The sequence below is a fragment of the Actinomyces gerencseriae DSM 6844 genome, assembly GCF_000429265.1.
GTDB classification, from domain to species: Bacteria; Actinomycetota; Actinomycetes; order Actinomycetales; family Actinomycetaceae; genus Actinomyces; species Actinomyces gerencseriae.
The window spans coordinates 1-57181 of the sequence record NZ_KE386873.1; the positions used below are offsets into that span (position 1 = coordinate 1).

At 72.6% G+C, this 57181-nt stretch carries 50 protein-coding genes, 3 tRNA genes and 1 pseudogene (1 of these 54 cut by a window edge); 17 read left to right on the forward strand and 37 right to left on the reverse strand.

Annotation, left to right across the window (positions count from 1 at the left end):
- Positions 1–240 precede the first annotated feature (240 nt).
- Positions 241–1465, forward strand: a pseudogene (locus tag G448_RS17850) (IS110 family RNA-guided transposase).
- A gap of 83 nt (positions 1466–1548) precedes the next feature.
- On the opposite strand, the gene G448_RS0113060 reads toward G448_RS17850, so the two are convergent.
- The 3 genes from G448_RS0113060 to G448_RS0113070 are packed head-to-tail and all read right to left on the reverse strand — an operon-like array spanning position 1549 to position 2952.
- Positions 1549–1758 carry a helix-turn-helix transcriptional regulator gene (locus G448_RS0113060; RefSeq protein WP_425393666.1) on the reverse strand — a complete coding sequence of 70 codons (210 nt, stop codon included), beginning with the start codon at positions 1756–1758 and terminating at the stop codon, positions 1549–1551.
- 31 nt (positions 1759–1789) lie between these two features.
- Positions 1790–2167, reverse strand: coding sequence for a hypothetical protein (locus G448_RS0113065; RefSeq protein WP_156911054.1), 378 nt, complete (start codon positions 2165–2167; stop codon positions 1790–1792).
- 35 nt (positions 2168–2202) lie between these two features.
- On the reverse strand, positions 2203–2952 hold the full coding sequence (locus G448_RS0113070; RefSeq protein ID WP_051269082.1) for a CPBP family intramembrane glutamic endopeptidase: 750 nt from the start codon (positions 2950–2952) through the stop codon (positions 2203–2205).
- 123 nt (positions 2953–3075) lie between these two features.
- On the opposite strand from G448_RS0113070, the gene G448_RS0113075 reads away from it, so the two are divergent.
- Positions 3076–3711: an NAD(P)H-dependent oxidoreductase gene (locus tag G448_RS0113075; RefSeq protein WP_026408342.1), complete on the forward strand. Its 636-nt coding sequence runs from the start codon at positions 3076–3078 to the stop codon at positions 3709–3711.
- Between the two features lie 127 nt (positions 3712–3838).
- Positions 3839–4339: a DUF488 domain-containing protein gene (locus G448_RS16695; protein WP_084436785.1), complete on the forward strand. Its 501-nt coding sequence runs from the start codon at positions 3839–3841 to the stop codon at positions 4337–4339.
- Here G448_RS16695 and G448_RS17190 read toward each other — a convergent pair.
- From G448_RS17190 to G448_RS0113150, 13 genes are all read right to left on the reverse strand, one after another.
- Positions 4303–4542 carry a hypothetical protein gene (locus G448_RS17190; RefSeq protein ID WP_026408343.1) on the reverse strand — a complete coding sequence of 80 codons (240 nt, stop codon included), beginning with the start codon at positions 4540–4542 and terminating at the stop codon, positions 4303–4305. The genes G448_RS16695 and G448_RS17190 overlap by 37 nt on opposite strands.
- A gap of 750 nt (positions 4543–5292) precedes the next feature.
- Positions 5293–6969 carry a DEAD/DEAH box helicase gene (locus tag G448_RS16705; protein ID WP_245572342.1) on the reverse strand — a complete coding sequence of 559 codons (1677 nt, stop codon included), beginning with the start codon at positions 6967–6969 and terminating at the stop codon, positions 5293–5295.
- Positions 6970–7294: 325 nt separating this feature from the next.
- A complete protein-coding gene (locus G448_RS0113095) occupies positions 7295–8698 on the reverse strand; it encodes a GntP family permease (protein WP_026408344.1) in 1404 nt (467 codons plus the stop codon).
- A 54-nt stretch (positions 8699–8752) separates the two neighbouring features.
- Positions 8753–9265, reverse strand: a complete 513-nt coding sequence (locus G448_RS0113100) for a gluconokinase (protein ID WP_026408345.1) — start codon at positions 9263–9265, stop codon at positions 8753–8755.
- A gap of 154 nt (positions 9266–9419) precedes the next feature.
- On the reverse strand, positions 9420–10397 hold the full coding sequence (locus G448_RS0113105) for an AEC family transporter (protein WP_026408346.1): 978 nt from the start codon (positions 10395–10397) through the stop codon (positions 9420–9422).
- 9 nt (positions 10398–10406) lie between these two features.
- The gene (locus tag G448_RS0113110) at positions 10407–11393 is read right to left on the reverse strand and encodes an endonuclease/exonuclease/phosphatase family protein (protein WP_026408347.1); all 987 of its coding nucleotides are present in this window, start codon (positions 11391–11393) and stop codon (positions 10407–10409) included.
- Position 11394: 1 nt separating this feature from the next.
- Positions 11395–11844: a peptide-methionine (R)-S-oxide reductase MsrB gene (gene msrB, locus G448_RS0113115; protein WP_156911069.1), complete on the reverse strand. Its 450-nt coding sequence runs from the start codon at positions 11842–11844 to the stop codon at positions 11395–11397.
- Positions 11845–12228: 384 nt separating this feature from the next.
- Positions 12229–13749, reverse strand: coding sequence for a mechanosensitive ion channel family protein (locus tag G448_RS0113125; RefSeq protein WP_026408349.1), 1521 nt, complete (start codon positions 13747–13749; stop codon positions 12229–12231).
- Positions 13750–13758: 9 nt separating this feature from the next.
- On the reverse strand, positions 13759–14736 hold the full coding sequence (locus G448_RS19060) for a sensor histidine kinase (protein WP_026408350.1): 978 nt from the start codon (positions 14734–14736) through the stop codon (positions 13759–13761).
- Positions 14737–14824: 88 nt separating this feature from the next.
- Complete coding sequence (locus G448_RS0113135) at positions 14825–15613, reverse strand: ABC transporter (RefSeq protein WP_026408351.1); 789 nt, start codon at positions 15611–15613, stop codon at positions 14825–14827.
- Positions 15591–16631 (reverse strand): ABC transporter ATP-binding protein, encoded by a 1041-nt coding sequence (locus tag G448_RS0113140; RefSeq protein ID WP_026408352.1) that lies wholly within the window; start codon positions 16629–16631, stop codon positions 15591–15593. The genes G448_RS0113135 and G448_RS0113140 overlap by 23 nt, the downstream gene beginning before the upstream one ends.
- Positions 16628–16894, reverse strand: a complete 267-nt coding sequence (locus tag G448_RS0113145) for a hypothetical protein (RefSeq protein WP_026408353.1) — start codon at positions 16892–16894, stop codon at positions 16628–16630. The genes G448_RS0113140 and G448_RS0113145 overlap by 4 nt, the downstream gene beginning before the upstream one ends.
- Before the next feature lie 277 nt (positions 16895–17171).
- The gene (locus G448_RS0113150) at positions 17172–17918 is read right to left on the reverse strand and encodes a response regulator transcription factor (RefSeq protein ID WP_026408354.1); all 747 of its coding nucleotides are present in this window, start codon (positions 17916–17918) and stop codon (positions 17172–17174) included.
- A 360-nt stretch (positions 17919–18278) separates the two neighbouring features.
- Between G448_RS0113150 and G448_RS0113155 the strand changes: the two genes are divergently transcribed.
- Both G448_RS0113155 and G448_RS0113160 read left to right on the forward strand, forming a co-directional pair.
- Positions 18279–18608: a PadR family transcriptional regulator gene (locus tag G448_RS0113155; protein WP_026408355.1), complete on the forward strand. Its 330-nt coding sequence runs from the start codon at positions 18279–18281 to the stop codon at positions 18606–18608.
- Positions 18608–19747, forward strand: a complete 1140-nt coding sequence (locus G448_RS0113160) for a permease prefix domain 1-containing protein (RefSeq protein ID WP_026408356.1) — start codon at positions 18608–18610, stop codon at positions 19745–19747. The genes G448_RS0113155 and G448_RS0113160 overlap by 1 nt, the downstream gene beginning before the upstream one ends.
- A gap of 169 nt (positions 19748–19916) precedes the next feature.
- Here the strand turns inward: G448_RS0113160 and G448_RS0113165 are convergent.
- The 3 genes from G448_RS0113165 to G448_RS0113175 form a co-directional block, all read right to left on the reverse strand.
- Positions 19917–19989 (reverse strand) — tRNA-Phe (locus G448_RS0113165).
- Between the two features lie 46 nt (positions 19990–20035).
- Positions 20036–20109: transfer RNA gene (locus tag G448_RS0113170), tRNA-Asp, on the reverse strand.
- Positions 20110–20164: 55 nt separating this feature from the next.
- A tRNA-Glu gene (locus G448_RS0113175) sits at positions 20165–20237 on the reverse strand.
- A 126-nt stretch (positions 20238–20363) separates the two neighbouring features.
- Here G448_RS0113175 and G448_RS0113180 point away from each other — a divergent pair.
- Both G448_RS0113180 and G448_RS0113185 read left to right on the forward strand, forming a co-directional pair.
- Positions 20364–20753, forward strand: a complete 390-nt coding sequence (locus G448_RS0113180; RefSeq protein WP_026408357.1) for a metallopeptidase family protein — start codon at positions 20364–20366, stop codon at positions 20751–20753.
- A gap of 117 nt (positions 20754–20870) precedes the next feature.
- Positions 20871–22133 (forward strand): glycoside hydrolase family 3 N-terminal domain-containing protein, encoded by a 1263-nt coding sequence (locus G448_RS0113185; RefSeq protein ID WP_026408358.1) that lies wholly within the window; start codon positions 20871–20873, stop codon positions 22131–22133.
- Between the two features lie 149 nt (positions 22134–22282).
- On the opposite strand, the gene G448_RS0113190 is transcribed toward G448_RS0113185, so the two are convergent.
- Positions 22283–24385: a variant leucine-rich repeat-containing protein gene (locus G448_RS0113190; RefSeq protein ID WP_026408359.1), complete on the reverse strand. Its 2103-nt coding sequence runs from the start codon at positions 24383–24385 to the stop codon at positions 22283–22285.
- A gap of 631 nt (positions 24386–25016) precedes the next feature.
- Here G448_RS0113190 and G448_RS16710 point away from each other — a divergent pair.
- The 7 genes from G448_RS16710 (at position 25017) to G448_RS16720 (ending at position 32239) form a co-directional block, all read left to right on the forward strand.
- Entirely contained in the window at positions 25017–27008 is a 1992-nt protein-coding gene (locus G448_RS16710; protein WP_051269087.1) for an ABC transporter ATP-binding protein, read from the forward strand.
- Positions 27008–28744, forward strand: a complete 1737-nt coding sequence (locus tag G448_RS0113200; RefSeq protein ID WP_026408360.1) for an ABC transporter ATP-binding protein — start codon at positions 27008–27010, stop codon at positions 28742–28744. Before G448_RS16710 ends, G448_RS0113200 begins: the two co-directional genes overlap by 1 nt.
- Positions 28745–28912: 168 nt before the next feature.
- On the forward strand, positions 28913–29494 hold the full coding sequence (locus G448_RS0113205; RefSeq protein ID WP_026408361.1) for a class I SAM-dependent methyltransferase: 582 nt from the start codon (positions 28913–28915) through the stop codon (positions 29492–29494).
- A 284-nt stretch (positions 29495–29778) separates the two neighbouring features.
- A complete protein-coding gene (locus tag G448_RS0113210) occupies positions 29779–30240 on the forward strand; it encodes a phage holin family protein (protein ID WP_026408362.1) in 462 nt (153 codons plus the stop codon).
- Entirely contained in the window at positions 30237–30719 is a 483-nt protein-coding gene (locus tag G448_RS0113215) for a hypothetical protein (RefSeq protein ID WP_026408363.1), read from the forward strand. The genes G448_RS0113210 and G448_RS0113215 overlap by 4 nt, the downstream gene beginning before the upstream one ends.
- A 270-nt stretch (positions 30720–30989) precedes the next feature.
- Positions 30990–31238 (forward strand): DUF3073 domain-containing protein, encoded by a 249-nt coding sequence (locus G448_RS16715; RefSeq protein WP_051269123.1) that lies wholly within the window; start codon positions 30990–30992, stop codon positions 31236–31238.
- Between the two features lie 305 nt (positions 31239–31543).
- Entirely contained in the window at positions 31544–32239 is a 696-nt protein-coding gene (locus G448_RS16720) for a TetR/AcrR family transcriptional regulator (protein WP_169720858.1), read from the forward strand.
- Positions 32240–32561: 322 nt separating this feature from the next.
- On the opposite strand, the gene purM is transcribed toward G448_RS16720, so the two are convergent.
- The 3 genes from purM to G448_RS18930 all read right to left on the reverse strand — a co-directional run bounded on the left by purM (position 32562) and on the right by G448_RS18930 (position 36133).
- Positions 32562–33728, reverse strand: coding sequence for a phosphoribosylformylglycinamidine cyclo-ligase (gene purM, locus G448_RS0113230; RefSeq protein WP_034495424.1), 1167 nt, complete (start codon positions 33726–33728; stop codon positions 32562–32564).
- On the reverse strand, positions 33725–35638 hold the full coding sequence (gene purF / locus G448_RS16725) for an amidophosphoribosyltransferase (protein WP_245572367.1): 1914 nt from the start codon (positions 35636–35638) through the stop codon (positions 33725–33727). The genes purM and purF overlap by 4 nt, the downstream gene beginning before the upstream one ends.
- 237 nt (positions 35639–35875) lie before the next feature.
- Entirely contained in the window at positions 35876–36133 is a 258-nt protein-coding gene (locus G448_RS18930) for a response regulator transcription factor (protein ID WP_245572343.1), read from the reverse strand.
- A gap of 87 nt (positions 36134–36220) precedes the next feature.
- On the opposite strand from G448_RS18930, the gene G448_RS18935 reads away from it, so the two are divergent.
- Positions 36221–36358, forward strand: coding sequence for a hypothetical protein (locus G448_RS18935; RefSeq protein ID WP_245572344.1), 138 nt, complete (start codon positions 36221–36223; stop codon positions 36356–36358).
- Between the two features lie 175 nt (positions 36359–36533).
- Here the strand turns inward: G448_RS18935 and G448_RS0113245 are convergent, their stop codons facing one another.
- The 10 genes from G448_RS0113245 to gdhA all read right to left on the reverse strand — a co-directional run bounded on the left by G448_RS0113245 (position 36534) and on the right by gdhA (position 50113).
- Positions 36534–37904 (reverse strand): GntP family transporter, encoded by a 1371-nt coding sequence (locus G448_RS0113245; RefSeq protein ID WP_026408366.1) that lies wholly within the window; start codon positions 37902–37904, stop codon positions 36534–36536.
- A gap of 10 nt (positions 37905–37914) precedes the next feature.
- Positions 37915–38841: an NAD(P)-dependent oxidoreductase gene (locus G448_RS0113250; RefSeq protein ID WP_281170961.1), complete on the reverse strand. Its 927-nt coding sequence runs from the start codon at positions 38839–38841 to the stop codon at positions 37915–37917.
- A gap of 100 nt (positions 38842–38941) precedes the next feature.
- Positions 38942–40360, reverse strand: a complete 1419-nt coding sequence (locus tag G448_RS0113255; RefSeq protein WP_026408368.1) for a four-carbon acid sugar kinase family protein — start codon at positions 40358–40360, stop codon at positions 38942–38944.
- A gap of 159 nt (positions 40361–40519) precedes the next feature.
- On the reverse strand, positions 40520–41212 hold the full coding sequence (locus G448_RS0113260; RefSeq protein WP_026408369.1) for a FadR/GntR family transcriptional regulator: 693 nt from the start codon (positions 41210–41212) through the stop codon (positions 40520–40522).
- 395 nt (positions 41213–41607) lie between these two features.
- Entirely contained in the window at positions 41608–43692 is a 2085-nt protein-coding gene (locus tag G448_RS0113265; RefSeq protein WP_026408370.1) for a PTS fructose transporter subunit IIABC, read from the reverse strand.
- A gap of 107 nt (positions 43693–43799) precedes the next feature.
- Positions 43800–44825 carry a 1-phosphofructokinase family hexose kinase gene (locus G448_RS0113270; RefSeq protein ID WP_026408371.1) on the reverse strand — a complete coding sequence of 342 codons (1026 nt, stop codon included), beginning with the start codon at positions 44823–44825 and terminating at the stop codon, positions 43800–43802.
- Complete coding sequence (locus G448_RS0113275) at positions 44822–45592, reverse strand: DeoR/GlpR family DNA-binding transcription regulator (RefSeq protein WP_026408372.1); 771 nt, start codon at positions 45590–45592, stop codon at positions 44822–44824. Before G448_RS0113275 ends, G448_RS0113270 begins: the two co-directional genes overlap by 4 nt.
- A gap of 117 nt (positions 45593–45709) precedes the next feature.
- Positions 45710–46096 carry a sterol carrier family protein gene (locus tag G448_RS0113280; RefSeq protein ID WP_026408373.1) on the reverse strand — a complete coding sequence of 129 codons (387 nt, stop codon included), beginning with the start codon at positions 46094–46096 and terminating at the stop codon, positions 45710–45712.
- A gap of 4 nt (positions 46097–46100) precedes the next feature.
- Positions 46101–48491: a bifunctional metallophosphatase/5'-nucleotidase gene (locus tag G448_RS0113285; protein WP_034495428.1), complete on the reverse strand. Its 2391-nt coding sequence runs from the start codon at positions 48489–48491 to the stop codon at positions 46101–46103.
- A 284-nt stretch (positions 48492–48775) separates the two neighbouring features.
- On the reverse strand, positions 48776–50113 hold the full coding sequence (gdhA, locus tag G448_RS0113290) for an NADP-specific glutamate dehydrogenase (protein WP_026408375.1): 1338 nt from the start codon (positions 50111–50113) through the stop codon (positions 48776–48778).
- A gap of 1036 nt (positions 50114–51149) precedes the next feature.
- Here gdhA and G448_RS0113295 point away from each other — a divergent pair.
- On the forward strand, positions 51150–51974 hold the full coding sequence (locus G448_RS0113295; RefSeq protein WP_026408376.1) for a class I SAM-dependent methyltransferase: 825 nt from the start codon (positions 51150–51152) through the stop codon (positions 51972–51974).
- Between the two features lie 103 nt (positions 51975–52077).
- Here G448_RS0113295 and G448_RS0113300 read toward each other — a convergent pair whose 3' ends face one another.
- Together G448_RS0113300 and G448_RS0113305 are read right to left on the reverse strand one after the other, a co-directional pair.
- Positions 52078–52515: a cupin domain-containing protein gene (locus tag G448_RS0113300; RefSeq protein ID WP_026408377.1), complete on the reverse strand. Its 438-nt coding sequence runs from the start codon at positions 52513–52515 to the stop codon at positions 52078–52080.
- 161 nt (positions 52516–52676) lie between these two features.
- Entirely contained in the window at positions 52677–54035 is a 1359-nt protein-coding gene (locus G448_RS0113305) for an NAD(P)-binding domain-containing protein (protein WP_245572345.1), read from the reverse strand.
- 461 nt (positions 54036–54496) lie between these two features.
- Here G448_RS0113305 and G448_RS16735 point away from each other — a divergent pair, with 461 nt between their 5' ends.
- Entirely contained in the window at positions 54497–55549 is a 1053-nt protein-coding gene (locus G448_RS16735; RefSeq protein ID WP_051269089.1) for a hypothetical protein, read from the forward strand.
- On the opposite strand, the gene G448_RS16740 is transcribed toward G448_RS16735, so the two are convergent.
- Together G448_RS16740 and G448_RS0113320 are read right to left on the reverse strand one after the other, a co-directional pair.
- A complete protein-coding gene (locus G448_RS16740) occupies positions 55471–56238 on the reverse strand; it encodes a CDP-alcohol phosphatidyltransferase family protein (protein ID WP_051269090.1) in 768 nt (255 codons plus the stop codon). The genes G448_RS16735 and G448_RS16740 overlap by 79 nt on opposite strands.
- 393 nt (positions 56239–56631) lie before the next feature.
- On the reverse strand, positions 56632–57181 hold the 3' portion of the coding sequence (locus tag G448_RS0113320) for a DUF3152 domain-containing protein (RefSeq protein WP_026408379.1). It continues 464 nt past the right edge of the window; the window shows 550 of its 1014 coding nt (coding positions 465–1014); the start codon falls outside the window, past its right edge; it ends in the stop codon at positions 56632–56634.

A 57181-nucleotide genomic window follows, 5' to 3' on the forward strand; every position in this document is an offset into this window, starting at 1 on the left:
CGCCCGTTACCTTGTTGGTGGTCCCGGGTGGTCCGGGGCTGGGCCAGCTGCTGTGGGCACGGGTGTCTTGCCCCTGTCTTCTAATGATCCGGGGGGCGAGAGTCACCCGCGGCAGCCGGGCGCTGGTGACCGCTGATAAGGGGAACGGCCCGCTGCGTGTGAGGTCTTTCGCATACGTGGGTGCGGGACCGGTCGTCCACCGGCTGGCCCTGCACCCAGGAGCGAGAGGTGGCAGGAGAGATGGATATCGAGGACATCGACGTCTTCATCGGTACCGGGCGTCGGTAAGGCAGAGCACTGGGCTACGGCCCTGAGCCAGGAAGGGCGGAAAGTCCTCGACAGGACCCTACCCAACGACGAGGAGCGCCTGCGCGCTCTCTACAAGAAGCTGGCCGATCATGGGAACCTGCTGGTGGTGGTCGACCAGCCCGCCACCATCGGGGCCCTGGCCGTGGCGGTGGCTCAGGACATGGGCATCACCGTGGGCTACCTGCCCGGACTGTCCATGAGACGCATCGCTGACCTGACGCCGGGCAGCGCCAAGACCGACGCCAAGGACGCTGCCGTCATCGCCCAGGCCGCCAGGACCATGCCCCACACTCTGCATGCCATTAGCACCTCGGACGAGGAGACCGCAGCGCTGAGCATGCTGACTGGCTTCGACCTGGACCTGGCCCGCCAGGTCAACCAGACCGAGGGCCGGATCCGGGGCCAGTCGTTCACCCAGACCCCGCCCAGCCCTCGAGACCGTGGTGGGGCCCTGGCCGGGCGCACGACTCCGTCCTGGAGGCCCGTCGCCGCCCGGCACCGCCCCAGCCGACCTGAAGCGAGCGGGCAAGGCAAGGATTGACGCCAAGCTCAAGAAGCACGGGTGCAGGCGGCACGCCACCTGGGCAGCCCAGATCGGCTCGGCCCTGGAGCACCAGACCGTGGTGGTCGCCGGCACCGACGCCGCCGCAGTGGTTCTGCCCCACCTGGCCAGGCAGCTCATCGCCCTGCACGCTCAGCGGGCCGATGTCGCCGCCCAGGACAGTGGCCCTGGCGGGGGCCCACCCTCATGTGCCAGGTCCTGACCACCCGTGCCCGGGATCAGGGGTCCCGGCCGCCGCCGTCCTTGCTGGCCCAGACCCCGGGACAAGGACCTCCAGTCACCGGAGCCCACCTGGCCTCCTACGCCGGCCTGGCACCGGTAACCAGGAGATCGGGCTCATCGATCCGTGGCGAGCACGTCTCCCACGGCGGCAACAAGAGGCTCAAGCGCGCCATGTTCCCCTCTGCCTTCGCCTCACTGCGCTCCGACCCCGTCAGCCAGGCCTACTACCAGCGCAAACGCCAACAGGGGAAACGTCACAACCAGGCCGTCCTCGCCCTGGCCCACCGCCGCATCCCGACCCTGCACACCACGATCCGCAACCACACCCTCTACACCCCCCAACCAGCCACGAAACTACCCACCGCCGCTTGACACACCACATAGGGCCCCCCCCTTCCCGACCGCCGTTCCGCCCGGGCACGCCACTGGGCGCCGGAACGGTTCCTCCCGTTCCGTCAGCCCCATCGGCCGCCGGCCGCACCGCCGTCGTCGGGGCTGAAGACCTCGTCCACGCGCAGCTCGAACACGGCGGCGATCGCGAAGGCCAGGCGCAGCGACGGGTCGTACTTGCCGTTCTCAATGGCGATGATCGTCTGCCGCGAGACCCCCAGCGTCTCGCCGAGCTCCGCCTGGGTCCAGCGCCGCTTCCGGCGCAACCCTCGCACACGGTTCCACATCGCGGGCGGCCGGCGCTGCTCAGGTGTAGCGCCGACGGGCCAGGTAGCCCCCGAGCAGCCAACCGGCCATGAGAATCGCGAAGGCCCACATGAAGGACAGCTCGGCCAGACCGAAGACCTGGAAGATCCCGACGACCAGGACGACCGGCGCCCCGACGGCGAATCCGATGGCGAGGGACTCCACCATGACGCCGCGGGCGAGCTCGTCCGCCTCTCGCCACAGCAGCATGACCGCGCGCACGATCAGTACGATCGAGGGCAGCACGACGAGGGCGCTGAGCATCCGCCACGGCGGGGTGAGGGCGCGTCCGACGAGCAGGGCGACGGGGAGCAGGACGCAGTAGGACGCCATCGCCGCGAAGAAGCGGACGAGATAACGACGAGTGGAGGGCTCCATGCCCTGAATTCTATTCATCGGTCTCGTCTTCCCCCTCACGCGAGCGCCGCGAGCAGCAGCGGAAGCCCGAGCCCGAGCAGGTCGAGCAGCCAGTGCCCGACGACCAGCGGCACCACCCGCCTGCGCCACAGGAGCAGTCCGGCGAACATGAGCCCGATCAGGAAGGTGCGGGCAACAGCGGCGACCATCGCCCGGGGGTCGGACGGGGCGAAGGCGATGTGCTGGAGGGCGAAGACGGCGGAGGCGGTGAGCACGGCCCCGGTCAGTCCCACGCGCCCCTGGAGGCGGGGCTGAAGGTAGCCGCGGTAGAGCGTCTCCTCGGCCAGCCCGATGGTCGCCGGCATGATCACGACGCCGACCAGGGCGATCCACAGGGGCGCCGCACCGTACGCCGTCGTCGTCGGCGGCGGCCCCTGGTAGGCGATGAGATTGGCGATGAAGGAGGCGGGGACCCAGACGAGCGCGACGATGAGCCCGCAGAGCAGACCCCGGGCGAGGTCGCCTCCCCGCACGGGTCGCAGAAGATCGGCCAGGCCGCGCCCCTCGGCGCGCAGGAGGCGGTGGACCAGCAGGAGCGTGACGACGTCGATCGGGATGATGAGGATGTTCATCCACAGCAGAGAGCGGCCCGCCGCCACGAGTGCGGCGCCGATGGCGATGAGCAGGGCGGGGCGCAGCCCCATGGCCAGGGCGAGCCGGGGCCACGGGGTGGAGACGACGGGAGCCGCGGCGTCGACGATGCGCGCACGGGCACCCTCGGATGCGGAAGCAGGGGAATCGGTCATGTGCAAAATGTATGGTTTCCTTGACATTCATGTCAAGAAGCCTTCACATTTCGGAATGAAATCCTTCGCTCAGGGGACTTCCCGATGCCCACACCCCGCACTCTTTCCCTACGCTGGTCCGACGTGAGCACCACAACGCCGCGACCCGCTGCCCGCAAGCCCCGCCTCCTCGTCGTCGCCGGGCACCCCGACCCGCAGAGCTACTCGCACGCGTTGGCCCGCGCGTACGCCGACACCGCGCGCCAGGCCGGCGCCGCCGTCACCGTCATCGATCTCGCCACGACCGACTTCGACCCGGTTCTGCGCGGGGGCTACCGGACGCGCATGCCGGAGGACCCCTTCATCACCCTCTCGCAGAACGAGCTCATCACCTGCGACCACCTGGCCCTGGCCTTCCCCACCTGGTGGTCGGCCGAGCCCTCCCTCCTCAAGGGATGGTTCGACCGGGTCCTGACCCCCGGTATCGCCTATCGATACCGGCCCGGCAAGCTGATGCCCGAGCGGCTGCTCGACGGTCGTACGGCCTCCATCATCACGACGTCCCACGGACCGACCCTGTGGACCCGCCTGGCACCGGGAGGATCGGTGGCACGCGTCGGACGCTCCGTCCTCGGCTACTGCGGCATGCGCGTGACCCAGCGCCTCGTCCTGGGCGGGATGGAGGGCGAGGACGACACCCCGCAGCGTCGTCGGGACTTCCTGAAGCGGACCGCCGACGCGGCGATGCGCCAGGTCGAGGACATCAGACGGTCCCGGTGAGGACGTTGCGGAACTCTGCACGAGATACTCTGAGTGGAGTGCTCGAACTCACGGCGCGTCGGCGCAGAGCGAGGCAGGATGCAGTCAGTGCATCAGTACGTACTGCCGAGCGCGGTTGGAGGTCGCTATGACTGGTCGTTTAGTCGGCTGGGGTTACCAGGGCAGGAGCCTTGATGAGCTGGTGGAGGACATGCGGACGCACGGAGCGACACGATTGGTCGACGTCAGGCTGACGCCGATATCGCGGGTGAGGGGCTTTTCCAAGGGCCGCCTGCGCGACCGACTGGAGGCCGAGGGCCTGACCTACGAACACCGGCCGGAACTCGGCAACCCGAAGGACAACCGAGCCGGTTACGCCGAACCGAACACTCCTGCCGCGAATAAGGCGCACCTGCGCTACTACACGGAGGTCGTCGACTCCAAGGCGGGCAATCGGGAGATCGAGCGGTTGGCCACGCTTATCGACGAGGACGAGGTCATCTTCATCCTGTGCTTCGAGCGCGAGCAGGAGTGCTGCCACCGCGCCCAGGTCATTGACGCGGTCGATATGATGCGCGGTCCCGCCTTCTGCGAGAAGATCCTGCTCGCTGATCAGAAGAGCGTGCTCGCATCCGCGCGAGCACGCTGAACCTCTCTGACGGACGGGTAGTAGATGCTGAGCACGGAGAAGGACCGGCGTTTGCTCGCACTGGCGTTGTTGCCCAGGATGAAGCACGTATCTCTGCGGGGGTCGAGCATGCGGGCCTCGAACATGTCGCGCACCCACGTCCCGACGTCGGCACGGCGCATCTGGGCCCTGCGCTGAAGGGCGGTAAGCTCCCAGTCGAGCACTCCCTGCTCGTGTCCCGAGCAGCCCGCCCCCCGCACCTGTAACGATACCAGGCCTGCAGAGGCGGGTTCTCCAACGGAGGAGCGTCATTGTGCCCGAGGCCGCCGAGCGGAAGCGGTGCTTGTCGCTCCCATTTCTGCAAGGACCGCTGTTGCGATGCGGACCATCCCCTATGCGGCTTAAGGACCAAGGAGGCGTCCCGAGGGCGGACAATACCGAGGGACGTCGCGTTGACGTCTTCGCGTGTCCCGGCGATCAACCGGCACGTGGTCGTCCGCTCTATCCGGTCCATGAGCAGATATCTTGCGCTCCCGGGCTCGTATCTGCGCTCGATGGCGATGTTGGCGAGATCGACCCTGAGACTCTCGGGGCGTCCGTCCCTCTTCGGCTGCTTCACGTCGACAGCGACCACCGTGTACTTCTGAAACTGCGAAGCCGAATCAAGGTGGCGGAATGGAATCGGGTAGAGCCTCACCCAGCGCATGGGACCGGGCGATAGCGCGACGCCGGCGACGCAGACGGTGTCCTCGTATGTCGCCGAAGGCGTCGGGGTGGTTTTAACAAGGATCAGGACCTCGATTCGCCGTCCAGCCCTGTCAAGGGTACGCGCCCGCTCGATCGTCTCATCCATGCCCCGGCCCTCGTTGGCGATTCCTGTTCGACCCGAGCAGAAGCGTACGACAGCCGGACGGAAGTCCACGGATAGCTGCAAGACCGCGGTACGACGAACGGGCCGTTCCGGGCCCCGCGCGTCAGCGGCGCACGGCCGAACGGTCGCCGTGGGAGCGCCCCCGCGCCCCTCTCCGTCCCCGGCTGCTCCGGCCGGCACCGCTCCGCCCGGCGTTCCTCCGACGACCGACGCTCCTCCGCCCGCGCGGCGCACCGTGCCCGGCTCCATCGCCGCCTCCGCCGCGACCGCCGCGACGAGGCCGGCCATCGCCGCCTCCCGACCCGGCGGGCCCGTGCGTCGGGCGACCCGGTGCCGGGGCGGTGCTCGATCTGCGGCCGCCTGCGCGCGCCGTCGACGCCGTCGGGCGTCCCGCGCCCGGGACACCGCCCTTGATGGCGACGCCCTCGGGCATGTCCTCCGCGGCGACCGGGGGCGCGACCCGGCCGACCAGCGCGGTCACGGCGTCGTCGGCGGGGCGGATGCGCTCGATGCCGGCCCTGATCCCGGCCTTCCTGATCAGCATCCGGACGTCGTTCCCCTGCTCGGGCAGCACGAGGGTGACCACGGTTCCGGCGGCACCGGCGCGGGCGGTGCGGCCCGACCGGTGCAGGTAGGCCTTGTGCTCGGCGGGCGGATCGACGTGGACGACCAGCTCCACTCCGGAGATGTCGATGCCGCGGGCGGCGATGTCGGTGGCGACCATGACGTGGACCTGGCCGGATGAGAAGGCGCGCATGGCCCGCTCACGGGCGCTCTGGCTCATATTGCCCTGGAGCTCGACGGCGGGGATGCCATCCCGGGTGAGCCTGCGCGCCAGGCGCCTGGCCAAGTGCTTGGTGCGGGTGAACAGGATCCGCCGCCCGGTGCCGGAGGCGAGGCGTCGCACGACGTCGTCCTTGGCGCTCCTGTCCGCCATCATCCACACGCGGTGGTCCATGTCGGTCGGGGACGTCGAGGAGTCGACGGCGTGGTGGAGCGGGTCGTGGAGGAACTCCTCGACGATCCTGTCCACGCCGTTGTCCAGGGTGGCGGAGAAGAGCAGGCGCTGACCGCGGGCCGGGGTGGCGCGCATGATGCGGCGCACGCCGGGCAGGAAGCCGAGGTCGGCCATGTGATCGGCCTCGTCGAGAACGGTCATGCTCACGTCGTCGAGGCTGACGACGCCCTGCCCCATGAGGTCGAGGAGGCGCCCCGGGCAGGCGACGACGATATCGACGGCCCCGGCCAGGGCCCTCTCCTGGGGCCTCTGGGACACGCCGCCGAAGATGGTGGTCACGCTCAGCGAGACGGCGTCGGCCAGGGGCCTGATGGTCTCGGCGATCTGGCCGGCGAGCTCGCGGGTCGGAGCCAGGACCAGGCCGATGGGATGGCCGGCGCGCGCCACGTCCTCCTCGGCGAGGCGCTGGACGAGGGGCAGGGCGAAGGCGAGGGTCTTGCCGGACCCGGTGCGCCCGCGGCCGAGCACATCGCGACCGGCGAGGGTGTCGGGCAGGGTGGCGGTCTGGATGGGGAAGGGCGCGGTGAAACCGCGGGAGCCGAGGTCCGCCACGAGGTCCGGATCCACGCCCAGGGAGGCGAAGGTCGCAGCCGGAGTCGTCGGGGTCGTCGGAGTGCTCGGGGCCGCCGGTGAGGCCCCGCCGGCGCGGCGGGTCGCGGAGCGGGTCGGGGCAGGGGCCCGGCGGGAGGCGGCAGGGCGACCGCCGGCTCCGGACATCCCGGAGCGGGGAGGGGTGCGCGTGGTGGGCACGGTGGTGGGCACGGAAGTCCTGTCGTTCGGGACCGGGCGCACGTCGGACGCGGATCGGTCGGGGCGTGCGCGTCGGTGCGTGGAGGTGCCGGCGTTCGGGGCTCGACGGCGCGGCGCCGTCAGTGGACGTGCGCGCACCGGAGCCGAGGCACCAGCCGGGCCACGGCGGGCTGCCGGGCCGAGGACGTACTCTTCCACGCACCGCCGCTCCGCGCCATGACGTGCGCCTCACCCGTGGGTCCCGCGGGCCGAGCCCGTCCCGTCGTCCGACGTGGAAGCCGGGTCGGCGGGCGCCCGGGCCCCGCGGGCCGAGCCCGCCCGCCGCGCGGCAAGGCCGCTAGAGCACCCCGAGGCCGAGCGCGATGACGCCGATGACCACCATGGCGGTCACCGACAGGATGGTCTCCATGAGCGACCAGGTCTTGAAGGTCTGCCCCACCGTCAACCCGAAGTACTCCTTGACCAGCCAGAAGCCGGCGTCGTTGACGTGGGAGAGGAACACCGAGCCAGCACCGATCGCCAGCACGAGGAGGGCGATTTCGATGGAGGGCATGTCGGCGGCGAGCGGCGCCATGATCCCCGCGGCCGTGACGGTGGCGACGGTCGCCGATCCCGTGGCCAGGCGCACCGCGACGGCGACGAGCCAGCCCGCCAGCAGCTCCGGGACGGCGGCCTGCTGGATCCAGGTGGCGATGATGCCGGCGATGCCGGAGTCGACGAGGGTCTGCTTGAAGCCGCCCCCGGCGCCCACGATGAGCAGGATCCCGGCGATCGGCCCGAGGGAGGCGCCCACCCGGCCGGACACCTCGTCGGCGCGCAGGCCCAGGCGCGTGCCGAACAGGCGCATCGCGACCAGGACGGTGATCAGCAGCGCCACGACGGGCTGGCCGATGAACAGGGCGGCGTGCGCGAGAGGATTGGTCGTGTCCTCGGGCACCAGGGTCTCCACGACGGTGCGCAGGAGCATGAGCACCACGGGCAGCAGGATGACGGACAGGGAGGCGCCGAAGGACGGGCGCGGCCCCTCGTGGGCCCGGTCGGAGCCGCCGAGCGGCTCGGGCGCCTCGACGGGGACCCACCCGGCCATGACGCGCGCGGCCAGGGGGCCGGAGATGATGACGGTGGGCACGGCCACCAGCAGCCCCAGCCCGAGGGTCATCCCGAGGTTCGCGCCGACGGCGTCGATGGCGATGAGCGGGCCGGGGTGCGGGGGCACGAGGCCGTGGAGGGCGGACAGGCCGGCGAGCGCCGGCACACCGACCAGGACGAGCGGCTGGCGGGCGCGCCGCGCGACGATCATGACCACGGGGATGAGCAGGACGATGCCGACCTCGAAGAACAGCGGGATGCCCACGACGAAGGCGATGAGCGCCATGGCCCAGGGCAGCCGCGGACCGGACGTGCGCGCCAGGATCGTATCGACGATCTGGTCGGCGCCGCCGGAGTCGATGAGGAGCCTGCCGATGATCGCCCCGAAGGCGATGAGCACGCCCACGTCGCCGATGGTCGATCCCAGCCCGCGGGTGAAGGCCTTGAAGGTGTCGGTCAGCGGGACGCCGGCGGCGACGGCGAGCACCGCCGAGCCGAGGGTGAGCGCGAGGAAGGGGTGCATCCTGCTCCACACGATGAGCACGACGATGACGGCGACGCCGAGGACGGCCGCGATGATGAGCCGCGTGCTGCTGTCGGAATGGGTCACCGCGTCGGCGGCGGGAAGGGCCAGCATGGCTGTGGACGTCATTGTCGTCTCCGGATTGCGAGGTGACGGGTCGCCGGAAGCGGGGCGAGTGAGGGATCAGGCGTGCTCAAGAGCGGCGAGGATGGCGTCGAACGTCTCCTCGGGAGTGCCCCGCGAGACCACGGTGACGCCGTCCTCGTCGTCGTCCAGGGGCTGGAGGGCGGCGAACTGGGAGGGCAGCAGGGCGGGGGGCATGAAGTGGCCCTCGCGCAGGGCCATGCGCTCGCGCAGCTCCTCGGGGCGGGCGGTCAGGTGGATGAAGAAGACACGGCCGTCGGCGCCGGACAGGAGGTCCCGGTAGGAGCGCTTGAGCGCGGAGCAGGTGACGATGGTCCTGACCCCCTCGGCGGCGCGCGCGCTCATCCAGTCGCGCAGGGACTTCAGCCAGGGCCATCGGTCCTCGTCGGTCAGAGGGATGCCCTCGCTCATCTTGGCGATGTTGGCGGGCGGGTGGAAGTCGTCGGCCTCGGCGACGGGCCACCCGAGGGCGCGGTGGAGGTTGTCGGCGGCGGTCGTCTTGCCGCAGCCCGCCACACCCATGAGGATGAGGTGCTCAACGGAGGTGTTCACGCGATCTCCTCGATCGACGTCCGCGACGTCGCTCGACATCGTTGTCGATCACCGATACTACCGCCGCGACCTCCCCGGTGTCCCGGGCGCGCGTCAGCCCGGCTCACCGTAGGGCGGAGCGGGACGAGGCCGAGGACGGTGTCCCGGGCGCGCGTCAGCCCAGCACCGCGGCCGCGATCAGGACGACCGGGACGAAGCCGGCGGTCGTCACCAGAACCGCGTCACGGGCCAGCGGCTTGGCCGCCCCGTAGCGCGAGGCGTACATGAAGACGTTCTGGGCGGTCGGCAGTGCGGCGGTGGTGACGGGCACCAGGAGCTCCGCCCCGCGCAGGCCCAGACCGAGCCCGAGCGCCCCCGCCAGACCGGGCGCCACGAGCAGCTTCCACCCCACCGCCCAGCGCAGGGCCGCCCGACTGGCGGCGTCATGGACCGGCTCGGGCGGCACCGCCGGGGCGCCGTCGGGCAGCGGGGCGCGCATGCGCGAGGCGGCCAGGCTCATGCCCAGGGAGAGCATCATGAGCGGCACGGCGATGCGCCCGAGGGAATCGAGGGTCTCGCGCAGGTGCCCGCCGGCGACGCCGGCGAGGTCCACCCCGCCGGCATTGACCGCGACCCCGGCCACCACGGCCAGCAGCAGGGGATTGCGCAGCGGGACGGTCAGGGTCGCCAGACGCGAGGGACTGCCGCGATGGGTGGCGGAGTCCAGGATCGCGAAGGTCGTCGGGGTGATGACGAGGAGCTGGAGGAGCAGGACCGGGGCGATGGCGGCGGCGTCGCCCAGGACCAGGACGAGGACGGGGATGCCGAGGTTGGCGGCGTTGACGTAGCCGGAGGCGAGCGCGCCGATGGTCGCCTCCGCCGTCGAGCGGCGCAGCAGGACGCGGTGCAGCGCCCAGGCGCTCAGGATCGCCAGCACCTCGGCCGCCAGCGCGGCGAGCGCGCCGGGACTGGCCACCGCCCCCAGGTCGGCGTCCGCCAGGGTGCCGATCAGCAGCGCCGGGGTGGCGGCGAAGAAGCAGACGCGGGTGAGCACGGCGTCCGCGTCGCGGGGCACGGCGCCGGTGCGCACCAGCAGCCAGCCGACGCCGATCACGACGGCGAAGACGGCGAGACCGCCGACGACATCACCCACGGGCGCGCCTCAGCCGACCGGTTCGAGGTCCACCCACGTGCCGGCGTGGTCGGAGACGACGAAGGTGCGGGTTCCCCAGGCGGTGGCCCGCAGGAGGGGGTAGCGGCGCCCGCTCCAGACGGGTGCGGGCGCCACCGGGAAGGCGGGGGCCCCGTTGACGCCGGTGGGCCAGGGGTCGGTCAGGACGTGATCGATGCGATGGTCGGGGCGGGCGGCCGGATAGGTGGGGCCCTCCCCCACCTGACGACCGATTCCGAGGGGGACCAGCTCCTCGGTCCGCAGGTTGTAGTCCCCCGCCAGGAGGTGGGGGCCGGGCAGGGTGGCGAGCGCGCCCCAGGCCGCCGCGAGCTGCCGGGCGGCCGTATCGGTGCGGGTGGCCAGGTGGGTGGTGCCGACCGACAGCGCATCGACGCCCGCGGCCGCGGCGTCCGCCGGGGCCAGGGCCAGCGTGGCGGTCAGCAGGTTGCGCATGGTGGACGTCGCCAGGTCGTAGCCACGGGGGTCCCAGATCGGGTGGTCGCCGCGGCGCGAGACGGTGGCCGGACCGCGTCCGAGGCGCCTCACGCGCCAGGCGGTCACCGGGTGACGGGCGAGCAGGGCGTTGCCGAAGCCCGCCGGCGGGCGGCCCAGCAGGGCGCGGCCCAGGCCGAGCGCGTCGTCGGCGTGCTCGGTCAGGGCGGAGCGCCGGGGGCGTCGACGCAGCCCGGCGACGGGCCCGGCGTAGGCGGCGGCGAAGCGGTGGCTCTCCCAGCCGAGCAGCTCCGCCAGAACGGCGGTCTGGTCGAGGAAGCCGGAGCGGGCCTGCCCGGTGTCGACCTCCTGGAGGGCGACGACGTCGGGGGAGAGCTCGTGGATCTGCTCGGCCAGGGCCGCCAGCACGGAGCGGGCCGCCGTCGGGTCGCGGATGTCCGCGTCGGCGACGCCAGGGCCCGGAGCCTCGTCCGCCCCCGCCCCGGGAAGCGCATGCTGGATGTTGAGGCTCAGGAGGCGCAGCATGTCACCCCTCCTGCGCGCCGGCGCCCGACGCACCGCCGGCGGCGCCCGACGCGTCGGCATCGAAGGTCAGGCTCACGGAGTTCATGCAATAGCGCTGGCCGGTGGGGGTGCCGGGCGCGTCATCGAAGACGTGGCCGAGGTGGGAGTCGCAGGCGGCGCAACGGACCTCGGTGCGCACCATCCCGTGACTGGTATCGGTGCGCAGAGTCACGGCATCGGAGTCCGACGGGTCGTAGAAGGAGGGCCAGCCGCACCCCGAGTCGAACTTGGCGACGGAGCGGAACAGCTCCGCCCCGCAGCCGCGGCACCGGTAGACGCCCTCGCGCTCCTCGTCCAGGAGGTCTCCGGTGAAGGGGCGCTCGGTGCCGGCCTCGCGCAGGACGTGGTACTCCAGGGGGTCGAGCAGAGCGCGCCACTGGGCGTCGGTGCGGGCGATGGCGGCCGGGTCCAGTCGGGGGGTCGCGGCGGCCTCCGCGCCGTCCCCGTCGGTTGCGCTGGTTGCGTCGGCTCTGCTGGCGGCACTGGCTGCGTTGGCTCCGTTGGCGGTCACGGTCCCATGGTGGCCCGGCTCGGGCGCCGGCGCGAGCGGCGTTCACGCACCGGGAACGCGGGAAGGAGGCGTGACGGGGCGGCGAACGGAACGGCTGCGGGGCGACCAGGAGGGCGGGGCGGCGATCGAGGCGGTCCAGCGCGCGGAACCGCAGTAGGCCGGTCCGGAGTGCGGAGCGGCTCGGCGGCGCGGTGCCCCCGCCGCCGAGCCGCCCCTGAGGCCTCCGCCGCCGTCACCCGGTCGAACCGGCGGTGCTCCCCGCCGCCGGTCCGACCCGCCCCCGGATCATTCGAGGTACTTCTTCTGCTCGTTGGTGGAGATGATGCTCGTGGACTGCCCGGTGGCGGTGTCGGCCTCGTGCCGGGGCAGGGGCGCCTCCTCGCCCCGCCACTCGGCGTCGCGCGCCAGGATCCGGCGTCGGCGCACCTTCTCGCGCCGCGTGCGCCGCAGCCGGGAGTGCCCCTTGGCGGCGGCCCGCACGCGGGCGTCCTCGATGGGATCGTCCTCCTTGGGCAGCCGCACGGCCGTCGTCTCGGCGCCCACGCCGGCGCCGTCGTCGTGCTGAAGGGCGACGAGCTCCTCAGCCAGGCGCGCCACCTCCTCGGGCTGAGGGTCGTGGGTGACCGAGACCTGCTCGATCTCCACACGCGTGCGCGGCAGGGCGTAGGGCGCCTCCTGCTGGAGCCAGGCCACGATCTCCTCGCGGACGTAGCACTGGAGGGTGAAGACGTCGGAGGGGTTCCTGCCGGAGACGGCGATGCGCAGGGTGACCGTGCCCGCGGCGGTATCGGTGACGTCGAGGTTGGCGGTGCGGCCGTCCCAGACGGACGACGAGGCGACCACGCGGGCGAGCTCGGCGCGCACCGAGGCCACCGGCACCCGCCAGTCCAGGTCGAGGGTGAGGGTACCGGTGTGCTGCGTGCCGCGCCGCGACCAGTTGGCGAAGGGGTTCTGCGTGAAGTAGGTCGAGGGGTAGATGAGGCGGCGGTCGTCCCAGACCCGGACGACGACGTAGGTGAGCGTGATCTCCTCGATGTAGCCCTGCTCCTTGCCCAGGACGACGACGTCGTCCACGCGGATGGCATCGGTGACGGCCAACTGAAGGCCGGCGAAGATGTTGCCCAGCATGGACTGCGCGGCGAGACCGGCGATCACCGAGACCAGACCGGCGGAGGCGAGCAGCGAGCCCATGGCCAGGCGGGCGCTGGGGAAGGTCATGATCGCGCCGACCAGGCCGACGACGATGACGATGACCTCGGCGACCCGCCGCAGGATCTGCGCCTGGGTGGTGACGCGGTTGGCGCGGCCGGGGTCGCCGCCGGCGCGCACGCCGCTGACGATGCTGGCCTCGAGCGCCTTGACCAGGCCGACGACGACCCAGGTGACGGCCAGGATGACGCTGATGAACAGGGCCTGGGTGGCGTACTGGGCCCAGTCGGGCGTGGCGACCGCGACGACGGCCAGCTGCGCGCCGAGGTAGGCGCCGAAGAGTCCGCCCATGGCGTACAGGGCGGTGCGCGTGTACCGGCTGATCTCGGCGTACATGGTCTGGCGGCGTCCGAGCATGCGCAGCACGACGACCCCGATGAAGGCGAGGGCGACGCCGATGAGGAGCCCGCCCCCCACCCGCCAGGTGATTTCCCAGACATTGACCGCGGTCTCCTTGGCCGCCTCGACGGTCTGCGTGACATCGGTCGTCGGCGACGAGGTGGGATCGGTCGACGGGGAGGGATCGGTGGTGGCGGTCGCCCGCGCGGCGGGCGCGAGGAGCGCGCTCGCCAGGGCGACGGGAGGAAGGGCGATCATGCCGGCACCCTAGGACCCGGTCCTGGGAGCCGGCTGTGCGAGGACGGAGGGCAGCTCGAGCAGCACCTCGAAGTCCTCCCCCACCAGCCCCGCGCCGACCGTGCCGCCCAGCCTGCCCGCCAGCAGCTCGACGATGCTCAGCCCGAGCCCCGTCCCGGCCGGATCGGAGGACCAGCGGCGCTCCAGGACCCGGGAGGCATCGAGAGCCTCGGGCCGGCGCACCCCGTTGCGCATGCGCAGCCGGACCCGGTCCGCCGTACCGCATCGCGCATCCCCGGCCGCGCCGTCGTCCCCGGCCGCGACCCGGTCCAGCTCGACGCGCAGCCTCCCCCGCCCGTGCTGGACGGCATTGCGCGCGAGGTTGGCGATGATCCGGCGCAGGGCCTCGGGCTCGGTCTGAACGACGAGGGCGTCGGGCGCGCGGGCCTCCACCTCGATACCCGCCGCCTCCAGGGGCCCGGCCAGCCCCGCCAGGCACTGCCCGACCTCCTCGACCAGGTCCACCCGCGTGACCAGCACGCGGTCGGGATCCTCGTCGGGACCCGCGACGTCGTCGCTCAGCCGGGCGTACTCGAAGATCTCATCGACGAGAGCGGTCAGGCGATCGGCGTGGCGGGCCGCCGCGGCCAGGTGGGCGCGCCGGGTCGGGTCGAGCCCGGAGGCGGCGAGCAGCTGCTGGTAGCCGCGCACCGCCGTCAGGGGCGTGCGCAGGTCGTGGGACAGATCGGCGACGAGCTCGCGGTAACGACGCTCGTGGCGCTCCAGGGAGGTGCCGGCCTGTTCGATCTGCGCGATCACGGCGTTGATCTGCACCACCAGCGCCTCCAGGGCGCCGTCCACGAGCTGGAGGTGCACCGGGGCGTGGACACCGTCCTCCCGACGCCGGCGCAGCTGGTCGGTGATGGCGCGCAACTGGCGGCGCACCAGGATCCACCGCACCGTCGCGGCCAGGGCCACCGCCACGGCCGCCAGCGTGATCAGCGCCATCGGCACTCGCCTCCTCGGGGTCCACGGGCTCCGGCGCCCCAGCCTACGGCGGGCGGCCGAGGCCCACCGGTCAGGCGATGTCCGCCGGTCAGGCGATGTCCGCGCGCCGCAGCACCAGCCAGCCCACCACGGCCCACAGGACGAGGAAGGCGGCCGAGACGACCGCGCTCAGCGCCACGTCCGCCCCGGGGCTGGTCAGGTCCAGGGGCAGGTCGGGGGACCAGGGCGTGAATCTGAGCACCGCCGCCCCGGCGTCGCCGTCGGCGACCATCCCCGTCACGCCGTCGAGCAGGAAGCCTCCCGCCAGGCCCGCCGCGGTCACGGCCAGCGGGCGCCGCGAGACGAAGGCGATCGGCAGGCAGAAGCCCAGACGGGCCACCGCCACGAGCGCCGACACCGCCCCCAGCCCGAGCCCGGCCAGGACCCTCGACGCCGTGACCGGCCCCCCGCCCGCGTTGGCGGCGACCCGCAGCGGCGTCGTCGCCAGGAAGGGGGCCAGGTCCCAGCCGGCCGACAGGCACAGGAGCGAGCCGATGACGTACGGCAGCAGGACGACGGCGGTGACCGCGAGCGCCATGACAGTCTTGACGGCCACGTGCACGGACCGGGGCGCCGCCAGCAACCGGTCGTGGACGGTGCGGTTCTCCAGGTCGGAGGCCGCGGCGACGCCGATGAGGAGGCTCCCCAGCAGCGGCAGCGCCATGGCGTCGGAGAAGCCGGCCACCGACCCCGCGATCGACATGTCGTAGGTGCCGTCGGCGATGAGACGGGCGGATACGAAGTAGGCGACGGCCATGGCGCTCGACACCACCAGGGCGATCCACAGGGCGCGCGAGCGCGCCAGGACGTACAGGTCAGCGCGCAGCAGATTGGGCATGGGTCTCCTCCTCCGCACGGGGATCGGAACGGGTGATGGCGGTGCGGGTGCCGCTGCGAGCCGTCTCCTCCTCCGCACGGGGATCGGAACCGATGACGCTCAGGAAGTACTCCTCCAGGCTCTGCCCCTCCTCGGCGATGGTGGTGGGCACGAGGTCGCGGGCGACGAGGCCGCGCACGAGCGCCTCCCGGTCGGACGGCGGGTCGAGGAGGCGGACAGTGCCGTCCTCCAGGACGCTCAGGCGTCCCGCGCCCATCTCCTCCAGGGCGCGCACCAGCCCGGGCGCGTCCGAGCAGCGCAGCGTCAGGCGGCGGGAGCAGCGCTCGGCGAGCTCGGCGTGGTCGAGGGCCCGGCGCAGGCGCCCGCGATCCACGATGAGGTAGTCGGTGGCGGTCTGATAGAGCTCGGGCAGGTTGTGGCTGGAGACGAGGATGGTGGTGCCGCGCTCGCGGGACAGCTCGCTCAGGAGTCGACGCACCTCGACGACGCCGACCGGGTCGAGGCCGTTGACCGGCTCGTCGAGGACCAGCAGCTCGGGACCGGCGACGAGGGCGACGGCGATGCCCAGGCGCTGACGCATGCCCAGGGAGAACTCCCCCACCCGCTTGCCGCCCGCGTCGGCCAGGCCGACGAGCCCGAGCAGCTCGTCCTCCAGCGTCGGCGACGGGATGCCGCGGATGATGCGGTGCAGGTGGAGATTGTCACGGGCGCTCATGCGCAACTCCAGGCCGGGGGCCTCGATGAGGCAGCCCAGGCGCCGCAGGTCGTCCTGGGCCGGGCCGCTGCCGTGGCGCGCGGGGTGGCCGAAGAGCTCGATCTCGCCGTCGGTGGGCGTCACCAGGCCGCAGACCATGCGCATGAGGGTGGTCTTGCCCGCGCCGTTGCGGCCGATGAGGCCGTAGATGCGACCGCGCTCCAGGCGCACGTCGAGATTCTCGACGGCGGTCCCGCCCCTGTAGCGCTTGGTGAGCGAGCGGGTTCGCAGCACCGCGCCGGGGCGGGTGCCGGCGGGCGTCATGCCAGGTTCCAGGGGCGGAAGCCGGTGCGTCCCGTGATGAGGCGGCGCGCCTGCGGCTCGACGAGATGAAGGCGCTCCCCCGGCCCTCTCACGACCACCCCCAGTTCCAGGAGGTGCCCGAGCGCGTCGGTGTGGGAGTGCTTCCATCGTCGCAGCCCGAGCTGCTGCCGCGTGATCCCGGCCCCGGGTTCGGTGGCCCCGGCCGCTGTCAGAGCGGCGATGATGTCGTCCTGCGCCGCGAAGGCGACTGGCGGGTATCCCATTGCTCATCCTCTCCGTTTCACGTCCTGGGACGTGCTGGTGTCTGCGGGTCTCACGCTAGGGCCGCGGTGTTGAGGAGGGGTTGAGCGCGGCGGGAGGATCGTTGAGGAACGGTCGAGGCCGGCCCTGCGCAGTCCGACGGACGCGAGGACAGTGAGAGCCCCTCCAGCGCGAAGGAGGAAAGCCCTGGTGATGGCTGCCCGGAGTCGCCGGTGGCAAGAGCCCCTCCAGCGCGAAGGAGGAAAGACCGAGGTGACCGCGCGTCGCCTCCCGACGGCCTCAGAGCGGGGCCATGCGGTATCCCAGGCCCCAGACGGTCTCGATGTGCTCGACGTCCGGATCGAGCGCCCTCAGCTTGGCGCGCAGGTGGCTCACGTGCGTCTTGACGCCGGTGGTGCCGGCAGTGCCCGCGGCGCCGGCGGCCTCCTCCCCGGCGTCCCCGACCGCCCGGGCGAGCGCCCCCTTGGAGGCGACCCTGTCCGGAGTCGACATGAGCACCTCGAGAACGGTCAGCTCGGCCGGCGTCAGGGGCACGTCCCGATCGGCCAGGCGCGCACGACGGGCCGCCGGCTCCAGGACGAGATCGCCGTGGCGCAGCACCCGGGCGCCGTCGTCGGCGAGGCGGGATCGGCGCAGGAGGGCCTCGATGCGGGCGGTGAGCTCGTCGAGGTCGAAGGGCTTGGTCAGGTAGTCGTCGGCGCCCAGGCGCAGCAGGTCGACCCTGGTCCACACCGCGTCCTTGGCGGAGACGACGATGACCGGGATGACCGGGAGGTCCCGGGCCCGCTCGCGCTCGCGCAGGCGCACGAGCAGGCCGTCACCGGAGACTCGCGGCAGCATGAGATCGAGGACGACGACATCGACGCGGGTGTCGTCGATCAGGTCGAGGGCGGCAGCCGCCTCGGGGGCCCGAGCGACGTCGTACCCCTCGGAGGCCAGATGAGCGGCCATGAGCCGGGACAGGTCGGGGTCGTCCTCGACGACGAGGACGCGCGCATCGCCCGCCCGTCTCCGAGGGGCGTGCACGGGTCCCCGCGCAGCCCCTCGTGCATCCCCCTGCGCAGTGCCCCGCATACCGCCTCCTCCCGGCCGCCTGCGGGAACTCTAGCGGACCGGCGTCCCGGGGATCCTCGACCGCGAGGCGCCCGGCCCGGCCGCCCGCGGGAGCTCCGGGCCGACATGCTGTCCTGGGGACGTGCGGCGTGGAGGGCCCGGCCGCCCGCGGGACCTCCAGCGGACCGGGCACTGGCACGGCGCCCATCCCGGCATGCGCGGCACAACACGCACGACGTACCACGTCGAACAAGTCATGCTAGACACAGTACGACTGTCGTAGTACGCTCGTCGTAAGCAACCCATCAGGAACCGACCCGAAAGGAGCACCGAGTGATCAGCGCCGACGCCATCCGCGGCTACGTCGATCTCATTGTGCTGACGCTCCTGCGCGACAGACCCTCGTACGCCTACGAGCTCGCCAAGACGATCACCGAGGTCTCGGCGGGCGAGTACACGATCAAGCAGACCACCCTCTACTCCGCGCTCAAGCGCCTGGAGGCCGCCGGGCTCGCCTCCTCCTATGCGGACACCTCCGCCTCCGGCAAGCCCCGCACGTACTACCGCCTCACCGACGGCGGCGCCTCCCACCTGGCGGACAAGCTCGCCGAGTGGGAGGACACCAAAACCCTCATCGACCGATTCGCACAAGGACACATCTGATGGACACCATCGACACCTTCCTCGACGCCATGTTCGCCCCCTACCCCGCCACCCCTCGCCTCCTGGAGGCCAGGGGAGAGCTCCGCGCCATGATGGAGGACGCCTACGCCGACGCCGTCGGGCGCGGCAAGACCCACAACGAGGCCGTCGGACAGGTCATCACCGACTTCGGCAACCTCGAGGAGCTCGCACCCGCGCTGGGGATCCTCCCCGATATCCGCTCAGCCCGGACCGACGTCACGGACGCCGGAGCCTCCGGAGCCGCGGCAGGCTCCTCGGCCGCAACGGAGGCCGGGGCCGCACCGCTCCCGCAGCAGGAGGCCCCCGCCGGCTACCCCGTCGTCACCCTCCCCGACGCGCAGGCCCTCGCCGAGGCCCGACGCCGGACCGGCCGGCTGCTCAGCCGGGGCGTCGCCCTGTTCGTCCTGGCGCCCATCCCGCTGCTCACCGCGATCGGGCTGAACGGCGACGACGGAACGAACGCGTCCGGACTCGGCGAGCAGCTGGCGATGCTCATCGGCCTGGCCCTGACCCTCGTCCTCGTCGCGATAGGCGTCCTCATCCTCATACAGCGCAACCGGTCCTTCGTGGGTCTGGAGCACCTGACCGATGGACGGTTCACGAGGAACCCGATCGTCTCCGCCTGGGCGGCCCGCCTGCGCGTGGAGAACGAGGGCCCCCGGTCGCGCGCGCTCATGATCGCCGTCGGGCTGTGGATCATCTCGGCCATCCCGACCGTGGCCGGCGGCATCCTCAGCGACCAGCCGGGCCACTCCCAGTACCCGCTCTTCGGCGTCTCCACCACCCTCGCGCTCGTCGCCACCGGCCTGTTCATCCTCCTGCCGACCACCTGGGCGTCCTCCACTCACGAGACCCTCACCGAGGAGGGCCACTCGACCGGCGCCCCCGGGCAGTGGGATCAGTGGGACCGCTGGAGCCGGAAGGACTCGGAGAACCCCCTCGTCAACGCCATCGCCGCCATCTACTGGCCCCTGATCCTCGTGATCTTCCTGGCATGGGGATTCCTCGGCAACGGGTGGCACATCTGCTGGATCGTGTGGCCGATCGGCGGCATCCTCTTCGGCGCCGTCGCCTCCTTCATCAACGCCCTCTCCGCCGGCCGCCGGACCCAGCGCTGAGGCCGGACCCGGCCGGCCCGCCCCCTCCCCCGCCGAGATCGGTTCAGTTCCGGCGCGAGATCGGTCGAGTTGCGCACCGAGATCGGTCGCACCCAGGAGCAGCGGCCCCGCCGGCGTCCCGGGCAGAGCGAAGCCCTCGGAACCTTGTGAGTTCCGAGGGCTTTCGCGGTGGCTCCGACCGGCGTCGATCCGGTGACCTTTCGATTTTCAGTCGAACGCTCTACCAACTGAGCTACAGAGCCTCGGGATGGGATCGGCCCGGTCTCAACAGACCGGACCGATCGTCCGCGACCTCGACGGGACTTGAACCCGCGACCTCCGCCGTGACAGGGCGGCGCGCTAACCAACTGCGCCACGAGGCCTCGTTCGGCACGAAGCCATACTCTAACGAGATTGTCTTCCACTCGCACGAGCCAGTACCCCCAACGGGATTCGAACCCGTGCTACCGCCGTGAAAGGGCGGGGTCCTGGGCCGCTAGACGATGGGGGCCCACTGCCCTTGGCGTCGTCGCGCCTTGAACCGGGTAGAACAGTATGGGGCGGGACTCCCCCCGCGCAAATCTCTCAAGCGTGACCCTGCTCACCGCGGCGCCGGTGATATGAGAGGCTCCGCTCCATGAGCCCGGTGCACCTGTCCGACGAGGAATTCGAGGCGGCCGTCGGCGACGCCCTGGACGCGATCCCCGAGGAGCTCGCCGCCCAGATGGACAACGTCGTCATCCTCGTCCGCGACGAGCCCGATCCCAACCTGCTCACCGGGGCCGACTACGATGAGAACGGCCTGCCGACCCTCCTGGGCCTGTACGACGGCGTCCCGCTCACCGAGCGCGACGACGGCTGGTCGATGGTCCTGCCCGATCGGATCCTGATCTTCAAGGGTCCGCTGGAGCGCTGGTGCCCGACCCGCGAGGAGCTGGTCGAGGAGATCGGGGTGACGGTCATCCACGAGGTCGCCCACCACTTCGGCATCGACGACGATCGCCTCCACGAGCTCGGGTGGGAGTAGTCGGGAGCAGCAGGTGCGCGGACGCCGGCCGCGCCCGCGCTCGCGGGCCCCGCCCCGGCGCATCCCGTGGCGCGAGACGGAGGCGGCAGCGGAGAGAGGTGGAATAGGGTGCGGGCCATGGACGACCACCTCTTCGCCGGTCCGCCGCCCCCCACCGCGCGCCGGATGGTGGGCCGGCGCCCCGTAGTCCTCGCCGGCCTGCTCGGAGCCGCGACCCTGGCCGGATGCTCCTCTCGGGGCTCGGAGCACGGCTCGATCTCCACCGCGGGCCCCGCCACGACCGCCCCGGCGCCGACCGACCCGGCGCCGACGTCGAACGATCCGGAGCCCGAGGTCACCGATTCCCCGTCCTCGGGACCGCTGGAGGGATGGACCCTGGAGCAGAAGGTCGGCCAACTCCTCATGGTCGGCGCCGATACCTCGGGCCCCCAAATAGCCTCCATCGACGCCGTGTCCACCCATCACGTCGGCAACGTCTTCATCTCCGGGCAGACCCGCGCCGGAGCCGAGCCCGTTCGCGGGGTCATCACCACCCTGACCGACCTGGTCGGCCCCGACGCCACCCACGACACCCCGTTGCTCGTGGCCACCGATCAGGAGGGGGGCCAGGTCCAGGTCCTGAACGGGACCGGCTTCTCCTCCCTCCCCTCCGCGTCCGAGCAGGCGACCATGTCCGCGGACGATCTTCTCACCAAGTCACGGGCATGGGGCCAGGAGCTCGCCGACGCCGGAGTGACCATGAACCTGGCTCCCGTGGCCGATCTCGTCGACGGCCCGAGCCCGTCGAGCAACGGTCCCATCGGCAAGTGGGAGCGCGAGTACGGGCACGACGCCGCCACCACGCTGGACCACGCCACCGCCTTCGCCCGGGGGATGGAGGACGCCGGTCTCATCGCGACCTACAAGCACTTCCCGGGCCTGGGGCGCGTGACCGACAACACCGACACCGTAGCCGGTGTCACGGACGCCGTCACGACGCGCTCCGGGGACCCGGCGGTCTCCGTCTTCGCCGACGCCATCACCGGCGGCGCCAAGGTCATCATGGTCTCCTCGGCGATCTACTCCCTCATCGACTCCTCGGCGCCGGCCGTGTTCTCATCCGTGGTCGTCACCGACATGCTGCGCGGCGACCTGGGCTTCAAGGGAGTCGTCATCACCGATGACGTCTCGACCGCGGTCCAGGTGCAGGATCGAACGCCCGCCCAACGGGCGGTCCAAGCCGTCAGAGCCGGATGCGACATCGTCCTGGCCTCGGCCGACGCCACCGTCGTCGCCGATATGGCGCGGGCGCTCGTCACCGAGGCGCAGAGCGACCCAGCCCTCGCCGAGCGGGTGGACGAGTCCGCCGCCCGCGTTCTCGCACTCAAGAACGGCTCCTGAGGCCGGCCCCGCCCGAGGATCGGGGCGACGGACGACCGGATGCCGGTCCCGGGCGCGTCGACGCCGGTCCCAGGAGCGGGGCGGCGGGTTCCCGGGGCCGCCCGCCCGGGCGCTTCCCCGACGTCGGCCCCGGGCGCGGAACGGCGGGCTCACCTGTTGACCGTCGTGCCCTCCGAGGACCCCTTGGTGTCGATGTACTTGGCGAAGCAGTGATCGGCGTCGAACCCCTCGGCGCTGCACCAAGCGTTGGCCTCGTCGGCGCTGCCGTACGGAGTCGCGACGATCGTCACCCAGTACTGGCCACCGCTGTCGAAGACGGGCCATTCGTCGCTGTACAGAAGCTTGGCGTTGGAGTACTGCTGGCGCAGCTTGAGGAACTCCTGGAGCGTGGCGCGGTTGTCCCAGGTGATGCCGTCGGCGACCATCCCCGACTTCTTCGACGACAACTGCGGCACCCACTTGCCGGAGACGCCCTTCACCGAGGACTTGTCGTGATCGGCCTGCCAGCGCAGGGAATCCTTCGCCGCGGTCTCCTCCGAGGTGTTGTCCTTGCTCGTCGTGGCCGCCGTCACCGATGACGGTCTCGACGCGCCCGGGGTCACCGCGATCGGCGCGGAGCCGCGATCCGGTGTGCACGTCACGACGATGGTCGTGAGATCCATGTCATCAGCCGTGCGATAGAAGTGGCCGCTTCCGAAGTGAAGCGTGAGCGTTGTCGCGGAGTCCGAGATCATCAGCGGAGAGCCGGAGAAATCGAAGTCCCCCGAGGCGACGACGGCGTCGGCCGGTCCGGTCCCGTCGGAGCGCGACGGTCCCCTCAGCTCGACGTGGTCGTCGGTTCCGCCCAGGACGTCGCCGCTGGGACACGACGCGGTCACCTGCACCTCCACCTGGAGCTCCCCGTCCCCATTCCTGACGGAGGTCGGGGTGAAGTCCGGGGCGCTCCCGCACGCGGTCACGTAGTTCGTCGCCCCGGTGCTCGTGGGTTCGGCGGACGCCGACGCATCCTGCTTGCCATAGCGCGGCTTGTCCCGGTCGGCCCTATCGGAGCCGTTCACGGAGGTGGAATCGCGATCGTTGAGATAACTCGTCACGTACCACCCGCCCACTCCGCCGACGATCAGCAGCACCAGGGCGACCAGAACGGCCACCGGCGCACGGGACCTCGAACGGCGGGGCTGCTCCGGACCCGGCTCGATCATCTGCCCCTGCACCGGCACGAGCGGGACGCCGGATCCGGACACGGCCCAGGGCGCGGTCCCCGCCGAGGGAACGGTCGGCGGCACCGCGGGCGGCGTGGCCCCCATCGGGAAGACCGGCCCGACCTGCGGCGCCCCGCCCACCGAGGGCCCTGCGGGTCCTGCGGGCACCGGGGCCGAGGGCGCCGAGGGCGCCAAGGGCATCGAGGGCATCGAGGGCATCATCGACGTTCCCGCGGCCGGGGCCGTCGAGGCAGCCGAGGCCGTAGACGCCGCCTCCGACTGCGATTCAGTCTCGGCTCCCGCGGACGCAGCCGCCGTCGGGGCCGCCGACGGCGCTGAAGGCGCTGAAGGCATGGTCTGCGTCTGCAATCGGTCAGAGCTCGAGGACGCCGCCCCCTCGGCCTCCTCGACTCCCTCCGCCCGAGGCTCAACGGCCGCCCGCACCTCAGCAGGTTCCTCATCCGCGGCGCCGTCGTCCTGAGACGCGGCCTCGTCCTGAGACGTGGCATCCTCGGCCCGCGACTCCTCGGCCCCGACCGGAGACTCCGCATCCTCCTGCCCCGCCCGCACCCCGGCAGGTTCCTCATCCGCGGCGCCGTCGTCCTGAGACGCGGCCTCAACCGTTCGGAGCGCCGACCCGCCGTGCGGCTCGTCGGGCTCCTGTGCCTCGGACATCTCCGCTGTCTCAGTCCCCTCCGCCGACGATTCGTGGGCAGCCTCCTGCGGCGCTCCCGACCGCGTCGTGCCGCCCCCATGCGAGTCGTCCTCCTCCCGCGACGCCTCGGGGTCCTGCGACTCCGCGTCGGCCCGCGCGTCGGTCGTCCGCGGCAGCACCGCGCCACGCGCCTCCAGCTCCGCGTGCACCGCCGGATCCGACAGCTTGGACAACCACACGAGCAGGTCGGGGTAGGACGAGGGATTGGAAGCCAGCGCGGCCCACAGGTCAGGTCTGCGCTCGGCGATGGCGGCCTGCAACGGGTAATCGTTCGTCTGAGCAGCGAGGGCCTCATCAGCCTGATCCGCCGCCCTGGCGAGCTGTTCAGGATCCATGTGGGAAACCTTCCAGGAGATCTCTAACACGCACTCTACAGCACGAGCCCGCGGCCCCCTCCACGGGTGCTCCGCCCGGATCACGCGTGGGACCCGAGACGCGCGGGTGGGGCTAGGACTGTGCGCACCCGCTGCAAGGCGAACAGGTCGGCCCCGAGACGGCGAGCGGGGTTTTGACGTATTCCTGCTCTGCTCTTCATGCACGGAGTCCTACGCGGTCGTACCCCTTCTCACGCGGTCGTACCCGAATGCGCCAGGTCGTACCTTAGAGGCTTCCCAACGTACGACCTGGCGCGGGAAGGTACGACCGCACGGCCCCGCGTACGACCGCACGGCCCCGCGTACGACCCGGCGCGAGAACGTACGACCGCGCCGCACCACACGCGCACGGGGCCCGAGCGACGGCGCGCTCCGCCCGGATGAGGAAGACGACCCGACGTATGACCACGCAGCGCCCGGGAGCCCCTCAGCCCCGCCACGCCCCACCTCGGCCCGAAGCCCGAGCGCCCCGCGCCCCCACTCCGTCACTCCGTACTCCCACTATTCCCACTCCACGCGCGGCACTTCTCACCCACCTCGCCGATACGACGCGCTGTCCCATCCCGGCGGGCTCCGATAGCCTCGACGCATCATGCCAAGAGCCCTGTCACGAGTCGCCGGACGACTCGTCCCCGCCCCCGACGCGCCCCTGCCCCAGCCGCCGTCGTCCCGTGTCCGGGCGCTGCTGGGCTGGCTCACGCGCCGGGCCGCCGGGCCGCTGACGGTGGCGAGCCTGGCCGCCGTCGCCTCCAACACCATTCAGGCGATCGTGCCCGCCTTCCTGGGGGCGGCCCTGGACTCCGGTATCGAGAACGGGCTCAACGCGCGCCTGTGGTCGATCTGCCTGAGCCTGCTCCTCCTGTTCGTCGTCTACGCCATCGGGGACACCGCCCAGTCCTACGTCGGGATGCTCGCCTGGATGCGCACCAACTTCGATGTCACCCGGCTCGTGGGGCGCCAGGTCTCCGTCACCGGCGCCGATCTGCCCCACCAGGCGTCCACCGGCGAGGTCGCCTCGATCGTGGCCTCCGACGCGCAGTACATCGGCAACTTCTTCGAACGGCTCCCACCGCTCATCGGCTCCGCCGTGTCCTTCGCGGTCGTGGCCGTGCTCATGGTCTCGGTATCCGTGCGCCTCGGCCTCATCGTGATCATCGGCATGCCCCTGGTCGCCTGGATCGTCACCCTGGTCATCAGGCCCCTCCAGAAGCGCCAGGCCGTTCAGCGCGAGGCGCAGTCCGAGGTCACCACCATCACCACCGACACGGTCGCGGGCCTGCGCATCCTGCGCGGCATCGGCGGCGAGGACGTCTTCGCCCGCCGCTACCGCGAGGCCTCCCAGGAGCTGCGCCGACGCGGAGTCGAGGTGGCCGGCACGCAATCGGTGCTCATGAGCCTGCAGGTGCTCCTGCCGGGTCTGTTCGTCGCCGTCGTCGTGTGGGCCGCCGCCCGCCTGGCGATCACCGGAGGCATCAGCGCCGGCGAGCTCGTGACCTTCTACGGCTACACCGCCTACCTGTCGTGGCCCCTCATGGTCTTCTCCAGCTCGGTGCAGGACTACACGCGAGCCATGGTCGGGCTGCGGCGCCTGGGCAGGCTGCTCGACGTCGTCCCGGCCGCGGGCACCCCGGCCGAGCGCCTGAGCCTGGATCCCGCCGACGGCGCCACCAGGGCGGGCGAGATCGTCGATACCGCCTCCGGGGTGCGCTTCGCGCCGGGCCGTATGACCGCAGTGGTCTGCGCCGATCCCGACTCCTCCGCCGCCCTGGCCACCCGGCTCGGGCGCTTCGACGACGCCGACCCCGCGGTGACCCTGGACGGCCGACCGCTGACCGCCATGCCGCTGCGCGATGTGCGCGCCTCGATCGTGGTGGCCGGCGCCGCCGCCGAGCTGTTCACCGGCACACTGCGCGAGGCCCTCGACGTGCGCGGCGCGGCCGCGCCGGAACCCGTCGGCGTCGAAGCGCTCGTGGCCGCGGAGGCCGAGCGCGCGGGCATCGACGCCGTCGACCAGGACGTGCGCCCCGCCGCCGAGACCCTGCCCGGCGACGACCGGCTGCTCGCCGCCCTGAGGACCGCCGACGCCCACGACGTCCTGACCTCGCTGGACCGGGGCCTGGCCGGCATGATCACCGAGAAGGGACGGTCCCTGTCCGGGGGCCAGCGCCAGCGGGTCGCCCTGGCGCGCGCCCTGCTGACCGAGGCCCCCGCCCTCGTGCTCATCGAGCCGACCAGCGCGCTGGACTCCCATACCGAGTCGCGCGTGGCCCGCCGCCTCCGCGCCGCGCGGCGGGGGCGCACGACCGTCGTCGTCACCGAGTCCCCCCTCGTGCTGGAGGCCTGCGACGAGATCGTCCTGCTGGACGACGACGGCGAGCGCGCGCGCTCCACCCACCGGGAGCTGCTGGCCCGCGCCCGCCGGGGCGACCCGGACGGGCTGGCCTACCGGGCCGTCGTGGCCCGGGCCTACGGCGAGGAGCCCCATGAGCAGGGCCCGGACGGCGACGGCGACGATGACGGCGACGATGGCGATGACGGCGCGAGCATCGCCGGGGCCGCTCCTCGGACGGCGGTGGAGGGCTGATGGCGCTCCCCGTCGCTCCCGGCAAGGTCGCCATGCGCAAGACCTTCCGGATCATGGCCTCCTACCGATGGCGCTTCGCAGGCGTGCTGATCCTCCAGGTGGTCGCGGTCCTGGCGACCCTCGTCGCACCGCAGCTGCTGGGCCGTCTGGTCACGCGCGTGTCCACGGGCACCGGCACGGCCGGCTACGTCGACCTGATCGTCCTGGTCATCATGGCCGTCACCGTCGTGGGCGCGGTCATCAACCGCTTCGCCCAGATGCACGCCCGCACGCTCGGCGAGTCGGTCTTCGCCGATCTGCGCGAGCGCATGATGACCCGCGTCGTCCACCTGCCCCTGAGCGCCGTCGAGTCCGCCGGCACCGGCGATCTCGTGGGCCGTACGACCAACGACGTCTCGCGCATCGAGTTCCTCGTGCGCGTCGGCATCCCCCAGATCATGGTGTGCACGGTGACGATCGTGTTCACCATTGTCGCGGCCGCCGTCAGCGACCCGTTGCTGGCGGCCGGGCTGCTCGTCGTCGTGCCGCCCGTGTGGGCCATGATGAGCTGGTACCTGCCGATCTCGGTGCCCGCGTACCGGGCGAGCTCGGCGGCCTTCGCCCGTCTCAACGGCGCGGTGACCGAGACCGTGGAGAACGCCGGGACGATCGACGCCCTGGGCATCGGGGCGCGGCGCGAGGCCGTGATCGCCGCCTCCGTCGATGAGGCGTGGGGCCTGGAGCGCTACACCGCCGGGCTGCGGATGCGCCTGTTCCTCGTCCTGGACGTCGCCTGGCGGGCGCCCGTCGTCGTCATCCTCCTGTGGGGCGCCTTCCTGGCCGCCGGTGGACACGCGAGCCTGGGGGCCATCACCACGGTGTCCCTGTACGCCATGGAGCTGCGCAAGCCCATCGCCCAGCTCATGTTCTGGATCGACCTCGTCCAGATCTCGCAGGCCTCGCTCTCGCGCATCCTGGGCGTCGAGGAGGTCCCCGACGACCGCGCGCCCACCGGGGCCGCCCCGGACGGGCCCCGCATGGCGCTGCGCGACGTCCGCTTCTCCTACCGCAAGGGCGTCGAGGTGCTCCACGGCATCGACCTCGACCTCGTGCCGGGCGAGCGGCTCGCCGTCGTCGGGCCCTCGGGGTCGGGGAAATCGACGCTGGGACGCATGCTGGCGGGCATCAATCCCCCCACCTCCGGATCGGTGACGGTGGGCGGGGTGCCGCTGACCGATCTGACCGAGACCGAGCTGCGCCGCCACGTGGCCCTGGTGACCCAGGAGCATCACGTGTTCGTGGGCACCATCGCCGACAACGTGCGCCTGGGGCGCCCGGATGCCGACGACGCGACGATCCGGCGCGCGATCGAGGCCATCGGAGCCGACGCCTGGGTCGACGGGCTCGACGAGGGGATGCGCACCATGGTCGGATCCGGGCACCTGACGCTCACGCCGGCCCAGGCCCAGGAGGTGGCGCTGGCCCGCCTGGTGCTGCTGGATCCGCACACCCTCATCCTGGATGAGGCGACCTCGCTGCTCGACCCGCGCGCCGCGCGCACGCTGGAGCGGACGCTGTCCACGGCGCTGGCGGGGCGCACGGTCATCGAGGTGGCGCACAGGCTCTACACGGCGCAGGACGCCGACCGGGTGGCCGTCGTCATGGACGGGCGGATCGTGGAGCTGGGCACGCACGATGAGCTCGTGGCCCTCGGCGGGGAGTACGCGGGCCTGTGGGAGGCGTGGAGCCAGGAGTAGGCGGGCCCGGACGAGAACGGGAATCGGAACGGCCGGGGCCCCGCGCTCCTTCCCACTTTCCGCCCACCGGCCGCCGGTCCCGTCACCCGACGACCCCGCGCCCCCTCCCGCTTTCCGCCCACCGGCCGCCTGTCCCGCACGCCCTCGCCGGCCGCCTAGGCTGCCCCCATGACGATTCAGAGGATCGATCGCACGGCTCCGCAGGAGCAGGGACGGTGGCGCCGCGAGGTCCTGGGCTCCCTGAGCGGCACGGTCCTCGACGTCGGCGCCGGCTCCGGAGCCAGCGCCGACTTCCTGCCCGCCGGCGTCACCTGGCTCGCCCTGGAGCCGGCCCCCTCCAGGCGCCTGGAGCGCGCCGTCGCCGGGAGGGCCCGTTCCAGGTTGCTGACCGCAGGCGCCGAGCGGCTCCCCCTGGGGGACGCGACCATCGACGCCGTCGTCTGCTCCACGGTGCTGTGCTCGGTGGACGACCCTCCGCGCGCCCTGGCGGAGGCCCGGCGGGTGCTCCGCCGGGGCGGGAACCTGGTCTTCTTCGAGCACGTGGGAGCGGCGCCCGGGTCCGGGGCTCGCCGGGTCCAGGGGCTCATCGCGCCCTTGACGAGACGTTTCGGCGGAGGCTGCGATCCGCGGCGCGACACCGCCGCGGAGCTCCGGTCCGCGGGGTTCTCGACCCTGGAGCTGCGCACCCTGCGCACAGGGGGCCCGCTGGGCGGGCTCGCCCCGGTCATCGAGGGGCGGGCCGTGGTCTGAGCGGCGACGCCCGAGCGCCCGCCACGGTAACGGCGCGCATCCGCGGCGGCCACGAGGGCGACCAGTGGCTCCCGGGACGGGGCCGGTCATGCTTCTCCGGCGGTCACGGCGCGCATCCGCGGCGGCCACGACGGGGTCCACGGCGTCGGTGCCGCGTCAGTCGCAGCATCGCCCCGCCGATGACCAGATGAGACCCTCCGTACGAGTTTGTGAGATTCTGTGCGCGGTAGATTCACGCACAACGCTCCCACCGCGAGCGCCTGCCCCGGACGAAGGTCGATCCTATGACCCAACAGCCTCAACCACCCCGAACATCACCCGCATCCGCGGCGTCCCGATCCGACCAGCCCTCCATCGGAGAACTGATCAACCGCATCTCCGAGAACATCTCGGCCCTGGTCAAGAGCGAGATCGAACTGCTCAGGGCCAAGGCCCTGCGCACGGCGAGGACCGCGGGCGTCGGCGCGGCTCTCCTGACGGCGGCCGGCATCGCCGCCCTGTTCGGTCTCGGCTTCCTCCTGGGCGCCATCGTCGATGCGATCGCCCTGGCACTGCCGGTGTGGGCGGCCAAGATCATCGTCGCCGTCGTCCTGTTCGCCGTGGCGGTGGCGGTGGCGCTGCCGGGCAAGCGGAGGCTCGAGGCCGCCAAGGCCGACGCGCCGGACCCGAAGGCGCGGTTGAATGACGATGTCGACGCCGTCAGGGAGGCCGTCGCCTCCGGTCTGGAGAAGGGCGGTCAGCGATGAGCCCGAAGCAGTCGCGGCAGTCCCGCCCCACGAGGTCCCCCGAGGTCATCGAGGCCGCCCTGGCCGCGCAGCGCGATCAACTGGTCGGCGACGTCGAGCAGCTCGCCGCCCGCATGGCCCCCCAAGCGCTGACGGCGACGGCGCGCAGGTCGGCGCAGGCCACCGCCGCCGAGTGGCGCAGGCGGGCCGGGATCCGCACGGCCCGCCTCAAGGAGCGCGTCGGCCTGGTGAAGGACGACCCGCTGGTGCGCGAGGGCGGGACCCCGGCGGGCTCCCGATGCCCCGGGCGCTGCGGGTGCGTGAACGCAGTGGCCTCGAAAGCGGCATGCCTGTCCCCCGTCGCGGTCCGCGACCGGCTGGCCCGTCTGATCGGGGACGCCCGTGACGGCGAGCCCGTCTCGCTCTCCATCGTGACCGGTGCGATCGTCGTGCTGGCGGGGGTCAGCGCCGTCGCCACCGTCAAGGCGGTGCGCCGGTGAGCGGACGGGCCTGACGGGCCGGTCCCTCCTCACCCGCCGCAGCGCCGCGGCGCTGCGGCGGGTCCGCCGACAGGCCGCTCGCGGTTGGAGGCGCAGTCGGGCGCCCGGCCGGCACGAGCCCGCCATTCGGCGTGGGCGGTGCCACGGACACAGGGGCGGCACCGAATGGTGCTGACGCGTGCGCTCGTTGTACGGTTGCCCCACGACACATTTGCCCAAGTGAAGCGCGACCACGTGCGCGCCCAGAGATTGTTGGAGGGGGTCGAGCCTATGGGGCGCGGCCGTCAGAAGGCCAAGGCGACCAAGGTCGCCCGTAAGCTCAAGTACTTCAGCCCGGCGACCGACTACGCGGCACTCGAGCGAGAGCTCGTTTCCAGGTCGTCGAGCCCCGAGTCCGACGACGAGGTCGACTACGAGCAGCTGGCCGCCAAGTACGCGGTCGACGATGACGACTGGGACGATTCGGACGACTCGGGCGGCTCAGAAGCCAGTGGGCCGGGAACGAGTCGTCGGAGCTGACCAGGGCTGACAGCGTGAGAGGGTCGGCGGGCTGCGCCCGTCGACCCTCTCACGCGTTTCCATGCGCCCGGCCTCTCACGGCGGGCCGGTCCGGTGGCGCCCGTCGCCGGGTCTGCAGCGCGCCCGTTCCATCCCTCACGGCGGGCCGGGCCGGCGGCGCCCCTCCTTCTCGCGCATGCGACGGGCGCGCCTCTCCACGGAGATCCGGGCCGGACGGCTTGCAGCGTCCGGCGTCTTGCAACGTCCGGCGCTCGGGCGCATACTCGTCACCATAAGCGACCGACGGTCGGTTTATGGAGGTCATGATGGTCACGCAGCACTTGAGCGCCACGGTCCGCCGGACGCAGATCCTGGACGCCGCCCGCCGCCTCTTCCTCTCCAAAGGGTACGAGGCCACCACGATCGAGGACGTCCTGGGCGCCGTCGGCATCGCCAAGGGCACGCTCTACCACCACTTCCCCGGCAAGGAGGCGATCCTCGACGCCATTGTCATGCGCACGACCGACGCGATCGAGGAACGTGCGGACCGAGCCGCCCGGAATGCCTCGCAGCCGGCACCGGCGCGCTTCCTGGCGGTCGTCACGGCGGCCCGCGCGCCCCGGGAGGACATCGAGCTCGCCCAGCAGCTCCGCCTGTCCGGGAACCTGCGATTCCACATCATGGCCATGACCGAGGGCTACACGCGCCTCCTCCCCATCCTCACCCGCGTGGTCGAGGAGGGGGTCGCGGCGGGCGAGCTGAGCACCCCGGACCCGCGCGGCAGCGTCGAGGTCATCCTCGCAGCCGGGCTCACCCTGCTGGACGGCGGCATCTTCCCTCCCATGACGGAGGAGGACGCGGCCTGCGCGGAACAGCGCCGGACGGCTCTCGCACGCACGGTCGTTCTGCTCCTGGGCGCCGATCCCACCGCCATGGCCATCCCCGCGCCGGACACCGATGACGCCCCCGCGACAACGGCCGGGAGCCGCACCACCGGCGGCGACCTTCCCGCACCATTATGACGCCCCCGCCGCAACGGCCGGAGGGCCTCAGCCGGACAGTCGCCCCCGCGAGGGCCGATGCCGAGCAGATCAGGGTGACTCAGATCCGCTCGAGCATTCCGTCGCCCCCTCGAGGGCCGACGCCGACCCGGCGCAGGACGGCTCGCGCATCGCCGTCCGGACATCGGCGGCCTCGCACCGGGCCTCCTGCGGCCCAACTCCGGCGCCCCGTTCCTCGTCGTCCCGACGCGGCTCAAGGCCCGCTCGTCGGCCTGCGGCCCGGCCGGTTCGGTCGGCTCAACCGGCTCGGCTCACCGGAAGCCGCGGAAGCCGAGCCGCGGGCTCAGGAGGCGCGGTACTCCCCGAGGAGATCGACCGCGCCGCCGTCCACGCCCTTGGTGCCGGCGACCAGGCGCCCCCGCGGCTGATACTCCTCCGCCTCGTGGACGCCCCCGAGCACCCAGGCGGGGATGCTCGCCCCCTCCGTCACGCGCAGAACGGCATCGACCGACTCCGGAGCGACAACGGCGACCATGCCCACCCCGAGGTTCAGGGTGCCCTCCAGGTCATCCCACGGAACGGAGCCCAGGCGCCGCACGAGGTCGAAGACCGGCGGGACGACCCAGCCGGAGCGGTCGACATCGGCGATCGTGCCGGGGGGCAGGACCCGGGCGAGATTCGCCGCCAGTCCCCCGCCGGTGACGTGCGACAGCGCGTGGATCGGGGAGGGCGCCGCCTCCGAGCCGAGCGCCCCGATCATGGCCAGGCAGGTCTTGGCGTACAGGCGAGTGGGCTCCAGCAGCTCCTCGCCCAGGGTGCGTCCGAACTCGGGCACCGTCCGCTCCAGGCCCTGGCCGGCGTCGGCGACGACGCGCCGCACCAGCGAGTAGCCGTTGGAGTGCAGCCCCGAGGAGGCCATGGCGACCAGGACGTCGCCGGCGCGCACGCGCTCGGGGCCCAGCACCCGGTCGGCCTCGACGACCCCGGTGGCGGCGCCCGCGAGGTCGTACTCGTCCGGGTCCATGAGGCCGGGGTGCTCGGCGGTCTCCCCTCCCACCAGCGGTGCGCCGACGGCGGCGCAGGCGGCGGCGACGCCCCGGACGATGTCGGCGATCCGCTCGGGCACGACGCGTCCGCAGGCGATGTAGTCGGTCATGAGCAGGGGCCGGGCGCCGACCACGACGATGTCGTCGATGACCATGCCGACCAGGTCCTGGCCGATGGTGTCGTGGACGTCGAGGGCACGGGCGATGGCGATCTTCGTGCCCACGCCATCGGTCGAGGAGGCCAGGAGGGGGTGGCGGTGCTCGCGCAGCCCGGAGACGTCGACCAGCCCTGCGAAACCACCGACTCCCCCGACGACGGCCGACGTCGTGGTGGCGGCGACGGAGGCCCGCATGAGCTCGACGGCGCGGTCGCCGGCGGCGGTGTCCACGCCGGCGGAGGCGTAGGTGATCCCGGTGCCGGGGTCGTCGTCGGAGACGGGCACGGACTGCGGGCGGGGGCTCATCGGTTGGCTCCTTCGAAAGGGTCGGTGGTGGTGGGCCCGGCGCCCGGGCGCGCGTCCCGGGCGACGGGCCCGGCGCCCGGCAGCGCCGTCCGGGCGGCGGAGGGCGGGCTGCCCGCGGCCAGGTCGGGACGGGTGATCCGGTCCGGGGTGATGGGCGGGAGGACGGGGGGAGCGCCCCCGTCATCGGCGCGGCGGCGGTAGACGGTGGGGACCCGGGAGACGGGCAGCGTTCCCGGTACCGCGCCCTCGGCGGGCGGCGGGATGGGGTACTCGCCGGTGAAGCAGGCGGTGCACAGCTCGGTGCGCGGCTGCCCGGTGGCCGCGACCATGCCATCGACGGACAGGTAGCCGAGGGTGTCGGCGCCGATGGACTCGCGGATCCCCTCCACGCTCATGCCGGTGGCGATGAGCTCGGCGCGGGTGGCGAAGTCGATGCCGTAGAAGCACGGCCACATCACCGGCGGGGAGGAGATGCGGATGTGGATCTCGGTGGCGCCGGCCTCGCGCAGCATGCGCACCAGGGCCCGCTGGGTGTTGCCGCGCACGATGGAGTCGTCGACGACGACGAGGCGCTTGCCCGCGATGACCTCGCGCACGGGGTTGAGCTTGAGGCGGATGCCGAGCTGGCGCAGGGTCTGGGTGGGCTGGATGAAGGTGCGCCCCACGTAGGCGTTCTTGACCAGCCCCTGACCGTAGGGGATGCCGGAGGCCTGGGCGTAGCCGATGGCGGCGGGCGTGCCCGACTCGGGCGTGGCGATGACGAGGTCGGCCTCCACCGGGTGCTCGCGGGCCAGGGCCGCGCCCATCTCGTTGCGCGAGGCGATGACGCTGCGTCCGGCGATGCGGGTGTCGGGGCGGGCCAGGTAGACGTACTCGAAGACGCAGCCCGAGCGGCGCGGGCGGGCGAAGCGGGTCGAGCGCACGCCGTCGGCGTCGATCTCGATGAGCTCGCCGGGCTCGATCTCGCGCGCGTAGGTGGCGCCGACGATGTCGAGGGCGGCGGTCTCCGAGGCGATGACCCAGCCGCGCTCCAGGCGCCCCAGGACGAGGGGACGCACTCCGTGAGGGTCTCGGGCCGCGTACAGGGTGTGCTCGTCCATGAAGACCAGGGAGAAGGCGCCGCGCAGCATGGGCAGGACGCGACGGGCCGCCTGCGAGACTGTCAGCGGCGCGGGACGGCCCGTCCTCTCCTCCTCCGTCGCCCTCGCCGTCATGGCCGGCCCCTCCTGTCCCGCCGCCCCTGCCGGTTCGGCCGACTCGGCCGATCCGGCCGACATCCCTCCAGCCACGGCCGGTCCGATCGGCTCGGCACCCGCGTGGGGGTCGGCGACGACGTCGGCGCTGATCGCGCTGGCAGAACTGGCGGCACTGGCGGCGGAGCGCGTCCCGGCCGCGAGGCGGCCGCGCTCGCAGACGAGGCTCATGAGGGCGGCGATGACGGCGGTGTCCGTCGACGAGCCGCGGCCGAGCTCGCCGGTGAGGTCCTCGCCGCTGGCGGCGCGCACCATCGCCATGAGCTCGCGGGTGTTGGTGAGGTTGCCGTTGTGGGTCAGGGCCAGGGTGGAGCCGGCGACGGGCCCGAGCATGGGCTGGGCGTTCTCCCAGGTGGTGGCCCCGGTGGTGGCGTAGCGGACGTGCCCGACGGCCAGGTGCCCGGTCAGGGAGGACAGGCAGCGGTCGTCGAAGACCTGGGAGACGAGGCCGAGGTCCTTGTAGACCAGGATGTGGGAGCCGTCGGTGGAGGCGATGCCGGCGGCCTCCTGGCCGCGGTGCTGGAGGGCGTAGAGACCGAAATAGGTCAGGCGGGAGACCTCCTCGCCGGGGGCCCACACCCCGAAGACGCCGCACTCCTCGACCGGGCCGGGCTCGAGCTCGGCCCGGCGGTCGGCCGGGGCGGCGAGGTCGGCCACGGCTGGGGCGTCGTCGGACGAGACGGCGCGGATGGTGGTCGGGGCTCGGTCACCGAAACTCACGTCGTCAGTCTTCCACACGCGGCCCTCTTCGCCCGGGAGCGGGCCGCGGGGCGCCCGGCAGCGGCGCGCCTCCGCCGAGATCGGTCCGGTTCCGCACCGAGATCGGTCCGGTTCCGGTTCGAGATCGACTCGATCCAGCGACTCGGCCCCGGAGACGGAAGAATCGATCGGAACTCAGCGGCCGAGCGCCTTGTACAGCTTGAGAGCGAGAGCGGTGCGATCCCTCTGCCCGAATTTCCTCAGCAGCGCTGAGACGTCGTTCTTCACGGTTCCCCCGGCCAGGACTGACGAAGCGGCTATTTCCGAATTCGTCAGGCCGCGTGCGACGAGTTCCGCAACAGCGCGTTCACCATGGGCGAGGATTGCGAGCGTCCCATCTCTCATTCCATTCGACTGCACGACGGCGCGCGCCACTCGCGGATCGATGACCATTCCGCCGTTGATGACGGCCGCCGTTCCGGTTGCCGTAGGGGGCTCGTCCGCTCCCTCGTGTCGAGCGCGACGCCCAGCGGCGACTCCGTGGTGGTATGGCCCGTCCACGCGATGCTTCTGGGCCTGCTCGCCTCGTGGCTCGCGTTCCTCCTCATCCTCCTGGTGCCCGTGCTGGGGCCGCTTCGCCACGGCCCCGGCGAGCACCTGCGCGATCAGGATGTCTGAGGCATCCGAGGGCTCAGGCGGTGCCGGGCTCATCCATCGGGGCCTCCCGGCCGAGCACCCCGCCGCGGTCCGATCGCAGCGCGGGCGACGGCCGCGGGAACGGCCGGGACGCGGCGCGCCGGGGGGACGGCCGAGCCTCCCCCGGCTCCCGGCTCTCCTCGCCGACCCACGAGCCTCAGACGACGAGCCACAGGGCGCCGGTGAGCATGAAGCCCGCCAGCCCCGCGATCGTGGACAGGACCGTCCACGTCTTCAGGCCGTCCTTGACCGACAGTCCCATGTACTTGGTGACGATCCAGAACCCGGAGTCGGAGATGTGCGACAGGCCCAGCGCACCGAAGCCGATCGCCATCTGGATGAGGACGATCTGGATCGCCGAGTACCCGCCGGTGGCCACGGCGTCGGCGAGCAGCCCGCCCGTGGTCAGGATCGCCACCGTGGCCGACCCCTGGGAGGCGCGCAGCGCCAGCGAGATGACGAAGGCCGTGACGATGATCGGCATGTGGATGCCGACGAGCGCCCCGGCCAGGGCCTTGCCGATGCCGCTGGCCACGAGCACCCCGGCGAAGACGCCCCCGGCGCCGGTGACGAACACGATCGTGGCCACGTCCGGCAGGGCCGAGTCGAGGACCTTCCCGCGCCGCTCCAGGCTCCAGCGCTGCTGGCGGCCGATGATGACGTAGGCCAGGAGCACGGCGGTCAGCAGCGCCGTCGTGGAGGAGCCGAGGAAGCCCAGGACGGCGTGGGCGGTGCCGCCCTTCTCGGTGACCATCTGGCCGACGGTCCCCAGCATGATCTGGGCGATCGGCTCGATGATGAGGAAGACGACCGTGCCCGGCCCGGTGGCGCGCGGCCGGGCGATCACGCCCCCGGGCTCGTAGGTGGACTCGGCGCTCTCGCGCGCCGACCCCAGTGGGCCGCTCTCGAGCACGATGGAATCGACCTTGAGCATCCTCGCGGCGTAGAGGGACACGACCGCCACCACCGCGCACACGGGCATGGCGACCATGGTCAGCAGCCCGACGTCCACGCCGAGCGTGGCCGCGGAGGCCACCGGACCCGGGTGGGGCGGGATGACGACGTGGAGCGTCAGGAGGGTGGCGGCCACCGGCAGCCCGATCTTCAGCGGGTTGATCCTGGCGATGTGCGCGAAGCCGAAGACGATGGGCGCCAGGATGATGAAGCCGACGTCGAAGAAGATCGGGATGCCCAGGACGAAGGAGGCCGCGGTGACCGCCGCGATGACGCGGTGGCGCCCGAGGATCCGTGTGAAGCGGGCGGCGAGGCTCTCGGCGCCGCCGGCCGCCTCGATGACGCGCCCGAGCATGGCGCCCAGGCCCACGATGATGGCGACGGTGCCCAGGGTCTTGCCCATGCCGTCGATCATGGTCTGGACGACCTCGCCCACCGGGACGCGGGCGGCCAGCGCCAGCACCATGGAGACCAGGATCATGGAGACGAAGGCGCTCATCCTGGCCTTGATGACCAGGACCAGCAGGACCGCGATCGCGGTCGCCGCGAGGATGAGGAGGACGGTGGCCGACATTCCCTCCCCCTCAGCCCTTCTCGGGGGCGACGACGGTGATGACGGAGGAGTCGTCGCGGGCGCCCAGGCCGCGGGCGGCGCCCTGGAGGTAGAGCTGCTCGGCCGCCGCCGCCACCGGGGTGGACAGGCCGGCGCCCTTGGCGGCGGCGGTGACGATGCCCATGTCCTTGACGAAGATGTTGAGGCTGGAGCGCACCTCGGCGCCGTCGCCGTCGTAGGCCTGGAGCATGCGCGGGCCGCGGTCCCCCAGCATGAAGGAGGAGGCGGCCCCGGCCATGAGGGCCTCGAGGGCGGTCCCGGCGTCCAGGCCGAGGGCCCGGGCCAGGGCGAGGGCCTCGCCCGCGGCGGCGATGTGGACGCCGCACAGGAGCTGGTTGACGGTCTTCATGGCCTGGCCGGCGCCGGGCTCGTCGCCCACGCGCACGAGGGTGGAGGACATGGCGCTCAGGACGTCCTCGGTGCGGGCCCACGCGTCGTCGTCGGCGCCGACGACGACGAGCAGGTCGCCCTCCCCCGCGCGCACCGGTCCGCCGGAGACGGGGGCGTCGACGAGGCCCAGGCCGGCCTCGGCGAGGCGGGCGGCCACGGCCCTGACGCCGGCGCCGCCGACGGTGGAGGTCAGTAGGACGACGGCGCCGCGCGCCATGTGCGGGGCGATGCCTCCCTCGCCGAAGAGGAGCTCCTCGAGCTGGGCCTGGTCGCGCACGGCGACGAGGACGACGTCGGCGCCGGAGACGGCCTCGGCGGCCGTCGCGGCCGGGGCCACGCCCGCCCGCTCGGCGAGGGCGAGGCGCTCGGAGGCGATGTCGAAGCCGCGAACGGCGAAGCCCTTCGACAGGTTCGTGGCCATGGGCAGCCCCATGGCCCCCAGGCCGAGGACGGCGACGATCGCGGGGGCCGTCGCGGCTGCGGTTCCATCTGCGGGTGCGGTTGTCACAGTGATCTCCTTTGATCGGCCGGGCCGGTGCGGCCCGGTGGAATGGGGGTGCCGGATGGGAGGCCGGCGGGAGGGCCGGATCGGTCCCGGCCGGCGGGGTTCAGCCATTGAGGGTGGTGACGACCCGGGCGAGGGAGTCGTCGTCGCCGACGTTCCCGGCGAAGACGATGTAGGGCACGCCGGCGGCCGGCCCGTCCTGCGGCTCCCACAGGGAGACGATGCCGGGCAGCATCGGCCCGCGCACGAGGGCCCGGCTCATGCCCAGGCCGCGACTGGCGACGTCGGAGGAGGTGATGCCGCCCTTGGCGATGACGAAGCGGGGGCAGCGCGCGGCGACGATCCTCTGGACGACCTCGACGACGGCGGCGGACACGCGCCGGGCGAAGTCGAGGGACTCCTCGGCGTCGCGCCCGGCCACGAAGGCCCCGCCGCGGCGCACGACGGCATTGCCGTCGCCGAGCGCCTCGGCCGCCCGCTCGGCGACGGCGAGCACGTGGGCGTCGCGCCGGGCCGGGTCGAGCACGGAGGGGACGTCGAGGACGATCTCCGGCGTGGCGGTCGCGGCGCGCAGGGCGTCCACCTGACGGCCGGTGAGTCCCACGTGGGAGCCGACGACGACCAGCCCGCCGACGGCGTCGGACTCGGGGGCGAAGTCGGCGGGACGGGCCTCGGCCGCCGTCAGCGGGGCGCGGGGGAGCTGGCCGATGCGGGCGCGCACGAAGGGAGGGCCGACCCGGTAGACGAAGGTCGATCCGGCGTCCTCGGCCCGCTGGAGCGCCCGGGCCAGCAGGAGCAGGTCGTTCTCCTCGACGCAGTCCACGGCGATGGGCGCGCGGTTCCTGGCCGCGGACAGGGCGGCGACGACCGCGTCCTCGTCGGTGCGCAGGGCGGCCAGGTCGATGACGATCACGTCGTCGGCCCTCACGGCGCCGGCGGTCTTCTCCTCGACCCACGCGGGCAGGGCCGAGGCCGTGTAGCCGAAGGTCTTGTCGTCGGCGAACTCGGTCTCGCCGACGGGCACGAAGCCGGTGGCGGCGGCGCCCGCGTAGTGCGTGCCGTGGACGGTGATGCGACCGGCGTCGGGGAAGGCCGGGGACAGGACGATGCCGTCCACACGGGTGCCGGCGCGCTCGAGCAGGTCGGCGATCGTGGCGGGCTCGACGGGGAAGTGGCCGCGCAGGGTGGAGTCGGAGCGGGAGACGAAGGCGACCCGGCGACCGACGCGCTCGGCGGCGGCCAGGGCGTTGGTGACGACCTCGACGTTGACCCGCTCGGCGTCCGCGGGATCCAGGCTGCGCGAGTTCGTCATGACGTAGACGGCGCCGGCCCCGGTGGACAGGGCCCAGGCCAGGTCGTCCACGCTCCACCCGGTGATGACGGGCAGGTCGGCGACGGACTGGGTGCCGGTGGGGTCGTCGTCCAGGACGACGAGGGCGCGGGTCAGGGACGCGGCCACGTCGGCCGGGTCGACGGCGGGGCCGGCGGGCACGCCCGCCGTGAGCTCGTCCATTGTCTTCATGAGTGCACTCCTTCGTGACTGCGATTGTGACGTGCGATGCGGTTGTCGAGTAGCTGCCGCGGGCTCGTCGGCGGAGCCGCAGCGGCCCGCGGGGCGTCTGCGGTTGTCATCGGCGCCGCCCGACGACCGCCGGGCCGTCCTGGGGCGGGCCGGGGCGGGTCAGGCGGCGTACTGGAGCAGGTCGTTGCTGGTCTGGTCCATATGGGCGCGCATGGCGGCCTCGGCGGCGTCCGGGGATCCGAGGCGCAGCGCCGTCAGGATGCGCTCGTGCTGGACCACGGCGTGGGCGCGCACCTCGTGGTGGGCGGAGGTCACGCGGCGGGCCACGACGAGCTCATCGCGCAGCGGGGCGAAGGTGACGCCGATGAAGGGGTTGGACGCGGCCCGGACGATGTGGTCGTGGAAGGCGAGATCCGCTCCGACCGCGGCGTCGACGTCGTCGTCGGCGTCCGCCCGGCGCAGCTCGGCGATGGCGGCCTCCATGGCGTCGAGCCGGTCGGCGGTGATGCGGGCCGCGGCGAGACCGGCGGAGCCGACCTCGATCATGCGGCGCACCTCGAGCAGCGCCAGGCCGACCTCGCGCTCGGAGCCGTCGCGCCGGGCGAGGGCGGCGAGGCTGCCGAGGTCCTGCCAGGAGGCCGGGTCGTTGACGTAGGTTCCCGAGCCCTGGCGCGCGGACAGGACGCCGCGGGTGGCCAGGACCTTGGTGGCCTCGCGGGCGGTCAGGCGCGAGACGGACAGGTCGGAGGCGAGGGAGGCCTCCCCGGGCAGGGCGGCGCCGGTCGGGTAGGTGCCGCCGACGATGCGGCGCAGCAACTCCTCGACGGCGGCGTCAACGCGGGTCCGGCTCATCACTCCCCCTGATTCCTCTGAGGACTTGGGGAGTCTATGCGGAAGAAACACCGAATGCAACACTGCTCGCATACCGCTGACGACGCCGGCGCCCCGTCGAATTCTGCACCGAGCACCGGGACGGATAGCCCATCGAATGCGGCAGCGCGGCGTCGGGCGCGGGAGCGGGCGCACATGGGCGCGGCCTTGCACGCAGCCCTGGAACGAGAATCGCCGTCGCCAATTCCTCTGAGCGATCCGAGAGGACCGGCGATCGACGAGGCCCGCGTATGCGGGAGACCGGGGTCGAGCGAGAACGGCGTTCCCGTGCACGAGCCGCCCGGGCGCGCGGACACGGGTCCGCGCGCCCGGGCGGGCGGTGGTGCGGGATGGTGGGACGCGCCGGTCGCGGCCGCTCAGGCGGCCGCGGCCTCGACGGCCTCGACGGCCTTCTTGTTCGCGGCCATCTGCTTGAGCGCCAGCACGCCGGCGCAGGTGACGACCGCGCCGACGGCGATCGCGACGATGAACCACAGGAAGTTGTCCATGGCGAAGAACACGAACACGCCGCCGTGGGGAGCGCGCGAGCCCGCGTGCAGCGCCATGGACAGCGCCCCGGTCACCGCCCCGCCGACCATCGCGGGCGGGATGATGCGCAGGGGGTCGGCCGCGGCGAAGGGGATGGCGCCCTCGGAGATGAAGGAGGCGCCCAGCAGCCATGCGGCGCGGCCGTTGTCGCGCTCGACATCGGTGAAGAGCCTCGGGCGAATCGTGGTGGCCAGTGCCAGGGCGATCGGCGGGACCATGCCCGCGGCCATGACGGCCGCCATGATCTCGTAGGAGGCGGTCGTGGCCTGGGCGAGTCCGGCGGTGCCGAAGAGGTACGCGGCCTTGTTGACGGGACCGCCCAGGTCGAAGCACATCATGAGGCCGATGATGACGCCCAGGAGGACGCCCGCGCCGTTATCGGCCATGGAGGTCAGGGAGCCGGTGAGCCAGCTCATGAAGGAGGCCAGCGGCTTGCCCAGCAGCATGTACATGATCGAACCGGCCACGGCCGTGGTGCACAGCGGGATGATGACGACGGGCATGAGACTGCGCAGCCAGCGCGGTGCGTTCAGGCCGGAGAGCCAGGCGGCCATGTAGCCGGCGAGGATGCCTCCGATCAGACCGCCGATGAAGCCCGAGTTCGTGGCGACGGCCACCAGGCCCATGATGAAACCGGGCGCGATGCCGGGGCGTCCGGCCAGGCCGAACGCGGTGTAGCCGGACAGCGCCGGAACGAGCAGCCCCATGCCCGTGTTGCCCAGCAGGAACAGCACGGCGCCGATGTAGGCCATGAGCGAGGACCCGAACAGGGCGTGGGCGGCGGCGTAGTTCTCGTTGGACAGGTCCGGCAGGTTCCACAGGCTGGTCGCGAGGACGCCCTTGTCGGCGTCGCCGACCACGATGTTCTTGGCGTTCTCGGTGATGTCGTAGCCGCCGAAGAGGAAGCCGAGCGCGATGAGCAGACCGCCCGCGGCGACGAAGGGGATCATGTAGGACACGCCGGTCATGACCGAGCGCTGCAGCCGGCGGGCCCAGTGAACGCTCTCCTCCTCGGCGTCGTCGGCCTCGGCCCCGCCGGCGGGGACGCGCGCGGCGTTCGGGTCCTCCATGGCGGCCAGGGCCTGGTCGATGAGCGCCCCGGCGTCGTTGACGGCCGCCTTGACGCCGACGTCGACCATCGGCTTGCCGACGAAGCGGTCGCGCCCCTTGACGGGCAGGTCGTGGGCGAAGACCACCGCATCGGCGCGCTTGACGAGGGCGGGGTCGAGCCAGTCGATCTTGCCCGAGCCCTGGCCCTCGATGCTCACCGTGACGCCGCGCTCCTTGCCCGCCTGCTCAAGGGCCTCGGCGGCCATGTAGGTGTGGGCGATGCCGGTCGGGCACGAGGAGACGCCGACGATGACGGTCCCGTCCGCCGACGGCGCGGGAGTCTCTCGCTCGGCGACGGACGACGCCTCCTCGGCGGGCTCGGGCTGAACCTGCTCGGTGACGATGCGGGCGACCTCCTCGGCGCTGGTGGCCTTGCGCAGGGCGTCGGTGAACTCGACGTCCATCAGGCCGCGCGCCAGCTTGGCCAGGAGCTGGAGGTGGAAGTCGTCGGCGCCGGCGGGGGCGGCGATCATGAAGACCAGGTCGGCAGCCTCCTCATCGGCGGCGCCGAAGTCGACCGACTCCGCCAGACGGGCGAACCCGAGCGAGGGGGCGAGCACGTGCGGGCTGCGGCAGTGCGGGATGGCGATCCCGCCGGGGATGCCGGTCGGGGCGGTCTCCTCGCGGGCGACGGCGTCGCCGGCCAGCCCCTCGGAGGAGTCGGCGCGCCCCGCGGAGGCGATGACCTGCGCCAGGTACTCGATGACATCCTTCTTGCTGCTGCCGGGAAGGGCGTCTAGCCGTATGAGTTCGGGGATGATCAGTGGTGTGGACGCCTCGGCGGGCGCTGCGTTCGGGGGCATATTGCTTCCTCGTTGTCCGATGGGTGCTGGGGCCGGGTGGCGCGTCAGCGGTTCTGTGTCAGGGCGCGGGCGCGAGGCCGGGACGCCGGATGGTCAGGGACGTGGGCTCAGGCGAGCCGGGTGACGACGACGTCCTGCGCGGGCAGGTCGCCCGGCGCGGGCAGAGTCGTGCCGGGCAGCGACGCGGCGGCGGAGCCGTAGGCCATGGCGGTCCTCAACCGCTCGACCTCGTCGCCGCCGCGGACGTCGGCCAGGACGTAGCCGGCGACGGAGGAGTCCCCGGCGCCCACCGTGGACAGGACCGGCACCTCGGGCGCGGTGGCGTGCCAGGCGCCCTCGCCGGTCACCAGGACCGCGCCGGCGGGGCCGAGGGTGGCCATGACGGCGCCGAGCCCCAGGTCGACCAGGATCCGGGCGGCGTCGGCGACGGGGGCGAGGTCTCCGCTCATGGCCCCCTCCTCCAGCGCCATGGCGCGATCGGCCGGCAGGCCGACGAGCTGTCCGAGCTCCTCGCCGTTGGGCTTGATGAGGTCGGGGGCGACCTCGGGCAGGCCGGCGGCGAGCGCCGTCAGGGGCTCGTCCGAGGTGTCGACGGCGATGCGCAGGCCCGGGGCGGAGCCGCGCAGGAGGCGCACGAGGCGGGCGTACCAGTCGGCGGGCGCACCGGGCGGCAGGGACCCCGACAGGACCGCCCAGCTGCGGGCGTCAGCGCCGTCAGGACCCTCGGAGCCCGCGCCCGGGGAAGCGGCGACGACGTCGAGGAGCGCCGTCTCCACGGCGTCGATCTCCTCCGGGCCCAGTTCCGCCCCGGCCTCGTTGAGCTTGGTGGTGGTGCCGTCGGGCTCGGTGACCGCGGTGTTGACGCGGACGGGTGCGGCCACGGTCACCGCGCGCGCGCTCAGGCCGGCCGAGGCGGCCGCGTCCAGGGCGAGCAGAAGCGGGTCGTGGGCGGAGGCCGGCAGCACGGCGGTGGCCCGCTGCCCCGCGGAGACCAGCACGCGGGCGACGTTGACGCCCTTGCCCCCGGGCTCGACGACGACTCCACTCAAGCGGTTGACGCCGCCGCGGACGAGGGGACCGGGAAGGGTGACGGTGCGGTCCAGGGACGGGTTGGGAGTGAGGGTGACGATCATGGAGCGATGACCTCGGTTCCTAGGGTGGCGAGATGTGCGGCGATGGATGCGGGCGGGGGGGAGTCGGTGACCAGGAGATCGACATCTGCCAGGTCGGCGAAGGACACGAGGTGCTCCTGACCGAGCTTCGTGGCGTCGGCGAGCGCGACGACGCGCCTGGCGGCGCCGATCATGGCGCGTTTGACGGCGGCCTCGTCGGGGTCGGGGGTGGACAGGCCGTGCTCGGAGGTCAGCCCGTTGGTGCCTATGACGGCGACATCGACGCGGGTGGCGGCGAGCGCCGCGAGGGCCTCGGGGCCGACGGCGGCCTGGGTGATGCCGCGGACCTGACCGCCCAGGACGCGCACGGTCACGTCGTCGCGCCCGGCCAGGAGCGCCGCGGTGAGGACGGAGTCGGTGATGACGGTGAGACCGAGCCCGCCGGGAAGACGACGGGCGAGAGCGCCGACGGTGGTGCCGGCGTCGAGCAGGACGGTGCTTCCGCGGCGCAGCCCGAGATGCGGGAGCGCCGCCCGGGCGATCGTCTGCTTGGCGTCGGAGCCGACGCGCTCGCGCTCGGCGACGCCGGTCTCCGGCAGGGCGGGGACGGTGGCGGGCACCGCCCCGCCGTGGACCTTGCGCAGCGACCCGAGCCGATCGAGGGCGGTCAGATCGCGGCGAACGGTCTCGACGGTGACGTCGTAGCGGGCGGCGAGCTCGGTGACGGACACGCGCCCGTCACGGGCGACGGCATCGACGATCGCCCGCTGACGCTGCTCGACGTTCATGCCCCTCCTCGACCACGATGTCCGCCCGGACATCGAAATGCCCGATCGGGCTTCACCTTACGCCCGAACGGGCATGAAGGGAAGGGATCGCGGGCTCTCCCTCCCGGGAGAATATCGTCAGGCGCGCAGAAGGGGCAGGTACACGGACAGATCGCACCGCTCCCCCGAGGCGTGCAGCGCCCCGTCGGCCACGGCATCCGCCCACGCGAGACGTCCGGTGACCAGGGCGAGCCAGGTCTCGGCGTCCGTCTCGACGACGGAGGGCGGTGTGCCGCGCCGGTGGACCGTCCCGGCTACCGCCTGCGTCACCCCGTACGGCGGGACCCGCACCTCGACCGCGCGACCGGGGGCGCAGGCCGCCAGCTCCTCCAGTGAGAATCGGACCGCTGTGGCCAGCGCGCGCCGGTCGAGCGCGGAGGAGCCGTCGCCGCCGCTACCGCCGTCGGCCCACTGACGGACCGCCCGGGCGCCTGCGGCGGGGTCGATCCGACGTCGTGCTGGCACGCGGTCAGGATACGCCACCGACGGGGCCGTCATCGGGCTCGTCGAAGTCGTCGGGGGCGTCGCCTGGATCGCCGACGTCATCGGGGGCGTCGCCGGGGCGTCCGCGGCGGCGGATCAGGACGATGGCGCCCGCGACGACCAGCCCGAGAGCGATCGCACCGATCCCGATGGAGGCGCCCGTGCGCACCAGGTCCCCGTCGTGGTCCGCCCGCTCGGCCGGGGCGGGGCCGACGATGACGTCGTCCGCGTGCCTGGAGGCGAACGCACCACCGGCACCGGTTGCGGAGTCCCCGGGGGCGGCGTACGCATCGGCGGAGCCGTCGGTGGCCAGCTCGTAGTCGTAGTCGCCGACCACTGCGCCCGAGGCGTCGAGCAGCTCGATCGTGGCCAGGAAGCAGGAGCGGTCCCGGGCGGCGCTGTCGAAGGAGCACGTCCGAGTGGCGGCGCTGTCGCCGAAGACGATCTCCAGGGCGGCCCGACCGGTCTCGGGGCGGTCGGCGACGGTGGAGGCATCCACCGCGACCGCGTCGGAGGTCACCGTGGCGCCGGAGGCGTCTCGGTAGGAGTAGCGCGCACTCGTGACGCCCTTGCGCTTCTCGGAGTCGTTGGAGTAGGCCAGCCCGGTCAGGTCGAGGGCGACCGCGCGCGGACTCGTCCGGGAGATCGTGCTCCCCAGACCGATCTGGTGCTTGACGTAGGAGGCGGTCGCCGGCCGGCTCCCGACGTCGGCGAGGTAGCCGGCGACGACATCGCGGTCGATGGCGCCGGTGTTGACGGGGGACGCCTCCGACAGGGCGGCGTAGCCCTCCCCGCCCCCGATGAGGGAGGAGCTCGAGGCCACCAGGACGGTCTCGTTGTCGGCGAGGGGGGAGCCGTCGATGACGACCGATGCGATGACGCGGCTCCGGGCGTCGGCGATGCGGGGCGCCGCGGCGTCCGCGGTCGTGGCGCCCCCGACGATCTCGTCGTGGATGGCGTAGAGCTCGTCGGCGGCGCCCTGATCGATGCGGACCGAGACGTTCGACGACGTGCCCAGGGTCAGCACGCCGGGACTGCCCCCGGGCCGCCACTGCTGGGCGAGCGCGGCCTTGAGCTGGGCACCGGTGACCGTGGCGTAGCTCATCTCGTTGCCCGCCGGCTGGACGGCCTGCAGCTCGCCGCTGGTCAGGACGCCGTCGTCGGACCCGTCGGCGGCGTCCCCGGCGTAGAGGAGATCGGCGCGCACCCCGTCCGCGCTCATCAGGCCGACGACGCGCGCGGCGTCGCCGTGGGGCACGCCGGCGGCGGCCCAGCGGGCGTAGGAGTCGGCGACGAGGTCGGAGGCGGTGGACTCGGTGCCGAGGCTGGTGCCGGGCGTCGCGCCGTCGGCGGAGCCGCGCAGGAAGTCCGAGCCGATGACGGCGGCCCGCTGGTCGCCGAGCACCGCCGCCCTGGCGGAGGCCTCGGCGACGATCCCCTTGACGCCGTAGGCGTCGGCGGTGCAGTCGGAGGCCCGCAGGTCCTTGTCGGCGGCGCCGACCACGGAGACCTCGCGGGTGGCGGCGTTGTAGGCCAGCGAGACATCGGCGAGCCCCCGGCCGTCATGATCCGCCTGGACGACCGCGATGTCCTGGCCGTCGGTCGTCGTCGCCACGGCCGCCCCGCCCGCGGCCGGGTGGGCGATGCGATCGTAGCCGCCCAGGACGGCGTCGACGTCGCCGGTGAGCCGGGGGGCCATCGCGGCGGCGTCGGCGTGGGCGAGCACGACGACGACGTCGGCGGCACCGGTGCGCTTGAGCTCGGCGGCCCTGGCGTTGGCGGTGTCGACGGCGGGGGCCAGGGTCAGCGCGTCGGCGGCCGCCGGGGCGAGGAGGGATGGCAGGTCGTCGGTCATGATGCCGACGAAGCCGACCTTGACGCCGCCCGCGTTCTTGACGACGGTTCCGTCCCCGTCGCCCTCGGAGTCCAGAGCCGTGCCGGTGACATTGGCCGACAGGTACGGGAAGGAGGCCGCGGGCAGGATCCGCCCGGTGAGGTCGTCCAGCCCCTTGTCGAGCTCGTGGTCGCCCAGGGCGGAGACGTCGGTGCCCATGGCGTTGAGGACGTCCAGGGTCGGCTGGTCGTCGAGCAGCGCCGAGACGGGGGGCGAACCGCCGACGTTGTCGCCCGAGGAGACGAGGAGAGAGCCCGGATCCGACTCGCGGGCCCCGGCGACCTCGCAGGCCACGGTGGCGGCACCGGGGTCGACCACCTCCCCGGTCGCGGGGTCGGTGGTCCTCTCGATATGTCCGTGCAGGTCGGCGACGCCGAGGATGTTGATGGTGGTGACGGACTCCTCGACGGCAGTTGCAAGCGGCGGGGCGGCAGGGACGAGCGCACCGAAGGCCAGCGCCGCGAGCGCGGCAACGGCCTTCACACAGGGATTCGGTCGCATGGTGGTCCTGGTCGGGAGGAAGGAGGAAGGGTTGGAGCAAGCGTAGTCCGCGACGATGGTCGCGTCCTCCGCAGGGCACGATCGTCTCCCACCCGAGACCACACCGAGACCCCGCGAGCCGACGGCGCCCGAGCCGACAGCGCCCGAGCCGACAGCGCCCGGCCCGCCCCGAGAATGGGGCGACCCCGACGGGGCCGCTCTCTCCGGGGCGGGCCGGGCGCCATCCTCGCTGCCGTCGCGGCGGCAGCGAGGATGAGGGCGGGGGCTCAGACGATGCCGTGGGCGATCATGACGTCGGCGACCCGGGTGAAGCCGGCGGCGTTGGCGCCGAGCACGTAGTCGCCGGGGTGACCGTACTCCTCGGCCGCTGCCACGCAGGAGTCGTGGATGTCGGTCATGATGCCGTCGAGCTTGGCCTCGGCGGTGGCGAAGTCCCAGCGGGTCCTGCCGGCGTTCTGCTCCATCTCCAGGGCGGAGGTGGCCACGCCGCCGGCGTTGGAGGCCTTGCCCGGGGCGTAGAGGATGCCCGCGTCCTGGAAGGCCTCGACGGCCTCGGGGGTGGAGGGCATGTTGGCGCCCTCGGAGACGACGGTGCAGCCGCCGCGCAGCAGGGCGGCGGCGTTGTCGCCGTCGAGCTCGTTCTGGGTGGCGCAGGGCAGGGCGACATCGACCGGGACGTCCCACGGGCGGCCCTCGGTGACCAGACGCGCGCCCGGACGGCGCTCGACGTAGTCCTTGACGCGGCCGCGCTCGACCTCCTTGATCTGCTTGAGCAGGTCGAGGTCGATGCCGGCCTCGTCGACGACGTATCCCGAGGAGTCGGAGAAGGTGATCGGGACGGCGCCCAGCTTCTGGGCCTTCTCGATCGCGTAGATGGCCACGTTGCCGGCGCCGGAGACCGCGATCCTCTTGCCCTCCAGGCTCTCCCCCCTGGTGGCGAGCATGGACTGGGCGAACAGGACGGTGCCGTAGCCGGTGGCCTCGGTGCGCACGAGCGAGCCGCCCCAGGTCAGCCCCTTGCCGGTGAGGACCCCGGCGTCATAGGCGTTGCGCAGGCGCTTGTACTGGCCGAACAGGTAGCCGATCTCGCGGCCGCCCACGCCGATGTCGCCGGCGGGCACGTCGGTGCTCGGGCCGATGTGGCGGGAGAGCTCGGTCATGAAGGACTGGCAGAAGCGCATGACCTCGGCGTCGGACCGGCCGTGCGGGTCGAAGTCGGAACCGCCCTTGCCGCCGCCGATGCCCTGAGCCGTCAAGGCGTTCTTGAAGATCTGCTCGAAGCCGAGGAACTTGATGATGCCGACGTTGACGCTCGGGTGGAAGCGCAGACCGCCCTTGTAGGGCCCCAGCGCCGAGTTGAACTCGACGCGGAAGCCGCGATTGACGTGAACCGCTCCGGCGTCATCGACCCACGGCACGCGGAAGATGACCTGGCGCTCGGGCTCGACGATGCGCTCCAGCAGCGCATCGTCGGCGTAGTAGGGGTGCTTGGCGATGACGGGCTCCAGGGACTCCAGAACTTCACGGACAGCCTGGTGGAACTCGGCCTCGCCCCGGTTGCGATCGACGACCTGCTCATAGACCTTCTCGACAACTCCCTGCATGGAGGGCTCCTTCGTCTATTGGGATGATCCGCGCAGGAGCACGTCGTCGGGCAGGCGGTCTCCCGCGCCGAGGCCGAGCATCCCATCCCACCGGAAACTGAGACGAAACATCCCGATCGCTGGTTATCCCGGGGCCCGCGGGGGTTGCGCGGCCCGTCCCTCTCGCCGAGATCGGTCCGGTTCCGTGCCGAGATCGGTCCGGTTCCGTGCCGAGATCGGTTCAGTTCCGCACCGAGATCGGTCCGGTTCCGTGCCGAGATCGGTTCAGTTCCGCACCGAGATCGGTCCGAGGGCGCCGCGCCCGGCTGCCGGGGCCACGAGTCGGGCATTCCTGCACGAGTCCGACGGCGGCGTCGTCCGACTCGTCCCGGAATGTCGAGCTCGACGGGACGACGCGGCACGCCGGTGAGGACCGCCCTCCTGCGGGCATCGGACCGGCATCGGACCGGGCACCCCGTGCAGGCCCGGCCCGGATAGGCCTCGCAGTCGTAGGCAGTCCCGCGCGGTCGTACCCGGATGCGCGCGGTCGTACATTGCGTCGTGCGGTCGTACCTGAGCCCGCGCGGTCGTACGTTAGAAGCGCCCCAAAGTACGACCGCGAGTGAAAGGGTACGACCGTGCGGCCCCAGGGTACGACCACGCGGCCCCGAGTACGACCGCGCGAGCCCGACGATCCGCGTCGACAGTCGACGGCGACACCGTCCCCCGCCACGACGGCACCTTTCTCACGACCCATCCCGCGAACCCATCGATGATCCTGGTCCGCGCGCCACCAATTAGCCCCGACAGGAGATAAGGAGCTAAGAAGACCCGTGGAGCAAAGCGGGCTCTCCACTCGCCCCGGCCCGCCCACGCGAGAAGGACCACGGTGACGGTGAGGACCGCGGCCGGCGAAGGCTCGACCACGACCTCAGCACCCTGAGCACGAGATAAGGCCCGCGCACCACCAGCGGCAACCGCCCGCGCACCACCAGCGGCGCGACCAGGCTTCGGGACGAGCCCCGTCCAGGGCTCCCCGATCCGTATGCTCCCTCTCGTGACCGACGCTCCCGTTCCCGCAGGCGCACCGCGCTACACCCACGGGCACTCCCCCGCCGTCCTCGCCAGCCACGCCCACCGCACCGCGGCCGACTCCGCCGCCCATCTCCTGCCCCGCCTCCGATCGGGCCTCGACCTGCTCGACGTCGGCTGCGGCCCGGCGACCATCACCGCCGATCTCGCCGAATCCGTCAGCCCCGGGCGCGTCGTCGCGCTCGACAGCGCGCCGGCCGCGCTCGAGGCGGCGCGGGCGACCCTTGAGGAGAGGGGACTGGCCGACGTCGTCGAGCTTGTCGACGGCGACGTGCACGCCCTGCCCTTCGCGGACGGCTCCTTCGACGTGGTCCACGCCCACCAGGTGCTCCAGCACGTGGCCGCCCCGGTGGCCGCCCTGCGCGAGATGCGCCGGGTGACGCGTCCGGGCGGAATCGTGGCGGCGCGCGACTCCGTGTACTCGGCCAAGGCCTGGTACCCGCAGCCCCCCGCACTGGAGCGCTGGCGCCGGGTCTACATGGCGACGGCGCGGGCGAACGGCGGCGAGCCCGACGCCGGCAGCCATCTGCTGTCCTGGTTCCGCGCCGCGGGACTCGGCGACGCGGAGGCATCGGCGTCGACCTGGTGCTACGCGACGCCCGAGCTGCGCTCCTGGTGGGGCGGGACCTGGGCGGAGCGGTGCCTCTCCTCCTTCGGCCCGCGCGCAGTCGAACTGGGACTGGCGCGCCCGACCGAGCTGGAGGAGATGGCGATGGCCTGGCGGACGTGGGCCGCGGCGGACGACGGTTGGTACGTCGTCGTTCACGGCGAGGTCATCGCCCGCCGGTAGCGGACCGGGCGGACCGACGAGCGACGAACGGCGGCGACGTCGAGCGACGGGGTTCGGAGCGGACGAGCCACTGACGTAGCCGGACGGGCGGGGGGAGTCCGACTCACAGCGCCGCGTAGTGGGCGTCGTCGACGGGCTCGAGCCACTCGTTGGAGGTGTCCTCGCCCGGGACCGCGAGCGCGATGTGGGAGAACCAGGAGTCGGCCTTGGCGCCGTGCCAGTGCTTGACACCGGCGCGGGTGAACACGACGGTGCCGGGGGTCAGCGAGACGGCGTCCTTCCCCTCCTCCTGGTACCAGCCGGAGCCGGCCGTGCAGATGAGCACCTGGCCTCCGCCCGACGCGGCATGGTGGATGTGCCAGCTGTTGCGGCAGCCGGGCTCGAAGGTCACGTTGTGCACCCCGACCGCGCACTCGGGATCCGTCACCAGGCTCCTCAGGAAGCTCTCCCCGGTGAAGTACTGGGCGAAGGCGGTGTTGGGCGCCCCCTTGCCGAAGATGTTCTCGGAGTCGAAAACGGCTGCGTCGGTCGTGGATGTCATGACTGCTCCTGTGGAGGTGGCTGGAGGTGACTGCGGCACCGCCAGGTTAGGGGCGCCTCCGAGGCACGGCCAGGTCCCGCCAGTCCCCCTCTTCCCCCCGCACCGGCCGCCGGGAGGACGCGGGCGACGCACGGCCGGGTCCCGCCAGTCCCACTCCTCCCCTACCCCTGATGCCGCAGGCGGCGCCAGATCCTGCGCGCGGCCTCGCCGCCGGCCCGTGCGGCGCCGAGGGTCGAGGCGTCGGGGCCGTACCCGACCAGCAGCAGGCGCGGGTCCTTGGCCACGCCGGTGCGCCCCTCCATGCGGATGCCCGACTCGTACCGGGGATCGCCACCGGCCGGGACGCCGACCGGACCGGCGTTCGTCCGCTCGCGCAATCGCAGTGGTTCCAGGTGCGTCAGTGCCGCCCTGAAGCCGGTGCTCCAGACGATGGCGTCGACGTCGACCCATGTGGGCTCGGAGTAGGGATCCCACGAGTCCGGGACAGCCATCCCGCCGCCCGTGACCGCGGCGGAACCCGACCCATCGGGATGAGGGCCGATGGCCGTCGGCGAGAAGCGCACCGCGTGCTCGTCGATGAGGTCGATCATCCCCCTGGAGACGAGGAGCCCCCTCTCGACGCCGTCGACGTACCTCTGCAGAGCGGGCACGGCCGCGGGCCGCGCGGCGCCGATGGGGGCCGGACCGGCGGCGCGCGCACCGGCCGCCCGCTCCAGCGCGGCGCCCCAGATGTCGTCGGGACCGGCGATGAAGTTCGGCGGACGGCGCGTGGCCCACGTCAACGAAGCGGCATAGGGGGCGATCTCCAGGATCATCTGCACCGCGGTGAGCCCACCGCCGACGACGAGGACGCGTCTCCCGGCCAGCTCCTCGGCCCGGCGGTAGGAGGCGGTGTGGAGCTGCTCGCCGGCGAACCCGTCCCTGCCCGGGACGCGCGGTATGCGGGGATGACTCCACGTGCCGGACGCGGAGACGACCATGCGCGCCAGCCATGTGCGTCGCCCCTCCCCCGTGCGGCCGTCGACGGCCAGGAGGGTGTCACGGCGCACGGGGTCCGGCCGGCGACTCATGCGCGTCGGGACGCCGCGAGCCCCGGAGCCACCGGTCGCGCGAGCGCCCCGGGCCGACAGCGGCGCGGGCACCCCCGTGGACCTCACCGAGGTGACGCGCACCGGGCGCAGCACCTGGAGCCCCAGTGCCTCCTCGTAGCGACGGTGGTACCCGGGGACGACGACGTTGCCGGGGGCCGCCTCGTCCAGGTCCCCGGCGGGGAACCGGGGAAGATCGGCGATCCGGTGAGCCCGGCCGATCGTCAGGGAGTCCCAGCGGTGCCGCCAGGCGCCCCCGGGACCCTGCTCGGCATCGAGGACGAGCAGCTCGCTCCCCGGCACCAGGCCGCGGCGAACGAGCTCGCCCGCCGTGGCCAGCCCGGCCTGCCCCGCTCCGACGACGATGACGTCAGCGACGCCAGCGGCATCAGCGGCGTCTGCGACGTACCGGTCGGGCTCCTCGTCGTTCACGCCACCATCATGCGTCATCGACCGGGGCTCCTCCTCATCGGGTCCTCATCGGGGCCGGGGCGCTCGCGCGCCCGATCGCAACCCGCCGGCCGTCGCGCACGGCGGCTCGGCCGTGTGGACGCGCCGCCCCCTCTCGCGCGCCCGATCGCAGCCCGCCGCAGCTCATCGATCGCCGCACCGCTTCTCACGGCGCAGCGGCGGCACTCACGGGCCGGAACGCAGCGGGTCACGGCCAGGGGCGCGGCAGGGTAGCGGCAGGGTAGCGGCAGGGTAGCGGCAGGGTAGCGGCAAGGTGGCGGCCAGGGGCGCGGCGGAGTGGTGGGGCGGGAGCGCGCGGTGGCGGAAGGCCCCGGCGAAAATAGCGGCGATGAACGGCGCGATCAGGCGGGACCGCACGACGACGGGAGACTCCGAGCGAGCCGACTCGCCGAGAACGACACCGATCTGGCACCCTGCCACCTGTGCTCTCCTCTCCAAGCGCCGTCGCGGCACGCGTCCTGACCGCGCGCTCCGTGCTCGACCGACCGCTCGCCCGCCGCTACCGCATCGACGCGGTGCGGCTCCGCGAGTTCGCGGGAGTGGCCAGGTGCGGGGACCTGGGGGGCAAGCAGGTGATCGAGCTGCCCGTGCTCGCCGAGCTCTCCACCACGACGGCGTCCCGGCTGCGCATGCCCGATGGCACCGGGTGGAAGCTCGGCCAGGCGCTCGGGCACGCTCTTGAGCAGGGGGTGCGCCTGTGGCTGTGCCAGGTGCCGGCCGAGGCCGTCCCATTGATCGTGCGCGCGGTCGGCAGCGGGCTCATCCACGTCGTCTCGCTGCCCGAGCCCGTCGACGACGCCGGGGAGCCGAGTGCCCCGCCCGCCATGGCGATCCCCGCCCCCGACAGCACCGGCAGCACCGTCGTCATCGCCCTGAGCCCCCTCGCACTGCTCATGTCCTTGACCGAGGGCGGGGGCGACTCGCGCCGCTACCTGCGCACCGTGCTGGTCGGCGTGGACACCCTGCGCTGCTCGTCCCGGGCGGCGTGGGCGCTGCGGCGCAGCGGCGTCGAGGCGGTCCAGCGGTCGCGGACGCTGCGGCTGCTCCGCAACCCCGTGACCCTGGCCTACCTCTTGGTGTTCGTGTACTCCTCCCTGCGGGCCATTCCAGTGGCCTTCGTCCCCGGGTTCCACGGCCAGGTATGGGTGCTGTGGACGATCGACGTCCTCACCGCCGTGCCCTACACGTGGGGCCTTGTCCAGATGGTGGCGGGACACCGGATCCGGTACCGGCTCCTCGGGCTGGCGACCACGCTCATCACCTTCATGGCCCCCTACGTGTACTTCTGGACCAAGGGGCGCGACTACCCGCCGGAGGTGATCGTGACCGTGGTGGCGATGATCGTGGGCAGCGCCGGGATCGAGGCGCTGCGGTGGTGGCGCGAGAGGCTGATCGTTCAGGGCCTGTCGGAGGCCTCCGCAGAGGACGTCACGGCGGCCGCCCCGGAGACGTCCGCAGGCGCCTCCGAGAACTGACGGTCCTGCCCCTGGACGGATCGCAGCACGCCGACGACGAGGAGCCAGAGCCCGCCCCCGATGGACAGGACCAGCGCCGTCAGCGGACGCGCCGGGTGCGCGACGAGGAGCCAGGCCGTCCCTCCGATCCACACGAGCGCCGCGGCGATGTTGAACGAGCGGAAGCGCTTCACGCGGACCGGGTGGATGTAGTAGGTGGGCACGAGGGTGAGCCCGGCCAGGATGATCGTCACCACGATGTTGAGCCAGGCCGGAGTGCCGAGCACCCACACCATGACGGCGACGATGTTCCAGGCCGCGGGGAAGCCGACGAAGTAGTTGTCGCTCGACTTCTCGCCCTCGTTGGCGTAGCAGAACATCGAGGAGACCAGGATCACGATGAGCAGGATGCTGGCGACCGGTTTCGGCCCCATCGGGACCCTGAGGTACATGAAGACCGCCGGGATGAATGTCCAGGTGAGGTAGTCGATGACGATGTCGACCACGCTGCCGTCGAACCACGGGATGACCTCCTTGACCCGGGCGCGGCGGGCGAAGGTGCCGTCAATCCCATCGACGACGAGGGCGACGGCGAGCCACGTCCACATCCAGCCGATCTCGTCGTTGACGATGGACAGCGCCGCCAGGCTCGCGAAGACCAGCCCCGACATGGTGAAGGCGTGCACCCCCCAGGCGCAGAGGCGCGACATATGAGTATCCGAGGATGTGGGCGCGAGAGTACCGGAATCGACGATCGGAGACGCGGCAGCGGGTGTAGGAGGCACGATCAACCTTACTCAAGATGCGATGGGGATTTGCCGTAGGCTATGAGTTCTCCGGTGCCGATGCACCCCGTTGATGAGGAGCCGTGCCCGGAGTCGATCGCGGGACACGATCTCACAGCCTCAGCATATTCACAGCATATCCGGTGAGGCCATGAGACCCGCCACCGCCCACTCCCCGCCTGCGGGCGAGGTCGGGATCGGCGCGCGCGGGTCGCTCGAGCGATCGGGGTGAGGAGACGCGGCCGACCGCGGCCGAGCAGGACCGGATGCAGCCGACCGCGGCCGGGCGCGGCGCGGGGATCGGCGCCCCTCGGCCCCTCAAGGGGCCTGGTTGTCCCTGGTGGGCCAGCCGTTCTCGGTGCATCCGCCCTCGCGGGTGCGGCTCTGCTGCGCCATGACGGGCGACGTAAGACCGGCTCCCGCGCAGTACTCGTGCTCGTGCCCGAGGAAGTGGCCGACCTCGTGGTTGATCACGTAGATGTGGTAGGCGTCGATGCTGGAGAAGGTCGGGGTGCCGTAGGTCCAGCGGTCGGAGTTGAGGACGACGTCGTCCCCGTTGCGGCAGTTCCACATGCTGGCCGTCTCCAGGGGGGAGCACAGCGCGTCCGCCGTCGGCGGCGTGGCGATGGACAGGACGAAATCCGCCGAGGCGGGATCGCTCACCTGCTCGAAGGAGACTCCCTCGGCAGTGCGCCAGCCGCGGTCGTCGTTGAGGACGCTCTCGACCGTGCCGGCGGCGGCGGCCGCGTCGACGCCGGTGCCGTTCTCGGTCCGGAGCACGTAGCGGTAGACCGTCTCGGCGCCCGGCCGGGACGGGGGCACCGGATCGGCGGTCGTCCAGGTGCCATCGCCGGCGGCGTCGCTGTGG

Excerpts from the sequence above, each read along its gene's own strand:
- G448_RS0113065 (WP_156911054.1), bottom strand. The coding sequence starts at position 2,167 with ATGGAGCCCTCCACTCGTCGTTATCTCGTCCGCTTCTTCGCGGCGATG.
- G448_RS0113070 (WP_051269082.1), bottom strand. The coding sequence starts at position 2,952 with ATGACCGATTCCCCTGCTTCCGCATCCGAGGGTGCCCGTGCGCGCATC.
- G448_RS16695 (WP_084436785.1), top strand. The coding sequence starts at position 3,839 with ATGACTGGTCGTTTAGTCGGCTGGGGTTACCAGGGCAGGAGCCTTGAT.
- G448_RS0113095 (WP_026408344.1), bottom strand. The coding sequence starts at position 8,698 with ATGACGTCCACAGCCATGCTGGCCCTTCCCGCCGCCGACGCGGTGACC.
- G448_RS0113110 (WP_026408347.1), bottom strand. The coding sequence starts at position 11,393 with ATGCTGCGCCTCCTGAGCCTCAACATCCAGCATGCGCTTCCCGGGGCG.
- G448_RS0113125 (WP_026408349.1), bottom strand. The coding sequence starts at position 13,749 with ATGATCGCCCTTCCTCCCGTCGCCCTGGCGAGCGCGCTCCTCGCGCCC.
- G448_RS19060 (WP_026408350.1), bottom strand. The coding sequence starts at position 14,736 with ATGGCGCTGATCACGCTGGCGGCCGTGGCGGTGGCCCTGGCCGCGACG.
- G448_RS0113135 (WP_026408351.1), bottom strand. The coding sequence starts at position 15,613 with ATGCCCAATCTGCTGCGCGCTGACCTGTACGTCCTGGCGCGCTCGCGC.
- G448_RS0113140 (WP_026408352.1), bottom strand. The coding sequence starts at position 16,631 with ATGACGCCCGCCGGCACCCGCCCCGGCGCGGTGCTGCGAACCCGCTCG.
- G448_RS0113145 (WP_026408353.1), bottom strand. The coding sequence starts at position 16,894 with ATGGGATACCCGCCAGTCGCCTTCGCGGCGCAGGACGACATCATCGCC.
- G448_RS0113160 (WP_026408356.1), top strand. The coding sequence starts at position 18,608 with ATGGACACCATCGACACCTTCCTCGACGCCATGTTCGCCCCCTACCCC.
- G448_RS0113180 (WP_026408357.1), top strand. The coding sequence starts at position 20,364 with ATGAGCCCGGTGCACCTGTCCGACGAGGAATTCGAGGCGGCCGTCGGC.
- G448_RS0113185 (WP_026408358.1), top strand. The coding sequence starts at position 20,871 with ATGGACGACCACCTCTTCGCCGGTCCGCCGCCCCCCACCGCGCGCCGG.
- G448_RS0113190 (WP_026408359.1), bottom strand. The coding sequence starts at position 24,385 with ATGGATCCTGAACAGCTCGCCAGGGCGGCGGATCAGGCTGATGAGGCC.
- G448_RS16710 (WP_051269087.1), top strand. The coding sequence starts at position 25,017 with ATGCCAAGAGCCCTGTCACGAGTCGCCGGACGACTCGTCCCCGCCCCC.
- G448_RS0113200 (WP_026408360.1), top strand. The coding sequence starts at position 27,008 with ATGGCGCTCCCCGTCGCTCCCGGCAAGGTCGCCATGCGCAAGACCTTC.
- G448_RS0113205 (WP_026408361.1), top strand. The coding sequence starts at position 28,913 with ATGACGATTCAGAGGATCGATCGCACGGCTCCGCAGGAGCAGGGACGG.
- G448_RS0113210 (WP_026408362.1), top strand. The coding sequence starts at position 29,779 with ATGACCCAACAGCCTCAACCACCCCGAACATCACCCGCATCCGCGGCG.
- G448_RS0113215 (WP_026408363.1), top strand. The coding sequence starts at position 30,237 with ATGAGCCCGAAGCAGTCGCGGCAGTCCCGCCCCACGAGGTCCCCCGAG.
- G448_RS16715 (WP_051269123.1), top strand. The coding sequence starts at position 30,990 with ATGGGGCGCGGCCGTCAGAAGGCCAAGGCGACCAAGGTCGCCCGTAAG.
- G448_RS16720 (WP_169720858.1), top strand. The coding sequence starts at position 31,544 with ATGGTCACGCAGCACTTGAGCGCCACGGTCCGCCGGACGCAGATCCTG.
- purM (WP_034495424.1), bottom strand. The coding sequence starts at position 33,728 with ATGAGCCCCCGCCCGCAGTCCGTGCCCGTCTCCGACGACGACCCCGGC.
- G448_RS18930 (WP_245572343.1), bottom strand. The coding sequence starts at position 36,133 with ATGGTCATCGATCCGCGAGTGGCGCGCGCCGTCGTGCAGTCGAATGGA.
- G448_RS0113245 (WP_026408366.1), bottom strand. The coding sequence starts at position 37,904 with ATGTCGGCCACCGTCCTCCTCATCCTCGCGGCGACCGCGATCGCGGTC.
- G448_RS0113255 (WP_026408368.1), bottom strand. The coding sequence starts at position 40,360 with ATGAAGACAATGGACGAGCTCACGGCGGGCGTGCCCGCCGGCCCCGCC.
- G448_RS0113260 (WP_026408369.1), bottom strand. The coding sequence starts at position 41,212 with ATGAGCCGGACCCGCGTTGACGCCGCCGTCGAGGAGTTGCTGCGCCGC.
- G448_RS0113265 (WP_026408370.1), bottom strand. The coding sequence starts at position 43,692 with ATGCCCCCGAACGCAGCGCCCGCCGAGGCGTCCACACCACTGATCATC.
- G448_RS0113270 (WP_026408371.1), bottom strand. The coding sequence starts at position 44,825 with ATGATCGTCACCCTCACTCCCAACCCGTCCCTGGACCGCACCGTCACC.
- G448_RS0113275 (WP_026408372.1), bottom strand. The coding sequence starts at position 45,592 with ATGAACGTCGAGCAGCGTCAGCGGGCGATCGTCGATGCCGTCGCCCGT.
- gdhA (WP_026408375.1), bottom strand. The coding sequence starts at position 50,113 with ATGCAGGGAGTTGTCGAGAAGGTCTATGAGCAGGTCGTCGATCGCAAC.
- G448_RS0113300 (WP_026408377.1), bottom strand. The coding sequence starts at position 52,515 with ATGACATCCACGACCGACGCAGCCGTTTTCGACTCCGAGAACATCTTC.
- G448_RS16740 (WP_051269090.1), bottom strand. The coding sequence starts at position 56,238 with ATGTCGCGCCTCTGCGCCTGGGGGGTGCACGCCTTCACCATGTCGGGG.